The sequence below is a fragment of the Nonomuraea sp. NPDC005650 genome (genome assembly GCF_040605375.1).
GTDB lineage: Bacteria > Actinomycetota > Actinomycetes > Streptosporangiales > Streptosporangiaceae > Nonomuraea.
Map to the genome: position 1 here is coordinate 337,313 of NZ_JBEXCR010000002.1, position 57,157 is coordinate 394,469.

54 protein-coding genes and 1 tRNA gene (2 of these 55 cut by a window edge) are annotated in these 57,157 nt (G+C 69.0%); 11 read left to right on the forward strand and 44 right to left on the reverse strand.

Annotation, left to right across the window (positions count from 1 at the left end; translation table 11 throughout):
• A protein-coding gene (locus ABZS69_RS04355; RefSeq protein ID WP_355366260.1) for an aminotransferase class V-fold PLP-dependent enzyme crosses the window boundary here: on the forward strand, positions 1–296 show its 3' end. 997 nt of this gene lie to the left of the window's left edge; 296 of the gene's 1,293 nt are visible here — the last part of the coding sequence; its start codon lies off the left edge, out of view; it ends in the stop codon at positions 294–296.
• Positions 297–351: 55 nt separating this feature from the next.
• Here ABZS69_RS04355 and ABZS69_RS04360 read toward each other — a convergent pair whose 3' ends face one another.
• Entirely contained in the window at positions 352–1,011 is a 660-nt protein-coding gene (locus ABZS69_RS04360; protein ID WP_355366263.1) for a DoxX family protein, read from the reverse strand.
• Positions 1,012–1,133: 122 nt separating this feature from the next.
• Here ABZS69_RS04360 and ABZS69_RS04365 point away from each other — a divergent pair, with 122 nt between their 5' ends.
• Positions 1,134–2,279 carry an NADH-quinone oxidoreductase subunit D gene (locus ABZS69_RS04365; protein WP_355366266.1) on the forward strand — a complete coding sequence of 382 codons (1,146 nt, stop codon included), beginning with the start codon at positions 1,134–1,136 and terminating at the stop codon, positions 2,277–2,279.
• Positions 2,276–3,352, forward strand: a complete 1,077-nt coding sequence (locus ABZS69_RS04370) for an acyltransferase (RefSeq protein WP_355366269.1) — start codon at positions 2,276–2,278, stop codon at positions 3,350–3,352. Before ABZS69_RS04365 ends, ABZS69_RS04370 begins: the two co-directional genes overlap by 4 nt.
• Positions 3,353–3,456: 104 nt before the next feature.
• Here the strand turns inward: ABZS69_RS04370 and ABZS69_RS04375 are convergent, their stop codons facing one another.
• The 11 genes from ABZS69_RS04375 to dacB form a co-directional block, all read right to left on the reverse strand.
• Positions 3,457–3,912, reverse strand: a complete 456-nt coding sequence (locus ABZS69_RS04375; RefSeq protein WP_355366272.1) for a DUF3180 domain-containing protein — start codon at positions 3,910–3,912, stop codon at positions 3,457–3,459.
• Complete coding sequence (gene folK / locus ABZS69_RS04380; protein ID WP_355366275.1) at positions 3,909–4,412, reverse strand: 2-amino-4-hydroxy-6-hydroxymethyldihydropteridine diphosphokinase; 504 nt, start codon at positions 4,410–4,412, stop codon at positions 3,909–3,911. The genes ABZS69_RS04375 and folK overlap by 4 nt, the downstream gene beginning before the upstream one ends.
• A complete protein-coding gene (gene folB / locus ABZS69_RS04385; RefSeq protein ID WP_355366278.1) occupies positions 4,409–4,801 on the reverse strand; it encodes a dihydroneopterin aldolase in 393 nt (130 codons plus the stop codon). Before folB ends, folK begins: the two co-directional genes overlap by 4 nt.
• Positions 4,764–5,210 (reverse strand): nuclear transport factor 2 family protein, encoded by a 447-nt coding sequence (locus ABZS69_RS04390; protein ID WP_355366281.1) that lies wholly within the window; start codon positions 5,208–5,210, stop codon positions 4,764–4,766. Before ABZS69_RS04390 ends, folB begins: the two co-directional genes overlap by 38 nt.
• Positions 5,207–6,013, reverse strand: coding sequence for a dihydropteroate synthase (gene folP, locus ABZS69_RS04395; protein ID WP_355366920.1), 807 nt, complete (start codon positions 6,011–6,013; stop codon positions 5,207–5,209). Before folP ends, ABZS69_RS04390 begins: the two co-directional genes overlap by 4 nt.
• A 109-nt stretch (positions 6,014–6,122) precedes the next feature.
• Positions 6,123–6,701: a GTP cyclohydrolase I FolE gene (folE, locus tag ABZS69_RS04400; protein ID WP_192788835.1), complete on the reverse strand. Its 579-nt coding sequence runs from the start codon at positions 6,699–6,701 to the stop codon at positions 6,123–6,125.
• Positions 6,698–8,692 carry an ATP-dependent zinc metalloprotease FtsH gene (gene ftsH / locus ABZS69_RS04405; RefSeq protein WP_355366284.1) on the reverse strand — a complete coding sequence of 665 codons (1,995 nt, stop codon included), beginning with the start codon at positions 8,690–8,692 and terminating at the stop codon, positions 6,698–6,700. The genes folE and ftsH overlap by 4 nt, the downstream gene beginning before the upstream one ends.
• 238 nt (positions 8,693–8,930) lie before the next feature.
• Entirely contained in the window at positions 8,931–9,482 is a 552-nt protein-coding gene (hpt, locus tag ABZS69_RS04410) for a hypoxanthine phosphoribosyltransferase (protein ID WP_355366287.1), read from the reverse strand.
• 10 nt (positions 9,483–9,492) lie between these two features.
• Positions 9,493–10,497 (reverse strand): tRNA lysidine(34) synthetase TilS, encoded by a 1,005-nt coding sequence (gene tilS, locus ABZS69_RS04415; protein WP_355366290.1) that lies wholly within the window; start codon positions 10,495–10,497, stop codon positions 9,493–9,495.
• Positions 10,498–10,737: 240 nt separating this feature from the next.
• A complete protein-coding gene (locus ABZS69_RS04420; RefSeq protein WP_355366293.1) occupies positions 10,738–11,814 on the reverse strand; it encodes a zinc-dependent metalloprotease in 1,077 nt (358 codons plus the stop codon).
• 46 nt (positions 11,815–11,860) lie between these two features.
• Positions 11,861–13,258, reverse strand: coding sequence for a D-alanyl-D-alanine carboxypeptidase/D-alanyl-D-alanine-endopeptidase (gene dacB, locus ABZS69_RS04425; RefSeq protein WP_355366923.1), 1,398 nt, complete (start codon positions 13,256–13,258; stop codon positions 11,861–11,863).
• A 161-nt stretch (positions 13,259–13,419) separates the two neighbouring features.
• Between dacB and ABZS69_RS04430 the strand changes: the two genes are divergently transcribed.
• Positions 13,420–13,911 (forward strand): inorganic diphosphatase, encoded by a 492-nt coding sequence (locus tag ABZS69_RS04430; RefSeq protein WP_185069348.1) that lies wholly within the window; start codon positions 13,420–13,422, stop codon positions 13,909–13,911.
• Positions 13,912–13,916: 5 nt separating this feature from the next.
• Here ABZS69_RS04430 and ABZS69_RS04435 read toward each other — a convergent pair whose 3' ends face one another.
• From ABZS69_RS04435 to ABZS69_RS04455, 5 genes are all read right to left on the reverse strand, one after another.
• Complete coding sequence (locus ABZS69_RS04435) at positions 13,917–15,020, reverse strand: NlpC/P60 family protein (protein WP_355366297.1); 1,104 nt, start codon at positions 15,018–15,020, stop codon at positions 13,917–13,919.
• A gap of 102 nt (positions 15,021–15,122) precedes the next feature.
• The gene (locus ABZS69_RS04440) at positions 15,123–16,538 is read right to left on the reverse strand and encodes a sigma-70 family RNA polymerase sigma factor (protein ID WP_355366300.1); all 1,416 of its coding nucleotides are present in this window, start codon (positions 16,536–16,538) and stop codon (positions 15,123–15,125) included.
• An 84-nt stretch (positions 16,539–16,622) separates the two neighbouring features.
• Positions 16,623–17,432 (reverse strand): hypothetical protein, encoded by an 810-nt coding sequence (locus ABZS69_RS04445; RefSeq protein ID WP_355366303.1) that lies wholly within the window; start codon positions 17,430–17,432, stop codon positions 16,623–16,625.
• A gap of 64 nt (positions 17,433–17,496) precedes the next feature.
• Positions 17,497–19,107: an ATP-binding cassette domain-containing protein gene (locus ABZS69_RS04450; RefSeq protein WP_355366306.1), complete on the reverse strand. Its 1,611-nt coding sequence runs from the start codon at positions 19,105–19,107 to the stop codon at positions 17,497–17,499.
• Positions 19,108–19,160: 53 nt separating this feature from the next.
• Positions 19,161–20,111 carry a teichoic acid biosynthesis protein C gene (locus ABZS69_RS04455; protein ID WP_355366309.1) on the reverse strand — a complete coding sequence of 317 codons (951 nt, stop codon included), beginning with the start codon at positions 20,109–20,111 and terminating at the stop codon, positions 19,161–19,163.
• Positions 20,112–20,288: 177 nt separating this feature from the next.
• On the opposite strand from ABZS69_RS04455, the gene ABZS69_RS04460 reads away from it, so the two are divergent.
• The 5 genes from ABZS69_RS04460 (at position 20,289) to ABZS69_RS04480 (ending at position 24,776) form a co-directional block, all read left to right on the forward strand.
• On the forward strand, positions 20,289–21,458 hold the full coding sequence (locus tag ABZS69_RS04460) for a DUF4185 domain-containing protein (protein WP_355366312.1): 1,170 nt from the start codon (positions 20,289–20,291) through the stop codon (positions 21,456–21,458).
• Positions 21,455–22,465, forward strand: coding sequence for a DUF4432 family protein (locus ABZS69_RS04465; protein ID WP_355366315.1), 1,011 nt, complete (start codon positions 21,455–21,457; stop codon positions 22,463–22,465). Before ABZS69_RS04460 ends, ABZS69_RS04465 begins: the two co-directional genes overlap by 4 nt.
• Positions 22,462–23,232 carry an SDR family oxidoreductase gene (locus ABZS69_RS04470; RefSeq protein WP_355366318.1) on the forward strand — a complete coding sequence of 257 codons (771 nt, stop codon included), beginning with the start codon at positions 22,462–22,464 and terminating at the stop codon, positions 23,230–23,232. Before ABZS69_RS04465 ends, ABZS69_RS04470 begins: the two co-directional genes overlap by 4 nt.
• A gap of 216 nt (positions 23,233–23,448) precedes the next feature.
• Positions 23,449–23,868, forward strand: a complete 420-nt coding sequence (locus ABZS69_RS04475; protein ID WP_355366321.1) for a peptidase inhibitor family I36 protein — start codon at positions 23,449–23,451, stop codon at positions 23,866–23,868.
• Entirely contained in the window at positions 23,859–24,776 is a 918-nt protein-coding gene (locus ABZS69_RS04480; protein WP_355366324.1) for a hypothetical protein, read from the forward strand. The genes ABZS69_RS04475 and ABZS69_RS04480 overlap by 10 nt, the downstream gene beginning before the upstream one ends.
• Here the strand turns inward: ABZS69_RS04480 and ABZS69_RS04485 are convergent.
• From ABZS69_RS04485 to ABZS69_RS04530, 10 genes are all read right to left on the reverse strand, one after another.
• Positions 24,735–26,171 carry a peptidase S10 gene (locus tag ABZS69_RS04485; protein WP_355366327.1) on the reverse strand — a complete coding sequence of 479 codons (1,437 nt, stop codon included), beginning with the start codon at positions 26,169–26,171 and terminating at the stop codon, positions 24,735–24,737. The genes ABZS69_RS04480 and ABZS69_RS04485 overlap by 42 nt on opposite strands.
• 9 nt (positions 26,172–26,180) lie before the next feature.
• A complete protein-coding gene (locus ABZS69_RS04490; RefSeq protein WP_355366330.1) occupies positions 26,181–27,413 on the reverse strand; it encodes an enolase C-terminal domain-like protein in 1,233 nt (410 codons plus the stop codon).
• Positions 27,410–30,397, reverse strand: a complete 2,988-nt coding sequence (locus tag ABZS69_RS04495; RefSeq protein ID WP_355366332.1) for a glycoside hydrolase family 38 C-terminal domain-containing protein — start codon at positions 30,395–30,397, stop codon at positions 27,410–27,412. Before ABZS69_RS04495 ends, ABZS69_RS04490 begins: the two co-directional genes overlap by 4 nt.
• Complete coding sequence (locus tag ABZS69_RS04500) at positions 30,397–31,206, reverse strand: carbohydrate ABC transporter permease (protein WP_355366335.1); 810 nt, start codon at positions 31,204–31,206, stop codon at positions 30,397–30,399. Before ABZS69_RS04500 ends, ABZS69_RS04495 begins: the two co-directional genes overlap by 1 nt.
• On the reverse strand, positions 31,203–32,051 hold the full coding sequence (locus ABZS69_RS04505; RefSeq protein ID WP_355366338.1) for a sugar ABC transporter permease: 849 nt from the start codon (positions 32,049–32,051) through the stop codon (positions 31,203–31,205). The genes ABZS69_RS04500 and ABZS69_RS04505 overlap by 4 nt, the downstream gene beginning before the upstream one ends.
• Positions 32,048–33,295, reverse strand: coding sequence for an ABC transporter substrate-binding protein (locus ABZS69_RS04510; protein WP_355366341.1), 1,248 nt, complete (start codon positions 33,293–33,295; stop codon positions 32,048–32,050). Before ABZS69_RS04510 ends, ABZS69_RS04505 begins: the two co-directional genes overlap by 4 nt.
• A gap of 34 nt (positions 33,296–33,329) precedes the next feature.
• Positions 33,330–34,025, reverse strand: coding sequence for an FCD domain-containing protein (locus ABZS69_RS04515; RefSeq protein ID WP_355366344.1), 696 nt, complete (start codon positions 34,023–34,025; stop codon positions 33,330–33,332).
• An 86-nt stretch (positions 34,026–34,111) separates the two neighbouring features.
• Complete coding sequence (locus tag ABZS69_RS04520; RefSeq protein ID WP_355366347.1) at positions 34,112–34,636, reverse strand: DUF305 domain-containing protein; 525 nt, start codon at positions 34,634–34,636, stop codon at positions 34,112–34,114.
• A 37-nt stretch (positions 34,637–34,673) separates the two neighbouring features.
• Positions 34,674–35,267, reverse strand: a complete 594-nt coding sequence (locus ABZS69_RS04525; protein ID WP_355366350.1) for a dihydrofolate reductase family protein — start codon at positions 35,265–35,267, stop codon at positions 34,674–34,676.
• Positions 35,264–36,208, reverse strand: coding sequence for a phosphotransferase (locus tag ABZS69_RS04530; RefSeq protein ID WP_355366353.1), 945 nt, complete (start codon positions 36,206–36,208; stop codon positions 35,264–35,266). Before ABZS69_RS04530 ends, ABZS69_RS04525 begins: the two co-directional genes overlap by 4 nt.
• A 37-nt stretch (positions 36,209–36,245) precedes the next feature.
• Here ABZS69_RS04530 and ABZS69_RS04535 point away from each other — a divergent pair, with 37 nt between their 5' ends.
• The gene (locus ABZS69_RS04535) at positions 36,246–36,797 is read left to right on the forward strand and encodes an AAA family ATPase (RefSeq protein ID WP_355366356.1); all 552 of its coding nucleotides are present in this window, start codon (positions 36,246–36,248) and stop codon (positions 36,795–36,797) included.
• Here the strand turns inward: ABZS69_RS04535 and ABZS69_RS04540 are convergent.
• The 15 genes from ABZS69_RS04540 to topA all read right to left on the reverse strand — a co-directional run bounded on the left by ABZS69_RS04540 (position 36,767) and on the right by topA (position 54,378).
• Positions 36,767–37,387: a class I SAM-dependent methyltransferase gene (locus ABZS69_RS04540; protein WP_355366359.1), complete on the reverse strand. Its 621-nt coding sequence runs from the start codon at positions 37,385–37,387 to the stop codon at positions 36,767–36,769. The genes ABZS69_RS04535 and ABZS69_RS04540 overlap by 31 nt on opposite strands.
• Positions 37,388–37,859: 472 nt before the next feature.
• Positions 37,860–38,270 (reverse strand): hypothetical protein, encoded by a 411-nt coding sequence (locus tag ABZS69_RS04545; protein WP_355366362.1) that lies wholly within the window; start codon positions 38,268–38,270, stop codon positions 37,860–37,862.
• A 443-nt stretch (positions 38,271–38,713) separates the two neighbouring features.
• Positions 38,714–40,153 (reverse strand): hypothetical protein, encoded by a 1,440-nt coding sequence (locus ABZS69_RS04550; RefSeq protein WP_355366365.1) that lies wholly within the window; start codon positions 40,151–40,153, stop codon positions 38,714–38,716.
• Between the two features lie 511 nt (positions 40,154–40,664).
• The gene (locus ABZS69_RS04555; RefSeq protein ID WP_355366368.1) at positions 40,665–40,847 is read right to left on the reverse strand and encodes a hypothetical protein; all 183 of its coding nucleotides are present in this window, start codon (positions 40,845–40,847) and stop codon (positions 40,665–40,667) included.
• Positions 40,848–41,066: 219 nt separating this feature from the next.
• Positions 41,067–41,603: a hypothetical protein gene (locus ABZS69_RS04560; RefSeq protein WP_355366371.1), complete on the reverse strand. Its 537-nt coding sequence runs from the start codon at positions 41,601–41,603 to the stop codon at positions 41,067–41,069.
• A gap of 407 nt (positions 41,604–42,010) precedes the next feature.
• Complete coding sequence (locus ABZS69_RS04565) at positions 42,011–42,553, reverse strand: GNAT family N-acetyltransferase (protein ID WP_355366374.1); 543 nt, start codon at positions 42,551–42,553, stop codon at positions 42,011–42,013.
• Between the two features lie 853 nt (positions 42,554–43,406).
• A tRNA-Thr gene (locus ABZS69_RS04570) sits at positions 43,407–43,483 on the reverse strand.
• Between the two features lie 56 nt (positions 43,484–43,539).
• On the reverse strand, positions 43,540–44,370 hold the full coding sequence (gene ricT, locus ABZS69_RS04575) for a regulatory iron-sulfur-containing complex subunit RicT (protein WP_355366926.1): 831 nt from the start codon (positions 44,368–44,370) through the stop codon (positions 43,540–43,542).
• Positions 44,371–44,438: 68 nt separating this feature from the next.
• A complete protein-coding gene (locus ABZS69_RS04580; RefSeq protein WP_355366377.1) occupies positions 44,439–45,527 on the reverse strand; it encodes a permease-like cell division protein FtsX in 1,089 nt (362 codons plus the stop codon).
• Positions 45,524–46,051 (reverse strand): SigE family RNA polymerase sigma factor, encoded by a 528-nt coding sequence (locus tag ABZS69_RS04585; RefSeq protein ID WP_355366380.1) that lies wholly within the window; start codon positions 46,049–46,051, stop codon positions 45,524–45,526. Before ABZS69_RS04585 ends, ABZS69_RS04580 begins: the two co-directional genes overlap by 4 nt.
• A gap of 192 nt (positions 46,052–46,243) precedes the next feature.
• Positions 46,244–47,416, reverse strand: coding sequence for a DNA polymerase III subunit delta' (locus tag ABZS69_RS04590; protein WP_355366382.1), 1,173 nt, complete (start codon positions 47,414–47,416; stop codon positions 46,244–46,246).
• A 178-nt stretch (positions 47,417–47,594) separates the two neighbouring features.
• The gene (tmk, locus tag ABZS69_RS04595; protein WP_355366385.1) at positions 47,595–49,664 is read right to left on the reverse strand and encodes a dTMP kinase; all 2,070 of its coding nucleotides are present in this window, start codon (positions 49,662–49,664) and stop codon (positions 47,595–47,597) included.
• Positions 49,665–49,796: 132 nt separating this feature from the next.
• A complete protein-coding gene (locus ABZS69_RS04600) occupies positions 49,797–50,342 on the reverse strand; it encodes a helix-turn-helix transcriptional regulator (protein WP_355366388.1) in 546 nt (181 codons plus the stop codon).
• Between the two features lie 75 nt (positions 50,343–50,417).
• Positions 50,418–51,635, reverse strand: a complete 1,218-nt coding sequence (locus tag ABZS69_RS04605; protein WP_355366391.1) for a metallophosphoesterase — start codon at positions 51,633–51,635, stop codon at positions 50,418–50,420.
• A gap of 58 nt (positions 51,636–51,693) precedes the next feature.
• Entirely contained in the window at positions 51,694–54,378 is a 2,685-nt protein-coding gene (topA, locus tag ABZS69_RS04610; protein ID WP_355366394.1) for a type I DNA topoisomerase, read from the reverse strand.
• 190 nt (positions 54,379–54,568) lie between these two features.
• Here topA and ABZS69_RS04615 point away from each other — a divergent pair, with 190 nt between their 5' ends.
• On the forward strand, positions 54,569–54,754 hold the full coding sequence (locus ABZS69_RS04615; RefSeq protein WP_355366397.1) for a DUF5703 family protein: 186 nt from the start codon (positions 54,569–54,571) through the stop codon (positions 54,752–54,754).
• A 118-nt stretch (positions 54,755–54,872) separates the two neighbouring features.
• On the opposite strand, the gene ABZS69_RS04620 is transcribed toward ABZS69_RS04615, so the two are convergent.
• Together ABZS69_RS04620 and ABZS69_RS04625 are read right to left on the reverse strand one after the other, a co-directional pair.
• Positions 54,873–56,891 (reverse strand): chaplin family protein, encoded by a 2,019-nt coding sequence (locus ABZS69_RS04620; protein ID WP_355366400.1) that lies wholly within the window; start codon positions 56,889–56,891, stop codon positions 54,873–54,875.
• 237 nt (positions 56,892–57,128) lie between these two features.
• A protein-coding gene (locus tag ABZS69_RS04625) for a hypothetical protein (protein ID WP_355366929.1) crosses the window boundary here: on the reverse strand, positions 57,129–57,157 show its end. It continues 586 nt past the right edge of the window; only the last 29 of its 615 coding nucleotides appear in the window; its start codon lies off the right edge, out of view; its stop codon occupies positions 57,129–57,131.

A 57,157-nucleotide genomic window follows, 5' to 3' on the forward strand; every position in this document is an offset into this window, starting at 1 on the left:
TGCGGGAACTGTCGCTGTGGGGGGACGACCACCCGCGGGTCGGCATCGTGTCGTTCACCGTGGACGGCTACTCGGCCCGCGAGGTGGCCGAGTCGCTGTCCAGCGAGTACGGCATCGGGGTGCGCGACGGCAAGTTCTGCGCGCACCCGTTCGTCCGGCATCTGCTCGGCGGCCAAGCCGATGAGGGGTGCGAGGACGGCACCGCCTCCGCGGTGCGGGCCTCGATCGGCATCGGCACCACGCAGGAGCACGTGGACCGGCTGGTCGCGGCGCTGCGGGACCTCGTGAGCCGCTGAGTGCGCCGCTGAGTGGGTCGCTGAGTGGGTCGCTGAGGAGCCGATGAGCGAGCCGTCAGACCGCGTCGGAGCGGTTCGGCGGCTTGCGGTGCGGCGGCGGCTCGTCGGAGACCAGGGCGTCGATGTCCCGCATGTCGTCGTCGTTGATCCCACCCGTGTGGTGCTCGGCCGACTGTCTGGGCACACGTGGCGCCTCGGCCTGCTCCACGGTCGGCGCGGGCCTGGTGAGCCTGGTCGTGACGTTCGACGGCTCCGGACGCTGTGCCTGCGCGGCGCGCTCCTCCTCGGCGTCCAGGCGCTCCGAACGCCGCCGGAACATCGCGGCGAAAATGCCGTCGATCCCGAGCCGGCCGCCCCCGAGCGCCAGGAACAGCAGGGCCAGTGCCGCGAGCGCGCCGGGCAGCTCCCAGCCGCCGGCGGTGGACAGCACCCCGTGCCCCGCGTGCACGTACGCGATGGCGCCCAGCATGTTGACCAGCAACAGGAACCCCACCAGGCGCACCAGCAGGCCCAGGATCAGGAAAAGGCCGCCGACGGTCTCGATGACGGACGCGAATGTGGCGGCGAGCTCCGGCATCGGGATCCCCATCCCCCTGAACGCCTGCCCCGTGGCCCCGAGGCCGCCGTCCCACTTCTGCAAGCCGTGCGCCAAGAAGATCACGCCGGTCACCACCCGTGCGATCAGGGCAGCGACATCAAACACAACTCTCTTCATGGTGTTAACTCCCCCCGTTCCTGGCATTCCTCCCCATGTCCGAGTTAGGGATGCGTTTCCGTACCATTCCTTGACCCGGCCCCACCCTGGATCATCAACCGGGGCGGTGGCAGCATTGCCATATGACGGAACGTGTGGTCGGAATCGGCGCGGGTGCAAAAGAGCTGGCCACCGAGGACATGATCCTCAACATCGGCCCGCAGCACCCGTCGACCCACGGAGTGCTCAGACTCCGGCTGACGCTCGACGGCGAACGCATCACCGCCGCCGAGCCGATCATCGGCTACATGCACAGGGGCGCGGAGAAGCTGTTCGAGGTCCGCGACTTCCGTCAGATCATCATGCTGGCCAACAGGCACGACTGGCTGTCGGGGTTCGCGAACGAGCTGGGCGTGGTGCTCGCCGCCGAACGCCTGCTCGGCATGGAGCCCCCGGTCCGGGCCGTGTGGGCGCGTACGCTGCTGGCCGAGCTCAACCGGGTGCTCAACCACCTGATGTTCCTCGGCTCCTATCCCCTGGAGCTGGGCGCGATCACGCCGCTGTTCTACTCGTTCAACGAGCGCGAGCGCATCCAGGCCGTCATGGAGGAGATCTCCGGCGGTCGCATGCACTACATGTTCAACCGGGTCGGGGGCCTCAAGGAGGACCTGCCGCTCGGCTGGCTCGACCGGGTGTCGGAGGCCGTCGCGGAGACCCGCCGCCGGGTGCCCGACATCGAGAACCTCATCCTGCACAACGAGATCTTCATCGCCCGCACCAAGGGCGTCGGCGTGCTCAGCCGCGAGCAGATCATGCAGTACGGCGTCAGCGGCCCCATCGCCAGGGCCTCCGGGGTGGACTTCGACCTGCGCCGCGACGACCCGTACCTGGCCTACTCCGAGCTGCCTGTGAAGGTCGTCACGCGGCACGCGGGCGACTGCCGGTCCCGGTTCGAGGTGCTGTTCGACCAGCTCAAGGTCTCGCTCGACCTGGCCGACGCCTGCGTAGAGCGGCTGCGCTCGCTGCCTCCCGGGCCGATCAACCAGCGCCTGCCGAAGGTGCTCAAGGTGCCGGAGGGCCATACGTACGCGTGGACCGAGAACCCTCTCGGCATCAACGGCTACTACCTGGTCTCCAAGGGCGACAAGACGCCGTGGCGGCTCAAGCTGCGTTCGGCCTCGTACAGCAACGTCCAGGTGCTGCGGGAGATACTCCCCGGCCACCTGGTCGCCGACATGGTGGCCATCCTCGGCTCGATGTTCTTCGTCGTGGGAGACATCGACAAGTGAAAGCCGAGCGCGACAAGTACGTCGACTGGCTCCGCGCCCTGAGCCTGTGCGTCGTGGTGGTCTGGCACTGGGCGTTCACCATCCTGGAGTGGAAGCCGAGCGGCCCCGAGCCCACCAGCCCGCTGGGCTTCACCTCGGGGCTGTGGATCCTGACCTGGCTGCTGCAGGTGCTGCCGCTGTTCTTCTACGTCGGCGGCCACGTGCACCTGCTGTCCTGGGAGCGGGCCAAGGAACGCGGCACCGGCATCGGCTCGTTCGTCTGGCGGCGCATCCGCGCGCTGGCCTTACCCGCCCTCTTCCTGTCCGGGGTGTGGATCGCCATCGGGGCGGTCGTGACGTTCACGTTCCGGGTGGACTGGATGTGGCGGGTCGTGCTGCTGGTGCTCAGCCCGCTGTGGTTCCTCGGCGTCTACCTCGTGCTGATCGCGCTGCTGCCCGTGGCGCTCTGGCTGCACCGCCGCTACGACGTGCTGACGCTGATCTGGCTCGGCGGCGCGTCCCTGGTGGTGGACGTGGTGCGCTTCCGGTACGGGGTCGACTGGGTCGGCTGGCTCAACATGATCATCGTCTGGGGGCTCGCCCACCAGGCCGGGTTCTTCTACGACCGGATCGTCATCCTGCCCAGGCGCTATGACATCGCGGTGCTCTGGACGGGGCTGTTCGCCCTGTTCGGCCTGGTCTACTCGGGCATCTACCCGGGGTCGATGGTGGGCGTCCCCGGCGACAAGTGGTCGAACATGGCGCCGCCCACGTTCGTGATCGTCGCCCTGCTGCTGTTCCAGGTGGGGCTGGTCGAGGTGCTGCGGCCGTCGATGGAGCGCGTGCTGGAGCGTCCGGGCTGGCGCCGGGTCAACGAGTTCATCAACCGGTACTCGCTGCCGCTCTTCCTCTTCCACACGACCGGGATGGCCATCGCGCTGGGCCTGTCGTGGTGGCTCTTCGGCACCCTGGGCACCGAGATCCCGCCCGACCTGAAATGGTGGCTGGAGCGCCCGATCGCCATCCTCGGCCCGCTGATCTGCACCGCCCCGGTCATCTATCTGTTCGCGAGGGAGCGCCGTCGCCTGGACTGAGGAGCGCCGGGAGCGCAGCGACCAGAGCGACGAGGGAAGGCGACGGCTCCACGGCGACCGAGCCGCCCCCACGGAGTGGAGGCCATGAACACGCGTACGCGCTCTTAGTCGGGTTTGTGGTTGTCCGAGTCCTTGGGGATCCGGCAGGCGTGCTCCAGGTAAAGGGCGGCGCAGATGAGCGCCACGCAGGCCACGAACGAGCCCGTCGCGACGAAGAACTCCGACCGCGGCGTCTCCCGGTCCAGGAGTTGCACCGTGTAGAGGGCGAACCCGGCGAACAACCCGCCGAACACCGCCCCCGCGTACGCGGAAGCCTTCGCCAGTGCGGCCAGCCGGGCCACCGACAGCGGCTCCACCGGCTTGGTGTTCGGCTTCCTGGCGATCCTGGCCTTGGTGACCCACGCGCTGTAGCCCTCGCCGATGGCCAGCAGCAGCACGGTCGGGATCGCCGTCCACGGCAGCAGGTACATGCCCGAGTAGTTGCGCCTGACCACTGCCCACGCGATCAGTGCGATGACGACGAAGACGCCGACCAGGAGGCCGGGACGGGTCGGCCTCAATCGGGCCTCTGCAGCTTCAGGTCGTCGCGCAGGCGTACCCCCTGCTGGTCGACCCCCGCCAGCAGCTCCGCCACCCGGCCGTGCCCGGGCACCACGGCGTCGGGGTCGGCCTTCGCCCACGGCACGAGCACGAACGCGCGCTCGTGGACGAGGGGATGGGGCAGCGTCAGCTCCGGCTCCTGGCAGACCGTGTCGCCCACCACGATCAGGTCGATGTCGAGCGTACGCGGCCCCCAGCGCTCGGCGCGGACCCGCCCGAAGGCGTTCTCCACGCTCTGCGCCCGCTCCAGGAGAGTGCGCGGCTGCAGGGTGGTCTCCGCGATCACGACCGCGTTGAGATACGGCTTCTGTCCCGGAGGACCACCCACGGGGTCGGTCTCGTAGACCGGCGAGGCCTGGACGAACTCCAGCCCCGGGGCGTCGAACAGGGTGTCCACGGCACCTTGCAACGTCTGGAACCGAGGCCCCAGGTTGCTGCCGAGAGCGAGGACGACTTTCATACGCGGCTCCGCTCTATGGTCACGACCACGTCGTCGAACGGCAGCGGGATGGGCGCCGCCGGTTTGTGCACGCTCACCTCGACCTTGCTCACCAGCTCGCCGGCCAGGCATACGTCGGCCAGCCGCTGCGCGAGCGTCTCTATCAGCTCGACCGGCTCGCCCTCCACGACCTTGACCAGCGCCTCGGCGAGCTCCCCGTAATGGACGGTCTTGGTGAGATCATCGCCGGCCGCCGCCGGCGCGGTGTCGAGGAACAGCGTCGCGTCCACGACGAACTCCTGCCCCAGCTCCCGCTCGGCAGGCAGCACGCCGTGCCTCCCCCTGGCCCGCAGGCCCTTGAGAGCGATGCGATCAAGGCTCAAGCTCGCCTTCCTCCTCCTCGTCGTCATCCCCCTGCAGCACCGGCGAACCGTGGTGCATCCACAGCCGCCAGCCCTGCGAGGTGCGAATGTAGACGTTGCTGGCCACCACCTTGCCCGCGGCGAAGCTGGACTCGCCTTCCTCGCCGGCGGTGAGGATGTTCTCGACGCAGGTCAGCACGGCCACATCGCCCAGCACCGTCGTGGCGACGTCGGTCAGCACGAACTGGATGTAGGTCGTGTTGGCCATGATCAGGGCCCACGACCGCAGCACCTCGGACCGGCCGCTGAGCAGAGTCCAGCCCGGGTGCACACAGCTCACCTGGTCGTCCGCGGTGTCCTCGGCCCAGATCTCGGTCATCTTGTCGAGATCCGCGTTCTCGATCGCGGAGTAGAACTCCTGGTTCACCGTCTCGATCGCGGCGGTGTCGACGCTCATGTGTTGGCTCCGGCTCTCTTCCATGCGGCGGCCACGCGTACGGCATCGGCATTTGGACTGACCTCATGGACGCGCACGCACCAGGCGCCCGCCTGGGCGGCCAGCGCGGTCACCGCCAGCGTGGCGTCGTCACTGCGGCTGAACGGCCGGGGCGTGCCGTCGGGGCCGGCCAGCAGGCGCCCGAGGAACCGCTTGCGCGACGCCCCGATGAGCAGGGGGAAACCCAGCTCGGCCAGTTGGGGGATCCCGGCCAGCAGCGCCCAGTTGTGCTCGGCGTTCTTGGCGAAACCCAGGCCGGGGTCGAGCACGATCTGCTCCTCTGTGACGCCTTCGGCCAGGACCAGGTCGACCCGCTTGCTGAGCTCCTCGCGCACCTCTGTGACCACGTCGGCGTAGACCGCGCGGTTGTCCATGTCATGACTGTGGCCGCGCCAGTGCATCACCACATACGGGATGCCGGTCGCGGCCACCACGCGCGGCATCTCAGGGTCGGCGAGACCGCCGCTCACGTCGTTGACGAGCCGCGCCCCCGCCTCGACCGCGGCCTTGGCCACCTCGGCCCGCATCGTGTCGACGCTGACGGCCACGCCCTCGGCGGCGAGCGCCCTGATCACGGGGACGACCCTGGCCAGCTCTTCGTCGAGGGACACCCTGGCCGCGCCCGGGCGAGTGGACTCGCCGCCCACATCCACCAGGTCGGCCCCCTCCCGGACCAGCTCAAAGCCGTGCTGAATGGCGGCCGCCTCGTCGAACCACAGGCCGCCGTCGGAGAACGAATCGGGTGTCACATTGACCACACCCATGACGAGGCACCGATCCGCACCTCCTGGCACGTTGATGGGCACGCTAGTCATGGGCCAAGCCTAGGCGCTCCCCCACACATGTTGACATCGTGGGTACCCCGTTCGGTCATCAACGACCCAGGATGAGCGCCATCGCCTCAGATCGGGTCTTGTCGCTCGTGCGGAAGTCGCCGCGGACCGCCGAGGTGACGGTCTTGGCGCCCGGTTTGCGTACGCCGCGCATCGTCATGCACAGATGCTCGGCCTCCACCACCACGATGACTCCGCGCGGCTCCAGAACCCGCATGAGAGCGTCGGCGATCTGGGACGTCATGCGCTCCTGGACCTGGGGACGGCGGGCGAACACGTCGACCAGCCGGGCCAGCTTCGACAGGCCCGTCACCTGGCCGCGGTCATTGGGGATGTAGCCCACGTGGGCCACACCGTGGAACGGGACCAGGTGGTGCTCGCAGGTCGAGTAGACCTCGATGTCCCTGACGAGCACCATCTCGTCGTGATCGACGTCGAAGACCTTCGTCAGGACGTCTTCGGGCTTCTGGCCGAGCCCCGAATACTGCTCGGCCATGGCGCGGGCGACCCGGGCCGGTGTGTCGAGGAGGCCGTCACGGTCGGGATCCTCGCCGATGGCGTAGAGGATCTCGCGTACGGCCTTCTCGATCCGGCCCAGGTCTACGTCGTACTGAGTCACACACTGTCCCCGGACGGGAGGGCGTCCTGGTGGCCCGAGGTGAGCGAGCCGTTGGCCGACTGCTCCTTGCGGGTCAGGATCGGCGGACGGTCGGACGGCAGCCGCTTGCCGTAACCCGCGTAGGACGGGCGGTGCGCCTTGACCACCACGGAGGCGAAGATCTCCAGCACCTGCTCGCGCGAGAGGGTCTCCTTCTCCATGAGCTCCAGCACCAGGTTGTCGAGCACGTCGCGGTATTCGACCAGGATGTCCCACGCCTGGTCGTGCGCCGTCTCGATCATCCGGCGGACCTCCTCGTCGATCGTGGAAGCGATCTTCTCGGAGTAGTCGCGCTCGTGACCCATCTCACGGCCCAGGAACACCTCGGCCTGGCCGGTGCCGAACTTACGGGCGCCGAGCTGCTCGCTCATGCCGTACTCGGTCACCATGCGGCGGGCGACCGCCGTGGCCTTCTCGATGTCGTTGGAGGCGCCGGTGGTGGGCTCGTGGAAGACGAGCTCCTCCGCCGCGCGGCCGCCCAGCAGCATCGCGAGCTGGTCCATCATCTCCGACCTGGTGGCCAGGAACTTGTCCTCCATCGGCAGCGTCATCGTGTAACCGAGGGCGCGGCCGCGGGACAGGATCGTGATCTTGTGGACCGGGTCGGAGTTGGGCAGCGCGTGCGCCACCAGCGCGTGACCGCCCTCGTGGTAGGCGATCATCTTCTTTTCCTTGTCGGACATGACCCGCGACTTGCGCTCGGGCCCTGCCATGACACGGTCGATCGACTCCTCGAGGACGTCCATCGTGATCAGCTTCTGGTCGGCCCGTGCGGTGAGCAGGGCGGCCTCGTTGATCACGTTGGCCAGGTCGGCGCCGGTGAACCCGGGGGTGCGGCGCGCGATGACGTCGAGGTCGACGTTGGGGGCGAACGGCTTGCCGCGGCCGTGGACCTTGAGGATGCCCTTGCGGCCCTCGAGGTCGGGGCGGTCGACGGTGACCTGCCGGTCGAAACGGCCCGGGCGCAGCAGCGCCGGGTCGAGGATGTCGGGCCGGTTGGTCGCGGCGATGAGGATCACGCCGCCCTTGACGTCGAAGCCGTCCATCTCGACGAGCAGCTGGTTGAGCGTCTGCTCGCGCTCGTCGTGACCGCCGCCCAGGCCGGCGCCGCGGTGGCGGCCGACGGCGTCGATCTCGTCGATGAAGATGATCGCCGGGGCGTTGGCCTTCGCCTGCTCGAACAGGTCGCGCACGCGGGAGGCGCCGACACCGACGAACATCTCGACGAAGTCGGAACCGGAGATCGAATAGAACGGCACGCCCGCCTCGCCGGCCACGGCTCGGGCCAGCAGGGTCTTGCCGGTGCCGGGCGGGCCGTACAGCAGCACGCCCTTGGGGATCTTGGCGCCGATCGCCTGGAACTTGGCCGGGGCCTGCAGGAACTCCTTGATCTCCTGGAGCTCCTCGATGGCCTCGTCGGCTCCGGCGACGTCGGCGAAAGTCGTCTTGGGGGTGTCTTTGGTGATGAGCTTGGCCTTCGACTTGCCGAAGTTCATCACCCGGGAGCCGCCGCCCTGCATCTGGTTCATGATGAACAGGAAGATCAGCACGATGAAGACGATCGGCAGGAAGCTCACCAGGATGCTCACCAGGAAGTTTTCCTGGGGCACCTCGGTGTTGAAGCTCTTGGTCTTGCCCGCGTCGACCTGAGCCTGAAGCTCATCGGTCAGCTTGCTGCCGTAGCCCGTGACCCAGTCGGACTGGATCAGCTTCGTCGGGGTGTCGCCGGCCTTGACCGCGATGGGGTTGGTCAGCGTCACCTCGATCCGGTTGTCCTTGTCGACAATCTTGGCGTTGCTGACGTTTCCGGCGCGAATCTGCTGGAGAACCAGTGACGTGTCGGCCTGCTTGAAATTACCGCCGCCACTCCAAAGCTGAGTGACGAGTAGGAGCAGCACGACGATGCCCAGGATCCACAGCAGTGGCCCACGTGTAAATCGCTTGAGATCCATCCGATGCGGAACCCCTTGCGGGCCCGTCCCTTCCTGACCATGGCCTGGAACCCCGGGCTGGCCCGGGGCCGCGGCATCCGGCACCGCGACTTCTGACTACCCGAGGGGGACACGCGGTCACCCTCCAGGAGTCTGAAGGTACACCGGCAGAGCGCACGGGGGGACCCGCCCGCTACACCGGTCTTGCCCTATCAACGTACGTCACCTTGCGCGGTGTTCCCGGCCGTGGACCAGATTGCTACTTGTAAACGTGTGGGGCCAGTGTGCCGATGAACGGCAGATTGCGGTATCGCTCCGCGTAGTCGAGGCCGTAACCGATGACGAACTCGTTGGGAATGTCGAACCCCACGTATTTCACATCGATCGGCACCTTCACCGCGTCGGGTTTCCGCAGCGCGGCGCAGATCTCAAGTGAGGCGGGATTACGCGACTTCAGGTTTTCCAACAGCCAGTGCAGGGTCAGGCCGGAGTCGATGATGTCCTCGACTATCAGCACGTCGCGGCCCATGATGTCGGTGTCCAGGTCTTTCAGCACGCGTACGACGCCGGATGACCTCGTGCCCGCGCCGTATGACGACACCGCCATCCAATCCATTTGCACGGGCACGTGCAGGGCTCTGGCCAGGTCGGCCATCACCATGACGGCGCCCTTCAGCACGCCCACTAGCAGCAAGTCTTTGCCCGCGTAGTCCTCGTCGATCCGCCCGGCAAGCTCTTTGATCTTGGCCTGGAGCTCGTCCTCGGGAATGAGGACATTTTCCAGGTCATTGCCCATGTCGGCAGCGTCCACCTGTGGTTCCTTATGCGATGGGACTGATGGCGAGTATCAGGGTGCCATACCGCCGGAGGGCCGACAGACCCCCGGGCAGGTCCACGGCCTTCTGCCCGTGCCAGCTCGTGACCAGCCGGTCCACGGCCAGCACGTGCGTGGCCGAGAGGGCGCCTGAGGGGGTTCCCGCCGCGATTGCCGCCCGCCGCAGCACCCGCCGCCTGACGGCGTCGGGGAGCTTCTCCAGCTCTGGTACGGCTAGTGTCACCGATCCCGGAATATCGCTAAGAGCGCAATTCTGGTACGCCGATTCGGCCCATTGATCGAGGGCGTCGGCGTCCTCCCGCGCCATCCCCGCGGTCCTCGCGAGCGCCTCGGCCACCCCCGGGCCCAACTCCGCTTCGAGGACGGGCAGGATCCTTCTCCGCACGCGGACCCTCGTGTAGCGGGGATCCTCGTTGTGGGGGTCGTCCCAGGGGTCGAGCCCCATGGCCGCGCAGGCCTTGACCGTGGTGGCCCTGGGGATGTGGAGCAGGGGCCTGCGATAGCGCCCGCCGCGGGCCGCCATCCCGGACAGCGACCTGACCCCGCTCCCCCTGGCCAGGCCCAGCAGCACCGTCTCCGCCTGGTCGTCGCGGGTGTGGCCGAGCAGCACCGCCTCCGCCTGCAGCCGGTCCGCCGCTTGGGCCAGCGCGGCGTACCTCGCGTCCCGCGCCGCCGCCTCGGGCCCGCCCTCGGTGCCGACCGTGACGGTGAGCACTTCGGCCGGGCTCAGGTCGAGCCGGTGGGCCCCGATGTCCGCCACCGTCCGCGCCCGCTCGGCCGAGCCGGGCTGGAGCTGGTGGTCCACGGTGAGCAACCCCGCCCTGAGGCCCATCCGGGGCGCCACGAACGCCAGCGCCGCCGCCAGGGCCAGGGAGTCGGCTCCGCCGCTGCAGGCGACCAGCACCAGCGCGCCCTTCCGGACGTCGGCCAGCGCCTCCCGCACTGCCCTGCGCACGTCGGCTACGGCTGGATGTGGACCCACGGGTGCCATTCTCGCCTGCCCCCACCCACCACAACGCCACCCACACCCCGGCCCGAGGCCCGCCACCCACGCAGCGCTCCAAGGGCGGGAAGCCGGCCTCGCTCACCTGCACCACGCGACACCTGCGCAGCCCCTGCGACCGCTTGCCGCAACGCCAACCATGCGCCGCTCTACGACCGCCCGGCACCCGCACCGCCCAAAGGCCGCGCGCCCGTTGGGAGGGTGGTGGGCGCGGCGGGGTGGGTGGGGTTAGGCCGGGAGGGCTGGGGTGCCGATGACGCGGCTGATCCAGGCGTCCGGGTCGGAGATCTCCTGGCTCGTCGGCAGCGTCTCGGGAGAGGTCCAGATCTTGTTGAAGCCATCCATCCCCACCCGGTCCACCACCTTCCGCACGAACGCCGACCCCTCCGCGTACTGCTTCATCTTGAGGTCGATCCCCAGCAGCCGCCGCACCGTGCGGTCGAGGCGGGAACCGCCCTCCCGCCGCTGGGCGAACTTGGCGCGGATGTCGCCCACCGAGGGCACCACGGACGGGCCCACCGCGTCCATGACGTAGTCGCCGTGCCCCTCCACCAGGGTCATCACGGCGGTCAGGCGGTCGAGGATCTCCTTCTGCCCCGGGGACTGGATGGCGTCGATGAGGTTGCCGTCCCCGCCGCGCACCACGTCGGCCACCGTGTCGGCGGCGCTGCGGAGGCGTTCGAGGAGCGTGGGCAGGTCGAGGTCGGAGGCCAGCAGGAACTCGGTCATCTGCGACCGGACGTATTCGCGCAGCCACGGCACGCCCGTGAACTGCACCCGGTGCGTCTCCTCGTGCAGGCACACCCACAGGCGGAAGTCGTGCGGGTCGACGCCCATTTCGCGCTCGGCGTGAACGATGTTGGGGGCGACGAGCGTCAGGCGGCCCGTGGGCTCCTGGCCGGTGGGGTCGGGCGGGAGGAACAGCTCGTACTGCCCGAGGACCCGCGAGGCGAGGAAGGCGAGGACGGCCCCGACCTCCACGCCCGTGATGCGGGAGCCCACGGCGGTGACGATGGCGGGCGGCTGGTTGACAGCGCTGCCCATGCGCTCCGTCAACGGCTCGAGCACCACGCGGAAGCCCTCGACGTTCGCCTTGATCCAGCCGGGCCGGTCGACGACGGTCGCGGCCTGCGGCGCGGTCTCTGTGTGGATCTTGGTGAACTCGCGCACGTGGCCCTCGGCCTCACGCGACAGGGTACGGAGCTCGGTGACGGCCTGCCTGGCCTCCTCCCGGCTCACTTGAGGACCGGGGCGCACCAGGCGCGTACCGGTCGTGACGGCCAGATCCCAGTCGATCACCTGCATACCGTCCACCGTACGTGCTCCACGCTCAACCCGCGAAGGACGAGATTCAAGACCTGGCCACGATGGCGGCCAGACGGTCGAGCACGGGTTCGGCCGAGGCCGGTACGCGGTCGGCCATGAACGCGAACGTCACCAGCCGCCCGTCCTTCGTGGTCGCCATGCCCGCCAGCGTGTTGACGTTGTTCAGCGTGCCGGTCTTGGCGCGGACGAGCCCGACCTCCCCCCTGCTGTCACTGGCCGTGAAGCGCCGGCCGTTGCCGAGCGTGCCGGAGAAGCCCGCGATCGGCATGCCGGAGGCGACGGCGTGCAGGTTGGGCTGGCTCGCCGAGCCGGACATGGCGATCAGCTTGGCCAGGGCGCCGGGGCTGATGCGGTTGCGGGTGGACAGGCCGCTGCCGTCGGAGAGCGAGATCCCCTGCGCGGCCCCGAGCCGCTGGAGCACCGCGACCACGGCCTTGGTACCCCCTTCGAACGACGCCTCCATGCCTTCCTTGATGGCGACATGCCTGGCCAGGGCCTCGGCCATGTCGTTGTCGCTCCGGGTGAGCGCGTGCTCGACGAGCGAGTAGATCGGGGCGGAGTCCACCCGGCCCAGCTCCGGAGCGGTCGCCTGGGCCTTGCCGGGCCGTACGGACCTGGACACCGCGATCCCCTGCTTGGCCAGCAGCTTGGCGAAGGCCTCGGCGGCGTACTGGGGCGGGTTGGAGACCCGGGGCTGGTGGAAGCGCGGGTTCTGGCGGCCTTCGTCCATGGTCAGGGCGTAGACGGGCGCCACCTCGCCGTCCGGGACGTAGTTCGGCTTCCAGCCGGGGGCGATCGCCGAACCGACGAACAACGAGGTGTCGTACGAAAGGGTGATTTTTCGAACGTTTTGCGCTTTAAGGGTCGCGGCCGTGCGGGCCGCCAGCGTGGCCAGGCTGGCCTGCTTCGGGTACGTCGGTTTCGCCGACGGCCCGGCCAGCATCGGGTCGCCGCCCCCGACCAGGACGGCCGTGCCCGGCTTCGCCCCCTGGACGACCCTGGTGGACAGCCGCGCGTCCGGGCCGAGGGCGGCGAGGGCCGCGGAGCACGTGACGATCTTCGTCGTCGAGGCCGGGACGATGGGGGTGTCGGCGTTGGCGGCGAAGATCCGCTCGCCGGTGGCCGCGTCGAGCACCACCGCGCCCACGTGGGAGCCGAGCGCATCGTCACCCAGGGCGCTGGTGAGCTGGCGCGTCAAAGTACCCTTAGTCGGGAGAGGTCCGTCCCCCGACCTCACCGAAAGCTGGGCCAGCACAGGCCCCGAGGTGACCACGGGGACGGAGGAAGACCCTTCCGGCGGGGACGCCGTCGGCTTGGTCGGTGGAGACTGCCTCGTCAACGCGCCCAGGCTGAAGTCGGTGGTCATCGCGTAAACGCCGATGACGATCGTCAGGGCCTGCAGCACGGCGAGAGTGGCCAACATCACCCACCGGTCGTGCCGCGCCACGTCGTCTGCCTCTCTCCTGTGTTCGCCTACGAGACATTAACGCCCAGCCGGGGGTTCCCGGGGGCTTGAGTGCGGGAGACGAAGCCGAACCTGGCGCTGCCCGGTGAAGCGGACTCGGCCCATGAGAAAGGACCGCGGTGGAGTTCGACGTCGTCGTTGAGATCCCGAAGGGCAATCGAAACAAGTACGAAGTGGACCACGAGACCGGGAAAATCAGGCTCGACCGGCTTCTGTTCACCTCCACGCAGTACCCCGCCGACTACGGCTTCATCGAGAACACCCTCGGCGAGGACGGCGACCCGCTGGACGCGCTGGTGCTGCTGCAGGAGCCGACGTTCCCCGGGTGCTACATCACCTGCCGGGCGGTGGGCATGTTCAGGATGACGGACGAGAAGGGCGGCGACGACAAGGTCCTCTGCGTCCCCTCGACCGACCCGCGGATGCACCACATCCAGGACATCCATCACGTGTCCGAGTTCGACCGCCTGGAGATCCAGCACTTCTTCGAGGTCTACAAGGACCTGGAGCCGGGCAAGTCCGTCGAGGGCGCCAACTGGGTCGGCCGTATCGAAGCCGAGGCCGAGATCGAGCGCTCCTTCCGCCGGGCCAAGGAGGAGGGTCACCACTGACCCCCTCAGCGGGGCCTGGTGGCGCCCACCAGGTCCCCGCGCCAGATCGAGGCGACCCGCACCACGTCGCCGGTCTGCGGCGCGTGCACCATCTGACCGTTGCCGACGTAGATCCCGACGTGGTGGATGGTGCCCGGGTCGCTGCTGACGTAGCCGAAGAACAGCAGGTCGCCCCGTCTGAGCTGGTCCATCGGCACGTGCGGGCCCGACGTCCACTGGGTGCCCGTCCAGTGGTCCAGCTGTACGCCGACCTTCTCCCAGGCCCGCATCACGAGCCCTGAGCAGTCGTACGTGTCCGGTCCCGCGGCCGCCCACACGTACGGCTTGCCCAGCTGGGTCAGCGCCCAGTTGGCCGCCACGTCCCCCATGGCCGAGCCCCCGGTGACGAGGTTCCGCGCCGCCGCCGCCCGCTGCCTGGCCAGCAGCTCCGCACGGGTGCGCGCCGCGTCCACCCGGCGCTGGAGCACCACCGTACGGGCCTGCAGCTTCGCCGTCTCCAGCCGCTGCCGGGCCACCGCCTGCTCGGCCACGGACTTGGCCAGCGCGACGCGCTCCGAGAGGATCCGGTGGGCGGCGTAGGCGTTCGCGGCCTGGGTGCGCAGGATGGCGGCCACCTCCTGGGTGTCCCGCATCCGGTCGAGTATCGCCGTCTGCTCTTCCCTGAGCTGCGCCAGCAGGCTCGCCCGGCGCAGGACCCCCTCCCTGTCGCCCTGGTCGACGAGCATGCTGACGACCGGGGTCATCAGGCCCAGCCCGCCGTAGCCCTCGGCGGCCAGCAGCGCGACGGCCTGCCTGGCCCGCTCGACCTCCGCGTCCGCCCCCGCCAGCCGCGCCCTGGCCTGCGCGTAGGTCTGGTCGGCCTGCTTGAGCCTGACCAGCTCGCCGTTGTACGCCTCGACCAGCCGCTCCACCGCGGCCGCCATCACGTCCAGCCGCGACTGCGCCGTGGCCAGCTGGGCGCTGGCCGCCCCCAGCTCCCGCGAACGGTCCTGCGCGATCTGGCGCGCCTTCCGCACCTCCCGCGAGGAGGGGGCAGGGTCGGCCGCGACGGGAGGGCACGAAGCGGCGACCAGGCAGCACGCGAGGAGCCCAGCCCGAAATGCGCGCATTGGTCCCCCCCGGAAACACACGGTTACTCTATGCACACAGTTCCCGGCAATTCACTCACGTAACGTGATCTGCCCATGTGGGCTCGATGTTGGGATGGGGAGTCAGCCGGTGGTCGTGGGCGACGGAGGGGTGGTGGGGGTGGTCGTCGGGGGCGGGGTGGAGGGTTGGGTGGGCGTCTGGGTCGGGGTGGGGGTCGGAGTGGGACAGGGAGTGCGGGTGGCGGGGGCGGAGGGCGGCGGGTTGCCGGTGGGCGGGTCATGGGGTGGGCCGCCCGCCGGTGGGCGATGCGACGGCGGGGCCGGCGGGGGTGGGGGGAGGTAGGTCGGGGGTTGCGGTTCGGCGGGCTCGGGAGGGCTGGAGGGGGCGCGGGTGGAGGACGTGCGGCCCGGCGACGAGGTGCGCACGGAGTCGCGGACCGGCTCGACGGACGGCACCAGCATCGGGACGCCGGTGACGCCGATCGGACGGGTGGTCGTGTTGTCCAGGACGGGGTCCGCCGTCACCGGCGCGTCCGGCGGGTGGGAGCGCCAGGGCAGGCGGACGGCGGGCGGTTCGCCCGTGGCCGGGAACGCGGCCGTGGCCACGCCCGACACCCCGCTCCCCTCGGTGCCGAACTGCTGGAAGACCAGCACTATCGCCACCACGGCCGCGACCGCCGCCAGTGCGCCTGCCAGCGCCTTAGGCCACCCTCGAACGTTCCTGCGCGCGGGAACGGGAAATCCGGCGGCGCCCAGGTTGCCCGTACGCCTGGCGACGTAACGGCGGTACGGCAGGAGCTCGGGGTCGACGAAGCAGCTCATCACCCGGAGGCGGAGCGCGTCGGGCAGCGGCTGCTGGGGCAGCAGGCCGAGAACCTTGGCGGGCGACACCTCGCGGGTGCGGTGCGGCGCGCAGGTCTCGCAGCGCGGCAGGTGCCGGACCAGGCGCTCGCGCATCTCCTGGGTCAGCTCGCCGGAGAACCCGGCCAGGATCGCGGCCCGCCGCGGGCAGTCGTACGGGCCCTTCATGGCGAGGATCTCGGCGGTGATCGCGTCGCGCAGCCGCTCGCGCGCCCCCTCCAGGACCTGCTCGACCTGCCGCGTCCCCAGCACCTGGGCCAGCTCGGGCGCGGGCAGCGCGTGCCGGTGGGTGAGCTCCAGGGCCTCGCGGTCGGCGACGGGCAGGCTCTGGACGGCGTTCCAGGCCATGATCCGCAGGTCGGCGTCGGCCGGGTCGTGCGGGGGCGGCGCCTTGGCCAGGGCTTCCGCCGGCCCCGGCGGCGCGGCGGCCCTGCGGCGCAGGCACTCGGCGCGGGCCAGCGCGTACAGCCAGGCGCGCAGCCGGTCGGGATCGGACAGCGCGCCCGCGTGCGCCTCGGCGGCGATCAGCGTGTCGCGGAGCGCCACCTGGGCGCTGTCCGCGTTCAGCAGGAGGGACCAGCAGTAGCGGTAGACGCTCTCCGCGTACGTGTCATAGACGGCGGCGAGCGCGCCCGGGTCACGGGCGCGGAGTGCTTCGACCAGGACGCGGTCATTCATATGACCGAAGGTAATTGATTGGTAACTAGTAGTTCTACCGCTTTCGGGGCGTCGGTATAACAACGCCTTTGGATTTAGCCCAATTTATTGTTTATGCTCCGACACGACCTGTGTGCTCCGGTCCACCGCGAATGGTTCGGTCACCGGCTTGACGGTATGGACCGGCGCGGCTCCGGCGAGCGCCAGCTCCTCGTAGGGACGGCCCGTCGAGCCCCAGGTCCTGGCCGTGATGTCGGTCCTCGTGACCTTCGACCCCTGCGGGAGCCCCGACACGGTGAGGATGAATCGCGGCGGGCTGCCGGCTTTGACGTCGTCCACGAATGTGCTCCCGCCGCCGAGGAGTTTGCCTTCCTTGTCGCGCAGCAGCGCGTTCACGACGAGGCTGCTGGCCGACATTTGATAGGGATTCCCGACATATCCAGTAATAAGGTATGAGCCGTCTTTCTGGGGCAATGTCTGGACGCGGCTAATAGGGAACCGCTGGAACGCGGACGGAATCCGCGCCGCCGGCCGCCAACGCGCGGGACGGTACTGGATCGTCACCTTCGCCGGCTTCTCGGAAGCGGTGGCCTGGCCGGTGAAGGCCAGCGACCCGCCCGGCGGCACGGCGTCGAGCGGCTGGTCCATCCTGACCACTTCGGCGCCCTTGGCGTCGTGTCCGACGATGGTGGCCACCACGTGCTCGCCGAAGTGCCACGGGTTGGCGTTGCTGAGCACACCCGCCCAGGTGACGGCGTACCCGTCGGCGGATTTGACGATGTTCGAGACCTGCTCTTTGAGGGCAAGGGGCTTGAGCTCTTGCACGGGCCGTTTCTCGCTCGCGCACCCGGAGAGGCAGATCGCCCCGAGTGCGCAGAGTGCGAGCAGGCTGACGGTTCGGCTGCGCGGGATCACTTTGCCGTGATAACCCGTGCATGGGCACGGCTGGCAGAGGACACGCGCCTGTCGTACCAACTCTTTAACGGGGACGTACGACCCTGGCCTCGTCCCATACCGGATCGGACGACTCGTAGACCGTGCCGTCGGAGCCGAAGACCAGGTAGCGGTCGAAGTCGGCGGCGAACCAGCGGTCGTGGGTGACCGCCAGCACCGTGCCGTCGAACGCGTCGAGGCCCGCCTGCAGCGCCTCGGCGCTGGCCAGGTCGAGGTTGTCGGTCGGCTCGTCGAGCAGCAGCAACGTGGCCCCGGACAGCTCCAGCAGCAGAATCTGCAGCCGCGCCTGCTGCCCGCCGGACAGCGTGTCGAAGCGCTGCTCGGCGATCAGCCCCGCCAGCTCGTAGCGGGCCAGCGTCTTCATCGCCTCGTTCTTGAGCCTGGCGTGCTCGGTCATGACGATCTCGACCGGGGTGCGGCCGAGCAGGTCGGGCCGGGCGTGCGTCTGGGCGAAGTGGCCGGGGACCACGCGGGCGCCGAGCTTGGCGACCCCGTCGTGGTTGATCGGCTCTCCGGCCAGCAGGCGCAGGAAGTGGGACTTGCCCGAGCCGTTGGAGCCGAGGACGGCGACGCGCTCGCCGTACCAGACCTCCAGGTCGAACGGGCGCATGAGGCCGGTGAGCTCGAGAACCTCGCAGGTGATCGCGCGCTTGCCGGTGCGGCCGCCTCTGAGCCGCATCTTGATGTTCTGGTCGCTGGGGGGCGTCTCGGGCGGGCCCGCCTCCACGAACTTGCGCAGCCGGGTCTGGGCGGCGTGATAGGCGGCGGCCATGCCGTCGTTGTATCTCGCTTTGTTCTTGAGCATGTTGACCAGGGCCTTGAGCTTGGCGTGCTCTTCGTCCCAGCGCCTGCGCAGCTCGTCGAGGCGTTCGTTGCGGGCCTTGCGGGCCTCGGCGTACGTGGCGAACCCGCCGCCGTGGATCCAGATGTTGCCGGACTCGACGGTCACGATGCGGTCGGCCGCGTTCGCCAGGAGCTGGCGGTCGTGGCTGACCAGCAGCACGGTCTTGGGCGTCTCCCTGAGCTGCTGCTCCAGCCACTCCTTGCCGGGGACGTCGAGGTAGTTGTCGGGCTCGTCGAGGAGCAGCGTCTGGTCGGGGCCGCGCAGCAGCGCCTCCAGGACGAGCCGTTTCTGCTCGCCGCCGGACAGCGTGGACACGTCCCGATATTTCACCTTTTCGTATGGGACGCCGAGCGCGGCCACCGTACAGGTGTCCCACAGCACCTCGATGTCGTAACCGCCCGCGTCGGTGTAGTCACTGATGGCCTGCGCGTAACGCATCTGCGTCTTCTCGTCGTCGCGCTCCATCATCACCAGCTCGGCCGCGTCGAGCCGCTCGGCCGCCGCGCGCACCGCCGGCGGGGCGACGCCGAGCAGCAGGTCGCGCACGCTGCTCCCGTCGCGCACGCTGCCGACGAACTGCCGCATCACGCCCAGCCCGCCGGAGCTCGCCACGCTGCCGTCGACCGGCTGGAGGTCACCGGCGATCAGCCGCATGAGCGTGGTCTTGCCCGCGCCGTTGGGCCCGACGAGAGCCGCTTTGACGCCTTCACCGATCCGGAAGGACACGTCGTCGAGCAGGGGCCGCCCGTCGGGCAGCACGTACGTGAGATGTCCTACTTCGACGTGGCCCATCCCGGCAGGCTACCCGGCTCCTTCCGACGCGGTCACCATATTTTCCACCGCCCTCAGATGAGCGTGCTCTTGTAGAAGATGCTGGCCTTGCGGGCACCCGCGGCGCCCGAGGCGAGGCCGAGGCAGAGGCGGGGGCGGCCTGAGACGATCTGGATCGCCATGCCCTCCGGCTCGCGGTAGTCCAGGGACTTGCCCGCCTGGCTGAGCGAGCGCTGGACCTTGGCGCCCGTGCGCAGGTCGACGCAGGTGAGGTACGTGTTGCCCGGCGCCGGGTTGGAGCCGCTGTAGGCCGTGCCGTCGAGCAGGTAGAGGTAGTTGCCGTAGGCCGTGTAGCCCTGGAAGACGCCCAGGCCGGACGGCTGCGCGACGTCGTACAGCTTCTTGGCCGTGCCCGCCTTCACCGCCGCCAGCGAGTACGCCACGAAGCGCGCCTGGCCGCCCACCCGGCAGCGCATGATCAGCCGGTTGGTGGACGGGTCGATGGCGCACGTCGTGCTGGTGGCGCCCGAGATCAAGGTGTACTTGGTGAGCGCCGCGGACGACGGCGTGAGCGTCTGGCCGTTGACGAACTTGAACCTCGCCAGGCGCCGCCCCCAGGCGTTGCCCGCGCCGTCGCCGACCGCGTCGGTCTCGGTCCACAGGTAGGCGGAGCTGCCGGACGGCTCCACGCCGATCTGCACGCCGTGCCCGAAGCCCTTGAGGTACATGTGGCCGAGCACCGATCCGGCCAGGCTCAGCTTGGTCACGCAGAGATCCCCGGCCGCCGCCGACCCCGAGCCGTTCTTGAGCTGGGCCAGGTAGATGTGCCCATGGGCGTTGTCGAAGGCGAACGACTGCAGCACCGTCTCGTCGTACAGCGCCTTCTTCCAGATCAGCTGGCCGGCGGGTGCCGCCAGGTCGAACCGGCCCGCCGCGGAGGCGGCAGCCGCCGTCTCCGTGCCCGCCAGGGCCGCCGCCGCGGCTCCCGCGCCCACCTTGAGCAGATCCCGGCGAGTGACCGGCATACGACCCCCATAACGGATATATACGGATATTTCAGGAAGCCACCCACCATAGTGCAGCCCGCCGAGGGCCACCCCCGAAACTCCCACGATCCAATTCGGCCGAGTGTGAGAGGGCCCTAGACAGTAAGTGATCTAATGACTAGAACTGTAGGGAACTTCCCTCCCCAAGGACGAGTGATGACGCGATTCCGCTCCGCCTTAGCACCCCTCGCCATCGCGTTGGTCGGCCTGACGGCCGTACCGCAGCAAGCCTGGGCAGCCCCGCCCAAACCCATCCCGTCGGTGGCGCAGCAACAGCAGCAGCCGGCCGCGACCCGCGCCGCGTGCGGCCCGACCGTCCAGTCGACGACCGTCGACGCCCGGCTGACCAGCCTTTTCACCAACTACGGAAACGACAACAGCCGGTTGGACGACTGGACGGGCGCCGACGGCACCTACTCGGTCAAGCTGCCGAACGGCAAGGAACTGTGGATCTTCTCCGACACGTTCCTCGGTCGCGTGAACGCCGACGGCTCGCGCCCGCCCGTGGTCGGGGAGGGCGGCGACACGGTCTTCCTGAACAACTCCTTCGCCGTCGAGCGCGACGGCAGGCTGTCCACGATCCACGACGGCACCGCCGCCGCGCCGACCGCCGTGATGCCGCCGCGCGACCAGAACCACTGGTACTGGGCCGGCGACGCGACGGTGGCCGGCGGGCTCGTGGAGGTCACCTACCAGGAGTACGAGCGGTACGGCACCGGCGCGTGGGACTGGCGCTGGCACCGGAACGTGGTGGCGAGGTTCGCCCCGGGGCGGCTGAACCAGCCCATCAGCGTCACCGACCTGCCGTCCGGGCACGGCGTGGCGTGGGCCTCCGCGATCCTCAAGGACGGCGGATACACCTACGTGTACGGCGTCGAGGACCTCGGCTCGCCCAAGTACATGCACGTCGCGCGGGTCAGCGGGCAGAGCCTGCTGGGCACGTGGGAGTTCCTGAAGGCGGACGGCACCTGGTCGCCGAACGAGGCCGACTCGGCCCGCATCATGAGCGGCGTCGCGAACGAGTACAGCGTCACCAAGGTCGGATCGGGATATGTCCTGATCACGCATGACACGACCGAGGTGCTGAGCCCGAACATCGTGGCCTACACCTCGTGCTCCCCGTTCGGCCCGTTCACCGGCAAGCAGCACGTCTACACGACCCCCGAGACCAAGGGGAACATCTTCACCTACAACGCCCACGCGCACCCCGATGTCGCGGGCAACGGTCTCGTGATCTCCTACAACGTCAACAGCTTCGTGAACACCGACCACTACCGGGACGTGACCATCTACCGGCCGAGATTCCTGGATGTGACCTTCCAGTGAGACGCAACTGGGCGGCCCGCCTGCGGCCCGTCACGATCGACGGGCTGCGGGCGGTCGTGCTGGAGAACGAGCGGCTGCGCGTGACCGTCGTGCCGGACAAGGGCGGCGACGTGGTGGAGTTCCTGCACAAGCCCACCGACACCGACTTCGTCTGGCTCTCCCCGCAGGGCCTGCGCGATCCGCACGACCACCTCCAGGGCGCGGCCGACGACGTCGCCCAGTTCATCGACCACTACGAGGGCGGCTGGCAGGAGGTCTTCCCGAACGGCGGCGCGCCCAGCGAGTACCGGGGCGCGCGGCTGGCGCAGCACGGGGAGGTCTCCGGGCTGCCGTGGCGGTGGGAGGTCGTGGCCGACTCCGAGGACGAGGTCGCGATCAGGCTCAGCGTGCGGACGCGGCGGCTGCCGTACCGGATGGAGAAGGTCTTCAGGCTCAGGTCGGGGACGGCGGCGCTGGAGATCGAGGGCCGGGCCACCAACGAGGCCGGGCTGCCGCTGCACGCCATGTGGGGGCAGCACATCGTGTACGGCCTGCCGTTCCTGCGTCCCGGCGCCAGGATCAGGCTGCCGGAAGGCGTCAAGGTGATCCCCCACGAAACGGCGATAAATCCGGCGGGCCGGAGGGTCCAGGCGGGCGGGCCGTGGCAGTGGCCCGTCGTCCCGGCCGACGGCGGCGGCGAGACCGATCTGAGCGTGGTGCAGGAGCCGGGGTCGCCGAGCGACATCGTCTACCTGACGGGCTTCGACGAGGGTTGGTACGAAATTTCAGGGGATATCGGTATGCGGGTGGAGTGGGATGCGACGCTCCTGCCGTACCTGTGGATGTGGCAGGAGCTCGGCGCGTCCACTGACTATCCCTGGTGGGGACGGGCGTACACGCTGGGGCTCGAACCGTTCTCCAGCATGCCGACCGACGGCCTGGCCGCCGCCGTGGACAACGGCACGGCCCTCGCCCTGGGCCCCCATGAGACGAAGGTGTTGAGGTTGCGCGCGGAGGTTGTGGCGTGAGTGAGTTTGACGGGAAGGTCGCGCTGGTCACGGGCGGCTCGATGGGCATCGGGCGGGCCGTGGTGGACCGGCTGGCCGACGGCGGCGCGTCCGTGGTGTTCTGCGGGGTCGGCAAGGACGCGGCGCTCGACACCCCGAGCGTCACCGGCGTGGTCGCCGACGTGCGCCGGGCCGACGAGATGCGCGACCTGGTGGACCTGGCCGTGACCAGGTACGGCGGGCTCGACATCGTCGTCACCTGCGCGGGCGTGCAGCGGTACGGCACGGTCGAGGACACCCCGGAGGAGGTCTGGGACGAGGTGCTCGACATCAACCTCAAGGGCGTCTACCTCACCTGCAAGGCAGCCGTCCCCGAGCTGAGGGCCCGCGGCGGCGGCTCGATCGTGATCATGTCGTCGGTACAGGCGTTCTCCTCGCAGGCGCAGGTGGCCGCGTACACCGCGAGCAAGGCCGCGCTCAACGGCCTGACCAGGGCCATGGCGCTCGACCACGCCGCCGACGGCATCCGGGTGAACGTGGTCTGCCCGGGCTCGGTGGACACCCCGATGCTGCGCTGGGCGGCGGACCTGTGGCGGGGTCAGCTGTCGCAGGAGGAGCAGATCGCGCAATGGGGCCGCTCCCACCCGCTGGGCCGCGTGGGCCGCCCGGAGGAGGTGGCCGAGTTGGTGGCGTTCCTGGCGGGGCCGCGCTCGTCGTTCATCACCGGCGCCGAGCACCGGGTGGACGGCGGCCTGCTCGCGCAGAATCCGGCCGCCCTTCCCGAATAGCCCACAGGTTCCTCTGGCGGCGCACCAAAGCTGGCAAGTGTTGCGTCAATGCGACGAACTCCCAGGTCATACCGCTGATACCAGTGGTCCTCGGCGTGCCGGGCACGCGACCCGATCCGGGCGCACAGCCCTTGATCGACCGGCGAGTCATAGCGGCTCGCAATCGATCACGCACGCTAGGTTACGAGGTCGAAACGACTCACCGAGGAGAGACCTGTGAGGCTATCCAGAAAGGTCGCGGGCATCGTCGCCGCGGCCGCGATGTTGACAGTGGTCGGTTCTGCCACCGCAGCGGTGGCCAGCCCCCGCTCGACCTGCTACGGCGGTCGGGTCTGCCTGTACGCCAGCTTCGACTACAACCGTGGTCAGGTCGATCACTGGCGCGACTTCGTCGAAGACGACTCGGACTTCGAGGACAACAACTGGCTGAACTGGGACTTCAGTAACTCCTGGCAAAGCATGAACAACGAGACCAGCTCCATCAGGAACCGGATCGGCTGCAGCGCCACCCTCTGGCAGCACCCTGGCTACACGGGAGCCCACAGCACGTTCACGAACAACTCGAACGACGGCTTCCTGGCGAACAACGCCATCGGCAACAACCGCGCCAGCGCGCTCGACATCTGGTGCCGCTGAGCAATAACGGGAGTGCCGGTTTCCGGGCTTGGCCGCCGGAAACCGGCTGCCGCGGACTCCTCGCGGGCGCACTGCTGCTGACCACGGTCACGGCCTGCGCCGCCGACGAGCCCGCGCCGCGAGCGCCGGTGAAAGGCGTCTCCTCGGTGTCGGAGCTGGTGCTGCCGTTCGACACCTACAAGACCACTCCCGAGCAGCGGGCCGTCCTGGGCAACGCCCACAACCAACTCGTCGTGCAGTGCATGCACAAGCAGGGCATCACCATCGCTCCACCCGCGGAGGACCCTGCCTCCATCGCCGCGGTGGACCCCGGCAACTCCCGCCGCTACGGCGTCGCCGACATCGAAGCGGCCAAGTCGTACGGCTACCATCTCGCCAGGCCGCCCTCGCCCGACACCACGGGCTCCTGGGCCGGCAAGCTCCCCAAACCCGCCCGGCACCGCCTGTACGGCACCGCCGCGGACCGCGGCTGTCTGGACCGGGCCACGCTCGCCCTGGACAAGGGCGCGAAGAAGGCCGACTGGCCGTGGCTGTCCCTGCAGGACTCGCTCACGCTGGAGCAGGCGGCCAAGGAGCCGTCCGTGACGGCGGCGGCCAAGCGCTGGGAGTCGTGCATGGGCCAGGCGGGCCACTCCTACCCGGCTCCCGAGGCCGCCATCGCCGACAGCCGCTGGAACCTGGACGAGTCGGCCGTCACCGAGGACGAGAAACAGACCGCGACCGCCGACACGACGTGCAAGTGGTCGTCGGGCCTGGTGGCGGCCTGGTTCGCGGCCGACGCGGAGCTCCAGCGGGCTATCATCCGGGACAACCCCGACCGCTTCGCCGCGCTCCGCGACAACCTCAAACAGCGCCTGGACCGGGCGTCAGCCCTGCTGGCCGAGCACGAAGGCGGCGAGGTCCGCTGACTGCCGGAGCCTGCTCGGCTCGTGGACGTACATCATGTGGCCGGCCTCGTAGTACCTGAACTCGACGTTGGCGGCCAGCTCCGCGGGCACGGGCAGGTGCGCGAACGCGTGCTCGGCGGCGTAGTACGGCGTCGCGCCGTCGTGGTACCCGCAGGCCACGTGCACGCGCAGGTGCGGGTTGACCCGCATCGCGTCGGCCAGCTTGTCGACCACGGTGACGTGGGCGCCCTCGAACTCCTTGAACGACCACGGCCGCACCCGCGAGGTGAGCACCTCGTACGGCAGGTCGTTGGCGTAGCCCAGTTCGGTGCGCAGGTAGTGGTTGAGCGCGGCGCTGTAGGGGCCCATGATCGCGCTCATGCTGGGGTCGGCGGAGAAGTGCTCGCGCCCCGAGTCGGGGTCCCAGCCGGTGAACCGGCCGTCGAGGCGGCCGACGGTCCGGCGGCGCGAGCGCAGCACCTCGGTGAAGAACCGGATGTGCTCGATCCGCAGGTCCACGCGGTCGACGTAGTCCTCGCTCAGCCCTGTCAGCCCGGCGACCCTGGCGACGGCGGCCGAGCGCTCCTCCGCGGTGAGGCGGCTGCCGCGGGACAGCGCCCACGGGTAGTCACGCTCGGCGTACGCCTCGGCCTCGCGCAGCACGTCGGCCAGCGGCCGGTCGCCATGCAGCCCGTGATAGTGCGCAATAGCGGCATAAGTCGGCAAATAGAGGGAGTAGGCCAGGTCGTTGCCCTGGTTGAAATCCCCGGTGATGAAGTCGAGCACCGAGGAGATCAGCATCACGCCGTTGAGGTACATGCCGTACCGCGACTGCAGGTGATCCGCCAGCCCGGCCGCCCTGACCGTCCCGTACGACTCCCCCGCCAGGAACTTCGGCGACATCCACCGCCCGTTCCTGGTGGTCCACAGCCGGATGATCTCCCCGACGGACTCGATGTCGCCGGTGAAGCCGTGGTACGGCTCCGGCTTCTCACCCTCGGCCGCCCGCGAGTAGCCGGTCGAGACCGGGTCGATGAAGACCAGGTCGCTCACGCTCAGCAGGCTCTCCTCGTTGTCGGCCAGCCCGTAAGGAGGGGGCAGGAGCGCGCCCGCGTCCCCCATCACGACCCGGCGCGGCCCGAGCACGCCCAGGTGCAGCCACACGCTCGACGATCCCGGGCCGCCGTTGAAGGCGAACGTGACCGGCCTGCTCAGCGGCTCGGCCCCGTCGAGCGTGTACGAGGTGACGAACATCTCGGCCTTGGGGCGCAGCCCCCCGAACTTGCCCTCGTCGACCACCTCCTCGCGCAGCACCATGGTGCCGGTGGTGGCGGTGTACGCCTGCCCGGACGGGAGCGTGTGCGAGGTGGTGACGAGATTGTCAGCCGGTGGGACCGGCTGGGTTTCTTCCGACATATCGCCCAATTATGGAGCTAGATCAAGGGACACGGTGGGATCGGCGAACCGTTCGTTCGGCACAGTGGCGTACCAGCCGGGCCGCCCGGGGTCGCGGTCGTACGGATAGCCGCCCATCTCCCGATAGAACTCCGCATAGCGGGCGACCCGCTCCGGATCCAGGCGCACCCCCAGCCCCGGGCCGGACGGCACGGGGATGGCGCCGTCCGAGTACGCCAGCTTCCCGCCCTCGATCACGTCGTCCGTGAGCTGGTGGTAGTGCGCGTCGGCGGCGTAGGTGAGGTTCGGCAGCACCGCGCCGAGGTGCAGCATGGTCGCCAGCTGGATGCCCAGCTCGCCCGACGAGTGCACGGCCACCCCGAGCTGGAACGTCTCGCACACCCCCGCCGCCTTCACGCACGGCCTGATGCCGCCCCAGAACGTCGTGTCCAGCAGCACCACGTCGACGGCTCTGCGCATGACGTTGGAGGCGAGCTGCTCGAAGTTGACGACGACGGTGTTCGTCGCCAGCGGCACCCTGACCTGCTCGCGGATGGCCCGCAGCCCTTCGAGCCCCCAGACCGGGTCCTCCAGGTACTCGTTGTTCAGCCCCTCGATGGCCCGGCCGAAGCGCAGCCCCTCGGCTACCGACAGCACGGCGTTCGGGTCGTACCTGAGCCGGTCGTCCGGGAACGCCTCGGCCAGCGCCCGGTAGCACTCCAGCTCGTGATCCGGCGGGAACACGCCGCCCTTGAGCTTGTGCACGGTGAACCCGTGGGCCGCCTTGAGGTGCTTGGTGTGCTCGACGAGCTGGTCGGGCGTGCGGATCTCGCCATACCCCTCGGCCGCGTACCGGAAGAACAGGTACGAGGCGAACGGCACGGCGTCGCGCAGCCGCCCGCCGAGCAGGTCGTACGCGGGCACGCCCAGGTGCTGCCCGATGAGGTCGACGCAGGCGAACTCGATGGCCGCGAGGAGCTGCGTCCTGTTGTTGTAGAGCGAGGCCGTCGGGTTGGCGATCTTGAAGCGCAGCGCCTCAAGCTGGAAGGGGTCATGGTCCTTCAGGTACGGCATCAGCGCACGGAACGCCGACTCCGCGCTCTCGCCCCCGCCTCCCATCTCACCCAGGCCGACCAGCCCGTTGTCGGCCTCGACCTCGACGATGGTGCGCACGAACCGGCCCCAGTGGGCGCCGTTGCTGTGCCGCAGCGGCGCCTCCAGCGGGACCGCGACCGTCGTGGCCCTGATGTCAACGATCTTCACGAACACGTCCCCCAAACCACGGCCACCCCGCAGGCGGGCAGCCGAACCTTGACCGTCTCGTCGACCACCTCGTCCGACACGCCGAGCCCGCGGGCCGAGCGCAGGCCCGGCAGGCCGACCGTCACCTCGACCGGCTCGGCGGCCAGCGACTGCAGCCGCACCACGCGCTCGTCGCCCGCCCGCCCGAGGGACGTGACGAGCACGTCGGGGTGGTCGACGGACACGTACGTCTCGGTGACGTCGGGGCTGTCGGTGACGAGCGCGCCGACGAACGGCTCGGTCAGCCCGGAGGCGACCGCGGCGCCGAGGCGCCGGCCCTGGGCTCTGACGTCCGAGGTCACGGCGTAGCGGAACGTGGTCTCGCCCTGCTGCTGGGCGGGGAAGTTGGTGTCCCAGATGTTGTTGAGCGCCCAGGAGTAGACCGTGCCGTCCTCCTGGTCGAGTGTCGGCGGGAACGGCGCGTACGGCATGTGGATGGTGCCGAGCTGCACCAGCGGCGCCTCCAGCGTGGCCCAGGCGACGGTCAGCTCGGGGTCCTCGAACGCGATCCAGTGCCTGATCGGCAGCATGTACTCGGCCGAGCCGGGCACGCGCGGCACGCCGGGGCCGCCGACGCCGCCGGTCAGCTCCCAGGCGGTGGCCGGCCCGGCCGCGAACGGGAAGGCCAGGAAGACGGCCTCCTTGGCCGGGGTGCCCTGCTTGGCGAGCTGGTAGGTCAGGTCGATCCTGGGCACGCCGCGGTGCAGCTCGATCGTCGTGCGGATCCAGTCGACGCCCTTGCCGTGCAGCTCCACGACCAGTTTCTCGCCGACGGCCGTGCGCTGGGCCTTGGTGATCGAGGCGCCCTTGCCGATGGCCCGGTCGCCGAGGAGCGTGCGGTCGTGCGCTCCGACGTGTCCCGACAGATGGTTGAAATGCGGGGCGGTGGCGTACTGGTCGTAGACGTACTGGCCGAAGCCGGCCGCCGCGTCGCGGTTGACCAGCTCGCGGCCGGCCCGCTTGTCGAAGATCGAGCCAACGTAGCCCTCGCGCACGTCGTAGGCCACCCGATAGAACTCGTTCTCGATCACCCCGCTCAGGTCCAGCTCGACCGGCTCGGGGGCCGGGCTCTCGCCGGGCACGACGTCGAGGCGGGCGTAGCTGTAGCCGGGCACGTCGGGGATGATCGCGTGGACGTGCCGCCCGATGGGCCGCGTCGGCCAGTCGTCCGGATGCACGAGCTCCTCGTGGTGCGCGAGCGTCTTCCCGGTCCGCGAGTCCACCAGCGCGATCGGCACGTCCACGCCCACCACGTCCCTCGGCAGGAAGGCGCGGACCAGGTCGGTCCGCGTCCACGTGCCGGGGTTGAAGACGGCGAACGAGGCCAGCGCGCCGCCCTCGGTGCCCGTCTCCGACAGCGCGGCCCCGAACCTGCGGACCGCGGCGTGCAGCAGGTCCGCCGCATCGTCCTGGGCGTCGTAGGCGCCGGACGACTTGCGCGTCCACTGCAGGCCGCCCGAGTCGCCCGCCTCCTCGGCGTCCTCCCACGGGTTGGCCGCGCCCCAGGTGTGCTCGTTGAACAGGGCGACCTTGTCGTAGGCCGCGTCGACCTGCTCGGTCGCGTCCACCCCGGCCAGCGTGTGCAGCGTCTCGGCGACCCGCAGGGCCGACTGCGCCCGGCGCACGTAGCCGAGCGGGCGCGCGCCCGAGCCGAGCCCGTCGGCCCACCAGTCGGTCCAGTCGCCCTCGTGCACGGCCAGCCGGTCGTGGTAGCGCTCCTCGACGTGCTCGAAGAAGTCGCTGTTCACCGCCGAGCGCAGGCGCGGGTAGGCCCACTCCTCGTTCCACCGGCGCGCGATCGACGCGGGCACGATCGACGGCCCGGCGTTGTCGGCGTGCGCGCCCTGCACCCGCAGGTGCAGCACGTCCAGCTCGTACGGCTCCTTCGGCGCGTCCGGCCCCTGCCAGCCGAACGTCCCCGGCCCGTACGGGTACCCCCGCGTGGCCAGCGCCGACAGGTAACGCGGCAGCAGGTCGTCGGCCAGCTCGTAGGAGTCGGTCAGCCCGACCGTGTTGCCCTCCATGTACGCCATGCCGTGCGGCGTGTCGGTGAACCAGACGATGATCTCGTTCCCGCTCGGCGCCCGCCAGCGGAACGGCCTGGTCAGCTTGTCGCCGCCGTGCAGGTAGGGCACGGAGCGACCGGCCCAGTTGTGCGCCGCGGCCAGGTAACGCACGCCGTGCGCGTGGAGCGCGTCCACCAGGCCGACGACCGCGCCCGGCACGTCGGTGTGCATCGCCGACTTGGTGGCGAAGCCGTACCTCTGCTCGAGTTGCGTGGTGAAGCGGAGCTGGCGGTGCAGCTCCTCGGTCGAGCACGCCTCCGTGTGCAGCTGGAACGGCAGCGCGGTCACCTCGATCACGCCCTGGCGGGCCTTCTCCGCGAAGGACTCCACCATGTCGGCGGGCCGCGCGGCCAGCCACTTCAGCGCGGGCATCGACGACTCGACCGACCACCGGAACTTGGCGTCGTCCGGCCAGGACGCGGTCTCCTCGGCCAGCCGCAGCGCCGCGTCCAGATAGTCGAGATGGTGGCGGAGCACGGTGCCCTGCGGGTCGGTGTAGCCGATGTCCAGGTGCGAGTGGTGGACGACGAACACGCTCCACTTGCGCTGCGGGGTCACCGTGACCTGCGCGGTACCGACCACCCCCGCGTCGTCGCGGCACTCCAGCGTGAACGCGCGCGGCGCGTCCACCTCGGGCACCAGCAGCGTCACGTCGCTGCCCGACGCGCTGTCCACGCCCACCAGCACGTGGGTCAGCGGCTCGGTGCTCGACACCCTGACCGCCTGCCGGCCGTCATGGGTGAACAGCGGCAGCACCGCGACCCGAACCTCCAGCCCGCGCACGCTGATCACCGGTGTCGAGGTGTCGTCGCGCAGCGCCTGCCTGATCCCGTCGTAGTCGGGACTGCCCAGGCTCCGCTGGAGCAACCGGCTCGTCATCAAACACTCCCTAGAGACAGGCCCCTGGCGAAGAGGCGCTGGGTGGCGAGGAACAGCACGACGGTCGGCAGCGAGACCACGAGCCCCGCGGCCAGGCCGACGGGCACGGGCGTGCCGGCGTACACGTCGCTCATGAGCCCGGCGATGGCGGTCATCACCGGCCGCACGTCCTCGGTCTGGGACAGGGTCAGACCGAAGATGAGGTCGTTCCAGACGAAGGTGAACTCCAGGATGAACACTGCCGTCAGCGCGCTGAGCGAGATCGGCAGGTAGATGCCCCAGAAGATGCGCCAGGTCGACGCGCCGTCCATCCTGGCCGCCTCGAAGATCGAGAACGCCACGCCCGTGTAGAAGTTGCGCAGGACGAAGGCGGCCAGCGGCACGCTGATCGCCGTGTAGACGAGGATCATGCCGAGGCGGCTGTCGTACAGGCCGGCGTCGCTGTAGCCGACGAACAGCGGCACGAGCAGCATCTGCGAGGGGAAGACCGTCCCGCCGAAGATCAGGATGAACCAGAAGAACCCGTGCCGGAGCCGCAGCACCACGATCGTGTACCCGGCCAGCGCCCCGATGATCACGCCGAGCAGGGGCGAGACGACGGCGTAGAGCGCGGTGCTGGCCAGGCTCTGCGTCAGGTTGGCGCTGTCGAGCGCCCGCGCGAAGTTCTCGAACAGCGCGAAGTCGGACGAGGGTGCCCACGCCCGGCCCGGATCGTACGAGCTCGCCGGGCGCGAGGCGTTCACGAGCAGCAGGTACGTCGGCCCGAGCCAGACCAGCCCGAGCACGATCAGGACGGCGCGCCGGATCACTGGGCCACCTGCCGCTTGAGATAGAGGTAGGACGCCAGCCCGGTGACCACGGTCAGCATCACCGCCACGGCCGAGCCGTAGCCGTAGTCGCTGGCCACGAACGTCTCCTTGTACATGGTCACCGCCAGCGTCTCGGAGTTGCGCCCCGGCCCGCCCTGCGTCAGCACCCACACGATGTCGAACGTCTTCAGGCTGGCCACCAGCGCGAGCCCGACCACGACCGCCGTCAGCGGCCTCATGAGCGGCCAGATGACGAACCTGAACAGCCGCCACCCGCCGGCCCCGTCGAGCCTGGCGGCCTCGATCGGCTCCTTCGGGATCGACTGCAGCCCCACCACGAACAGCAGCATGTTGACGCCAAGCTGCTGCCACGTCCAGACCAGCAGCATCGCCAGCGTGTTGACCGGCGCGTCCTGGAGGAACGCGGTGTCCACGCCGAGCAGCTGGTTGGCGATGCCGTCGTGCGACAGGATCGGGCTCCACACCATGGCCAGGCCCGCGCCGCTCAGCGCGTACGGCAGCAGGAACGGCACGCGGAACCACACGCCGCCCTTGATGTCGTACGACAGCACCGCGACCAGCAGGCCGAGCCCGACGGGCAGCACCATGGTGCCGACGACCCAGAACAGCGTGTTGCGGATCGAGGTGAGCAGGGCCGGGTCGTCGAAGAGCTTGCCGAAGTTGTGTACGCCGATCCACTGGGCCGGCTCAAGGCCGTCGTAGCGGGTGAAGCTGAGGTAGGCCGTCCACAGGAACGGCGCGTACAGCAGCCCCGCGACCAGCAGGACCGCGGGCGCCACATATCCGTACCCGAACCGCCCAAGTATGGGAGCCCGCGTGCTCACTGATGGGTGCTCCAGTACTCGTCGGCGGCCTTCTGGATGGTCTCCAGGACCTCCTTGTAGCTGCCGGGCTCCGTCACGAACTTGCCGAACCCGTCCAGCGCGGCCGTCAGGACCGGCGGCGGCGTGGCCTCGAAGTAGCGGTTGACCAGGCGGTACTGGCCGCTGCCCGCGTCCTTGGTGACGGTGCTGAGCACCTTGTCCGAGATGCTCACCTTGGGGTTGGCGCTCACGTCACCCCGGCTGCTCGCCCACTTCCCCTGCGCCTCGGGCGTGGTCCACCACTTGAGGTACTTCTGGTTGGCGGCGGGGTCGGCGCCCTTGGTCAGCGAGCAGAGCGGGCCGCTCTCGAAGATCATCGAGGTCTTGGGGAGGGAGGGGTTGACGTTGGGGATGACGAAGAAGTCGTAGTCCTCGCCGGGCTTCATGGCGCGCTGGGTCATGCTGGTGTTGAACCAGGTGCCGAAGGAGACCATGGCGGCCTTGCCGTTCTTGAGCACGTCGCCCGGGTCCGTCTTGTCACCCGGATTAATGAAATATCCGGCGTCGATGAGCGACTTCCACTTCTCCATCACCTGGACCACGCCCGGGTCGGTGTACTTCGCCTTGCCGGTGGCCAGGCGGTCGTACAGGTCGGGGTCGGAGCCGGCCATGAGCTGCTCGAACCAGACGAAGGAGAACAGCACGCTGGTGTGGTAGAAGGCCTTGACGCCGTTCTTCTTCAGCGTGTCGGCCACCTTGATCAGGTCGTCCCACGTCTTCGGCGCCGTGAGGCCGTACTTGTCGAAGATCTTTTTGTTGAAGAACATGCCCCAGTACGCGACGTTCATCGGCACGCAGTACTGCTTGCCGTCGATCGTGTAGTAGGGCGCGAGGTCCTTCGACAGGTCGCCGGCCTGGATCGCCTGCTGCCAGATGTCCGTGGTGTCGGCCACCTGCTTCTGCTTGACGATCTCCTCCAGCATCCCCCCGGTCTGCCAGGTGAACAGGTCAGGCTTGACGTTCGTGCGGAACGAGGCCTTGATGAACGCCTGGTACTGGGCCGAATCTGTGTATCCCGTCGGCTTCATGCCCAGGCCGATGCTCTGCTTGGACAGGGCGCCCATCTCGTCGAAGTACTTCGTCCAGGCGCCCTTGTCGTTGTACAGGGTCAGCTCGCTCTTCTTCTGCGGCTCCGCGCTGTTTCCGCCGCAGGCGGTCAGGACGAGCGCCGCCACGCCGAGCGTGACCACACGTGACCGGAACATGGACCGGCCTCCTTGTTTCATCAGGGGTCTTACATCAGGGGGATTGCAACCTGTGCTCTATAACCGTCTTCACGTCCACCAGGTGGGCCCGCATGCGCTCTTCGGCCTGCGCCGCGTCGCGTGCTTCGATGGCCTCCAGGATCGCCAGGTGCTCGTCGTAGTCGCGGCGCCGGTCGTCGAAGATCTGCAGGATCTCCCGCTGCTCGGGCCCGTGGATGGTGAGCAGCGAGTCGACGACCTCGTGCAGCACGCTGTTGCCCGCCAGCCGGGCCGTCGCCCGGTGGAAGGACATGTTCGCCTCGTGCAGGAGGGCGTCGTGACCGCGCAGGTGCCTGCCCGCCTCTTCGAGCACCCGCTTGAGCGGTGCCAGCTCCTCGGCGCCCGCGTTCTGCGCGGCCATCGCGGCCAGCGGCGGCTCGATCACGATCCGCGCGCCGAGCAGCTCCAGGAGCTGGGCGGTGTGCAGTTCGCGCATGTTGGGGTTGGGCAGGACCACTCGCTCGATGTCGGCTCCGACATAGATGCCGGAGCCGTGCCGCATCTCGATGGCCCCGGTGGCCTCGAGCCTGCGGAGCGCCTCGCGCAGCGTCGGGGTGGTGACGGCGAAGCGCTGGGAGAGCTCCCTGGTCGAGGGCAGCCTGTCGCCGGGCCGGTGCTTTCCCGTACGGATGAGCTCCAGCATGCGCTCGGTCAGAGCGTCGGACAGCGTCGGCCGCGTTACCTCGGACATATCAAGTGATCTAATCACTTATCTGTCCGGGCGTCTACATCTCACGATTCGGATCTGGGGCTACGAGCGGGCACCCCAGGAGTTCGTCATCGCTTCAGCAGCTTCATCATGATCTCGATCTGCCCCTTGCGCGAGGTCCGTACCTGACCCGCCCATTCCTTGGCGGCCGGGTTGGCCCCGCCCGCCACCTCGGCGGCGGCCATCTGCACGGCGTCGTCCTGATGCGCGATGAGCAGGTTGATCAGGTCGCGCTCGAAGTTCTTGGACTTCCTCAGCGCCTGGATCCGCTTGACGTCGGTCTCGGGCATGCCGCCGTGGTGATCGTGCGCGCCGTTCGGGGGCGCGAGCGGCTGGTCCCAGGAGTGCAGCCAGCGCAGCATCCGCTCGACCTCGCCCTGCTGCGTGCCGGCGATGGCCGCGGCCAGCGTCTTGAGCTCCGGCGTGGTGGCACGCTCCGCCCCCACCTTGGCGATCTCGATGCCCTGCCGGTGGTGCGGCACCATCATCTGCACGAACATCACGTCCTCGGCGTTGACCGGGACCTCCTGGGCCGGAGCCGGGGCACAGGCGGTGATCAGCAGCAGCGCCGCTAAGGCAGGCAGGGCACGCATTATCGATAGGAAACCTTCCTAATGGTTTCCTGTCAGGCTACGTGACTTCGTAGCGAAGGTAAACGATGCCCGAGGGGAACGCCCGGGTTTCCAGCAGCCGGGTCCTGATGGAGGCGTCGAGCTGGGGGAAGAACGGTTTGCCCGCGCCGAGCACGAGCGGGTGGATGAAGATGCGGAACTCGTCCACCAGCCCGAGCCGCAGCACGCTCGCCGCCAGCGTGGCCCCGCCCAGGTCGAGGTCGCCACCGTCCTGCCGCTTGAGCCTGGTCACCTCCTCCTTGAGGTCGCCGGTGATGAGCGTGCTGTTCCAGCCGACCTGGTCGAGGGTCTTGGAGAAGACGTACTTGGGCGTGGCCCGCCAGGTCCTGGCGAAGTCGACCTCGATCGCGGGGGCGTCGGGTCGCTGGTCGGCGGTGGGCCAGTAGGCGGACATGTTCTCGTAGAGGCGCCGGCCGTACAGGGAGCCGCCCAGCTCGCGGGACATGTCGTTGATGAACGCGTGGACCTCGTCGTCGGGTCCGGACCAGCCGATGTCGCCGTTGGGGGACTCCACGTAGCCGTCGAGGGAGATCAGCATCGAATAGATGATTTTCCGCATGCCTTTGGGACTGCTCCGGCCCGCGGAACTCATCGCATTCTCGCGAGAAACTCGAGCGCCTCCCCGCTGTGGAACTTCGAGATCCCCAGCATGAACTCCCGATCCGGGAAATCGCCGTCGAGCAGCCGGAGCGGCCCCGCGGTGAGCGACAGATGGTGGGCGAGCTCGTACATCCTCATCCTGTCCTCGTCCAGCCCGTCGATCCGCAGCCGCTCGTAATGCTCGTGGAACCGGATCCGCAGAAAGACGTGCTCCCATTCGGCGTCGAAGAACATCGTGCCCTCGATGTCGATCAGCACGGGCTCATCGTCGTCGTCCACGAGCACGTGATCGGGCCCGAGCTCCCCGTGGATCAGCCCGTGATCCGCCCGCGGCTCGACGCCCGCGGCCATCTCGCGCAGCGCGCTCTCGAACTCCTCCCGAACCGCGCCGATCCGCCCGACCCGTACGGCCGCCTCGTCGAGGTCGCGCAGCGCCCGCTCCAGCACGACCTCGACCGCGGAGCTCCGCCGCTTCCCCTCGATCTTCCCCACCCACGGGACCCGCTCCCGCCCCATGGCCTCCAGGCTCGCCGCGAGCCGCTCCATCACCCGGCCCGCCCGCGCCGGGTCGTCCCGCAGCAACGTCTCCAGCGTCCCGCCGCGCACGTCCTCGACCACCGCGACGCCTCCCGCCCGGTCCACGAGGTAGACCTCGGGAACCCGTACCCCGAGCCCGCTCAACCGGCCATGGGCCGCCTCGAAGAACGGCAGCCCGGAAGCATGGCCGAACGGATCCTCCGGGTCACCGTCCGCCGTGGCGGGCCAGAAGTCCTCCTCCTGGGACCAGACGTAGACGATCGCGCCGGGCCCGTCGTCGAACAACAGCCGATAGACGCCTTTCTTGCTCCCACCCCTGAGCCGCTCGACCCCTGCCGGCCGCCGCCCATCCCCGAAGGCCGCCCGCGCGATCTCGGCGAACCGCTGATCATCCATCAGATTCCCCTCGATACGAAAACGGCAAGCTTAGACAATGACGTTCTTCAGGACCATGTCCCGTGCGCTGCTCATCATCGGTGCCGGCGGCGTCGGCAAGACCTCCGTCGGCCACGTGGTCTCGAGACTGCTCAGCGAATCGGGCCGGACGGCGGCGTTCGTGGACCTCGACGGCATTTCACAGTTCGGACCGCCGCCGCCCCAGTGGACGTCGTACGACCGCCTCCGGCAGCAGAACCTCGCCGTGCTCTGGACCAACTTCCGTGCGGCCGGGGCGCGGTTCCTGGTGATCGCGGGCCAGGTCGACACCAGAGCGGCCCGCGACGGATACGCCGCCGCACTCGCCGACTGCGACCTCTTCGTCGTCCGTCTGGTCGCACCCGCCGAGACCATCCGCGAACGAATCCGCCGCCGTGCCGGCCAATCAGCTCATACCGTCGCGGACATGCCCACCGAGCAGGACCTCCTCGAAACCGCCGGTCTCGAGAACGTCATCGTCCCCAACGACCGCCCGATCCCGGAGACGGCCACCACGATCCTCACCCAGTGGCTCCATGATCACGCGGAGCGCCGCAACGTCAGCGACTGAAACCGCCCCTGATCAGGTCCCACGGTGTGGAAGTCCACGATCTCGAAGGACTCGCGCGCGTACTCCTGAAGCTGCTCATCACTGCGGAAAGAGAAGAACCGGGGAGGATCATGATCATCCTCTTCGAAGGGCCCTTCCCCCTGCAGGCTCCCCCCGCCGTACACACCGAGAAAGAACAGCCCACCGGGCCGCATCAGCCGGTGGATCGTGTCCAGGACCGCCGGAAGGTCACTGTTCGGCACGTGCAGCAAACAGTTAAGCGCGTACACCGCGTCGAACGAACCGGGCGCGAAATCCAGGCCCAGAAAGTCCATGACATGGGCTTCGACGCCCTTCTCCCGGCAGAGCGCCACCATGGCAGGCGACAGATCGACGGCCACGACCTCCAGACCGTTCTCCTGGAAGTACGCACTGTCCTGACCCGTACCGGCGCCGATCTCCAGCAACCGCCCGCGACCCTTCAGCCGCCCCAGGAACGCCTCCCGCTCGGCCAGCTTCCACGGGGCCTTGCCGCCGGCATTTCGCCGCTCGGCACTACCGTCGTATGCCGTTCGGAGGGGACCGAGCACATCGTCATAGCGCACGCTCATCGCACCATGATGCCCCGTGATCCCACTGAGGGCCCCGGCCTGGAACCGCCTTGGGGATTCGGGCGCGGTCATCGTCGTCAAGGCCGCGTCCAGGAGCGTCATGGCGACTCGCCTGACATCCGTGAACGCCTCGGCGGTGGTGTCCGCCAGGCGATCGCGGAAGGCTCGCTTGTGGCGCTGCGCGAGACGGGCGATTTCCGGGAGCTCTCCGGCGCCCTCGACGACGGCGTTATGGAAGGCGCTGGTTCAACACCGGCTTACCGGCGGAGCGGTTCGGCGCACGCGTCGTTGCGACCGAGGGAACGATCGGCCAGCTGCACGCCAACGTAGCCGCGCGGCCGTTCGTCTGGGACAAGGTCTACCCGGGATCTCCCGCTCGGTCGGCCACAGCAGTGACAGAACTGGTCCACCGGAAGCAGATCCGTTCAGTCCTGCAGGAGGGCGCAGTGACAATGGACCGAATCTTCGGCGATCAGTGAACCTGTGCCGTCGTTCGCTGACGCCCCTGCCTCAGTCTCCGGTCTCTGATCACCGCAAGCATGAGGAGGTGAGTCAATAGGCCAATTCCTACGATCAGTCCTGCGATCTGAAACGCAGGCGTCGTGAGTTCACCGGACAGAGACTTGAAGGTCAAGGCAATCCCCAACCAGAGCTGAGCCCCGCCCCCAAGGCGTGCTCGAACCCAGGGAATGCTGTGTAGAACAGCCACCGCCGAGATGACGTAAGCAAAGATCAGGAAGAACGCGCCAAGATCGTGGGGAGGATTTACCAGCAATAGCGCCATCCCGCCCACGAGGCCCACCGCTGATACTGCGACCACGATCACGCGCTGCGGCACGGTCAGGGCGTCAAACCACGACCTCTTCTGATCAACTGGCTCCACGGACTCACTGTCCCACAAGTGGCCATAAGCGACCACCCACCTCGCGACACCACCGTGCTATGGGATCCTCAGACACCCAGAAACCCCCCGTGATCACACGAGGGGCTTCTGAGCTGGAGCCGCCTTGGGGATTCGAACCCCAGACCCCTTCATTACGAGCAAATCAAGGACTTCCTCATCCTCCCCCGCCGAGGAGGTGACCTGCCTTGTGCCGTCCGTCAGAGTCCGTGAACGTCCATGATCGAACGCCTTCGTTGTCACCCACTTCGTCACCCAGTCGGGTGGACAAGATCTTCGAGCGCTTGGCACAAAGATGCGGCTCAGCGCGGCTTTGCCGACTCGATCCTTCCCAGGCCGCATGCCTGGTGGGCCCAGGCCCATGGCCGGGTGGCGGCGCACAGCGCCGCCACTCCTTGATGCCTATGAGTGGACCCCGTTGGGGCTCATTCCTTTAGTTCAGTGTTGGCGGCGAACAGAGTTCCCCGTTCCGTGCCACGTCCCCGGCGGATGTTCAGCCCCTCCGCGCGGAAGCTGATCCATCCGTCATCGTCATTCAGTCCCCGCACGATTCTGGTTTTCACGATGTCGTGGGTCGCGTAACCAACGTCCAGATGTGTCAGGTGGCTGTCGTCCTTCCGATGGACTTTGAGCCCTTCCACGGGGAAGGTGATCCATCCGTCGTCGGCGCTTCTCCCTTGCACCCATTCGGTGTTCACACCGTTGAGATCGGCCTTGTCGGCGAACACGGATCCCCAAGCTTGCCCAGCGCCCTTGCGCACGTTCAGCCCCGTCTTGGGGAAGCTGATCCAGCCGTCATCGGCGCTTCTCCCCTGCACCCATTCGGTGTTGATGCCGTTGAGGTCGGCCTTGTCGGCGTGCACGGTTCCCCATGCCCCGCTTCCGTTGCGGACGTCGAGCCCGTCCTTGGGGAAGGTGATCTTTCCGTCGTCGGCGCTCCTCCCCTGCACCCACCCGGTGTTCACACCGTTGAGATCGGCCCTGTCGGCCGTCACGGTCCCCCGCCCGCCGGAGTTGTCCGAGATCTCCACCCCTGTACCGGTGAAGGTGACTCGCCCCTTCTTTCCGTCCGCCGCCCCCTGGACCCAGGGCGTGTCAATCCCGGTGATGGCGGTGAGCGTTTCCAGGACGGGGAAGCGCACTTGGACGGTGGTGGTGAGGAAGTGCTGCTTCTGGGTGACGGGGTCGGTGGCGACGAGCGTATAGGTGGTGGCCCGCTTCGGCGCGTCGGGCGGGGTCCAGGTACGACTGTCCGAGGAAATGTCCTTCTGCCCGCCGGGGAACAGGATCTTGTAGTCGAATTCGGGGGACCCCTCCCAGCTCAGCGTGAGGTTTTCGCCGGCACCCACCATGCCCTTGTCCGGGTGGAAGTCACGCGGCGCCGGAATCTCCTTCGGAGCGGTCTTGACCAGCGCCACCGACGTGTAGCGGGTGTGCTCCCCGTCATCGTCTTCGGTCTTCTCTCTCACCGTCAGCACGGCCGGCCCGGCGGTGGCGGCGATGGCGACGTTCTCCATCGTCAGCACCAGGTAGTCGCCGGGTTTGAAAGAAGCTACGCCCCCGCTCTTGGGGGTGACGTCAAAGACGTTGGTGTCCCGCTGCGGGTCGACCTTCACCTCCTGGGTTGTCGCCTGGGTCCCCCACCGGTTGTCGGTGTACTTGCCCTTCATCTCCGGGAGTTTCGGGGTGAGGTCGCCAACGCCGTCGCCGACGGGCACCCTCACCTCGATCCTGGACCAATCCGTCCTCCTTGCGGTGTTGGTGATGACCAGGTACACCGTCCCTGTGGATTTGGACCTCCGTCCGGCCGCTGACGCCTCCACGGACGCCGGGTCGGTGAAGACGGTGTAGGTCAATGCGGTCATGATCACGACTCCTTTTTTGGAGGACGGCACAGGCCGATGAGCCGCCCGCCCCGAGAGCACCGGGGCAGGACAGGCGGCGACGCTGGGGCACATTCGAAACCCCCGCTTGGAGATGCGCCCCAGAAGATCGCCCTTCAGATCCAAACGTGCGCATTGGAGCGCGACAATAGAACGCGAGGCGGCCATAGCAGGGCGATTCAGCAATACCTTCAGCGTCTTGACAAGCATTCGGTCCATGCGCCAATGGCGCGCCGCGAATGCCTGCCAAGCCGTGCGCCTGCGAGAGTGTCCCGGTTGCCGTCAGGATGAATGGCGTAAACGCCTCTCTTACGAAGTACGGGCCGTCCTCGATGCTCAGGCCATGTGGCTGTGGATCCCCGAGAAGCCGCTCATGCGCAGGCCTCTGGTCTTTCCCGAGGACTGGGGCACGCTCTTCCCGCCGGCCCGTTCACCGCGGCACTCGCCGAGCTGATCGCCCTTCAGGCCAACCAGTTACACATACGATTAGCGATCACGAACGCGCCGCCGGGGAACGCAGTTCGCCATCGCGCTCGGCGAGGAGCGCTACTTCTTCGATGCCATGGACAACCAGCGACGCAGCGCACTCGCCGCCGCAACAGCCCGCGTCGCCGCGCCGCTGATCGGTCTTTAAGCTCCGGACGACGGCTGAACTTTCGGCCAGCACCCTGGTCATCTCCACCTCCGCGGGGACGGACATGGACGGCTACAGCGGGGACGGCGGCCCGGCCACCAACGCCAAGCCGCACAGCCCTGAGGGTGGCATTGACAGGCAGGGCTCGGGTCTGGCCCACCAGCCTGAGAACGCTGGATAAGCACAGGTGAGGGGCATATCCGTTGGATCCTGCGGGACCCCTAGAAGCTCACGTAGGTGGGCACCCCGGCGATTGCCGGTCTAGTCGCTGTCCTGGGCGATGAACTCGGCGTAACCGTCCGCGTCCCAATTGAAATCGGACTTGGGCTTGTGGTCATGGATCTCCATCTCAAACAGCCAGCCCTCGCCGTAGGGGTCCCTGATGAGTAGCTCCGGAGTGTTGGCGAGTTCGGTGTTGACGGCGACGACTTTCGCCTCGACTGGTGCGCAGAAATCGCTCCAACCCTCGCCAGGAGCAGTATCCCCGTCCTCCCACTCCTCGTCAGAATCAGCATCCTCCTCCAGACTCCAACTGACCCGACCGAAGTAGTCACCCAACTCGACGTAGCTACCTACCTCAGGCAACTGCACCCGCAGCCCTCTGTCGGGGATCTGGCCTATGACGAAGGTGGTGAAGCCGACCCTCACCCGGTCGCCAGGCGTGTCCAGCTTCCTGTTGCGCTTGAACCACTCCCCGTTGCCCCACATGTGCAGCTCACCGGCGTACAGGCGATCCTGGGGGTACTCGCTCACTTCTTCCTCCCGTAGAACGGCAAACCGAACTCTTCTGATCTTCACCGGCGGCGGCCGTAGTGTCGAGGGCCGGCCCCCGGACGGCGCGGTGCTGGACGACCGCCTTGACAACCCCGTAGCGGAAGCAGGTCGCTCACCCGCGCAACATCCGGTTCAGGGTGAGTATCAGCCCATGTCGGGGCCAGCCCAAGTACGCCAGAAAGGGCTAATAGGGCTGGTCAGAGCTCTGGCCGGGCAGGGTCCGCGATCTTGCGGAAAGGGAGGCGTTCCCGCAAGTTATCAAAGCCCAATTATCGGCGCGGTGGCGCGGGCTGTTGTCTCGGCCCAGCCGAACTGATCCGGCTCAGCAAAACTGATGCGAAGGGAGCGACCGAACTGATGCCTCAGCTCGTGTCCTGTCTCACCTGACTTGAGGCCGGTCCCATCGATCATGAGGCGTCCCGCCGTTTGTCTCACTCATCTGAGTCATGATCGCGGAGTTCGCCTTCGAGGAGGCCCATAAGGATCAGGTCGTGCCACTTGCCATCACGGCGGAAGCACTCGCGAACGCGGCCCTCCTCGACGAAGCCCACCTTCTCGTAAACCCGGCGCGCCGCAGTGTTGTCTGCCGCGAAGTCCAGGGTGATCCGGTGCAGGCGCATTTCGTTGAAGCCGTACCTGCACATCAGGCGCATCGCCTCAGTGGCGTAGCCACGACCCCAGACATCCTTCTCGCCGAGTTGGATATCCAGCCCAGCATTTCCGACCTCCGGCTTCGCATCCCTGAGCCGAACGAACCCGACAGCGCGCTGATCGTGGAGCGACTCGATGATAAACCGGCAATTCTCGTAGCTGTTGCGCGGTGCCGCTGTCAGCCGCTCCTGTGCCTGCATGAACGACTCGGGGTAGCCGCTGCTCATCCAGCGCACCACCTCGGGGTCATGGCTCCAGCGCCATATGCTCTCGAAATCCGTGGGTTCGACGGCGCGTAGGCGGACAAGCTTTCCAGTCAGCATCGCCAATTTCTACCAGCGTTCAATCCGGACAATCAACTCGATTCCCTCGCCCTATGAAGATCAGACTGACCACGCCGAGAAACGAGGAGATGCCTCATGTTCGGTGAGACGCACTCCTTGCGGACCGTCTCATCGAGCTTGAGGCACCGCAGGCCAGAGGCGCTCCATGCCTCAGATTGAACGAGACAGAACAGCTCGGTCAACCTGATGCCCTCCAACTCGACGCCGTCACGCGTCCGAGCATCCGCCTTCTGTCTGCATCAGATCCACTGAGCCGCAGAAATGCCGATCGGCTCAGCACATCTGATGCGCCCCAGGCAGGCGCGTCCTGCCGAGCATCACTTCTCTCGAAGCCTCTGAGTCAGGAAAGCCATTGCGGCGGTGAATACGCCGAGTTGCTGGTCGTCCATGTCCTTGAGGGAGAGGTCATCTATGCCGAACGTGATGGCGGCGCCGAGGATGATGAGGTTTTGCCGCGGCGTGCTCCGGCGCGGAGTCGTTCAGCGAGAGTGCTCACGCGGAGATTGTTTCACCGCGCTCCGGGAGCCGGGGGTAGCGTTCCCCGGCAGCGCGTTCATGATCGCTAATCGCATGTGCACCTGATTGACCTGAAGGGCGACCAGTTCGGCGAGTGCCGCGGTGAACGGGCTGGCCTGGTCGGCGGGCAGTGCCGTTGTCGCCGGTTCGCGGGCCGGTGGAAGCGCAGCACGGCGGTAACCGAACTGGTCTACCGCAAGCAGATCCGCCCGTACTCCAGGAGGGCGCGGTGGCCATGGATCGGATCTTCAAGACATGAGATCGGAAGGCTTAGACACCCAGAAGCCCCCCATGATCACACGGGGGGCTTCTGATCTGGAGCCGCCTTGGGGATTCGAACCCCAGACCCCTTCATTACGAGTGAAGTGCTCTGGCCGACTGAGCTAAGGCGGCGTGCTCTGCGACTTGGAAGAGTCTACAGGAGCCCGAGGGGTCCTCGCTCCCCTCGATTACGCCTCGCCCGAATCCCCGTACGTCGAGTCGTACGCCTTGCGCGGCGCGCACACGCTGGCCTTCGAGCAGGCGCAGCGCCGCCCTCCGTCGTTGAGGCGCACCACCACGGAGTCCGACGGGACGTTGTGGCCGACCACGACACCAGGCCCCTGGGGAGTCTCCACGTTCGCCCCCGCTCGCGGGGCCGAGGCGCGGAACTCCTGGTACAGCGGGTGCTCGTACTTCAGGCAGCACATGAGCCGCCCGCACGCCCCCGCGATCCGCAGCGGATTGACCGGGAGGTCCTGATCCTTGGCCATGCGTACGGATACCGGCTCGAAGTCCTTCAGGAACGTGGCGCAGCACAGGTCGCGGCCGCAGGGCCCGATTCCGCCCTGCAGCCGCGCCTCGTCCCTCGGTCCGATCTGCCGCAGCTCGACCCTGGCCCGCAGGTTGCGGGCCAGGTCGCGGACGAGGGCGCGGAAGTCGACCCGGTGCGGCGCCGAGAAGTAGACCGTGTAGACGTTGTCCTGGTCGAGGTAGTCGATCCCGACCACCTTCATCGGCAGGGTGTGCCGCTTGATCAGCCGTTTCGACACGCTGCGGGCCTCGGCCCTGCGGCGCTTGTTGGTCTCGTCGCGGGCCAGGTGCTCCTCACCCGCCGGACCCGCGCACACGGGCAGCCCGTCGAGGTCCTCGCTCGTGTACTGCGGCGCCCAGACGCACTCCGCCACCTCGGGACCCGAGTCGGTCGGCACGAGCACCTTGTCGCCCACCTTGGGGCTGTGCTCGCCGGGATCGAGGTAGTAGAGCCTCCCATAACGGGTGAAGCTCACGGCCATGATCATTCCCATGGGCTCGAGCTCGCCTCCTGACGCCTAGGGGTCGTACGACCTTCCCTGCCACATTACGTGTGTCAGCCCGCTGAGGGAGAGGGGCCGGGGTCCGGATGTTCGCCGGATCGCTTGTCCACCGGGCACACCTTGCTCTCCGGCAGAATCAACCCGTAGCGGGCCGCCAGCCGGCTGCTGTCGAGCATGCATCCCTGGTAGAAGGCCTGACTCACGCCTGGTTCCCGCCTCAACCTGCTGACGATCCTGCTCCAGTCGGCGTCAGGCAGCAGCACGGCTCTGAACGATTGCGGCATGTCGCTGACCTTCGTGGCGTCGATCAACGTCTTGTTGTCCTTGTACGAGCGGCGGAAGTTCTCGTAAGCCGCCTCCCGATCCTCGAAGAACACCTCCTTGACGCCGGGCATCGAGGAGATCAGCTTCTGGATGGCCTTCGTCTGTGCGGGCGTGACGCCCTTCCCGTCCTTCGTGACGGTGAAGCTGCCCCTGCTGTCGGGCTTACGCTCGGCGCCGCACGACGGCATGGCCGACGCGGGGGAGCAGAGAAAGACACTCACATCCCATTTGCGAACCGGAATCTCCTCATCGGCCATCACTTCGTGAACGGTCAGGATCCCGGGCACCCCCCGCAGCGCCTGCTGCACGCGGAGCGGGTCGGCGCCCTTGGCGAGGGTCAACCGGAACGAAGCGGGAAGGTCCTCGGCACCGACAGCGGCCAGCAGTGTCTTGTTGTGCGCGAAATCGCGCTGGAAGTCCTGGTACGCCGAGGCCTGATCCTCGAAGATCACCTCTCTGACCCCCGGCGCCTGCCGCGCCGCCGCAGCGATCTCCTGCGCCTCCTCCCTGGTGGCAGCGCCCTTGCACCCCGTCTGCTCCGGTTCCGGCGACCGCCCGCACAGGAAGACGATCATCTCCCGCTCGCCGGACCCTGGATCGGCCGCCACCGCGCGGTCCTCACCGCCCGGACTGCTCAGGAGCCCCACAGTCGTGGCCGCCCCCGCCAGCACCACGACCGCCGCCACCGCCACCAGCCGGAAATCCATCCTGAACCGCCGCCGCTCCGGCGCCCTCAGCGGCCTGATCGTGCTGGCGTCGACCGTCGCCCCCGCTTCAGCGAGGGCCTCGCGCAGCCTGTCTTCCATCGCGCTGTTCATGAATCCTCCTCAAGGGCCCGGCCGAGGGCGGCCAGCCCCCGCGCGATCGTGGATCTGACCGTGCTGGCGCCGACCCCCATGGTGTCGGCGATCTCCTGGTCGGACAGGTCGAAGTAGTAGCGCAGCGTGAGCGCCTCCCGCTGCCTGCGCGGCAGCTCACGCAGGGCGAGCAGCACCCCGCGCCGCTCCTCGCCCAGCAGCGCGGCGCTCTCCGCCGACCAGACGGGCGGCTCGTACGGCACCGCCCGCCGGAACACGGTCGCCCGCCTGCGCAGCACCGACCGGCACCCGTTGAGCACCGCCGAACGGACATAGGCCAGCGCTTTGTCGGCGTCGCGCAACCGGCCGCGCCCGGCGTGGGTACGGGCGAACGCCTCCTGTACGACGTCTTCCGCGGTCGCCTGATCGCCGACCATGATCAGGGCAAGCCGGACGAGGCCCACGTGGTGCTCGGCGAAGATCGACGCCAGGTCTATTCGCTGTCGGGCCCGGGCCTCTTGTTGGGTGAGTAGTTCGACTTCCACGTATCAGAGACGCCCGTCAGCCCCATCTGCTGCTCGCGTCACCCGGCGGATTCACCGACGCGGCGCGCAGACCTCGCCGCCGGGCAGGTCATGGCGTCCTGGCAGCCGCGCCGGCCTGCGGCTCGCCGCACTCCAGCCGGTACGACCAGCGACTCGTCGCCGGCGAAGTCGCGAACGCCCGTTGATCACAGGTCAGGAGCGCAGCGACAGCATCATCGCCTCGACGGCCATCTGCGGGTTGACGTTGGCCGCCAGCCGCTCCCTGCACTGCATGATCGCGTCGATCCGCCGCAGCGTCTCCTCGGGCGTGGCCACCTTGGCCAGCTGGTCGAGGTCGAAGCGGAGGTCGTCGTTGGCCAGCTCGACCTGGGCCCCGAACTGCATGGCCAGCACGTCCCGGTAGTACGACACCAGCTCCAGCAGCGCCGCGTCCAGCGAGTCGCGCTTGATCCGCGTGGCCCGGGACTTCTGCCGGTCCTCCAGCTCCTTCAGCGCCCCGGCCCCGCCGCGTACCAGCCCGCGGTTGAGCCCCTTGCCCGTGGACCCCTCGCCGTAGAGCTTGCGCAGCTCGGCGGTCTCGTTCTCGTTGAGGGCGGCCGTGGCCGCGGCGGCCTCCTCCTCCGCCGTCTTGACCAGCCGCTCGGCGGCCGAGACGCACTCCCCCACCCCGGTCAGCGAGCGCGGGATGCCCAGCACGGCCTCACGACGCCGCTTGACGCCCTCGTCGAGCGCCAGCGCCCGCGCCCTGCCAATGTGCCCCTGGGCGGCCCTGGCGGCGAACCTGGCCACGTCCAGCGGCACACTGTCGCGCGTGGCCAGCACGTGGGCGACGGCCTCCGTGGCGGGGGTGGTCAGGTTGACCACCCGGCAGCGCGACCTGATGGTGATCATGAGGTCGTCGGGGGCGGGCGCGCACAACAGCCAGACCGTACGCGGCGGCGGCTCCTCGATGGCCTTGAGCAGGGCGTTGGCCGCGGACTCCGTGGCCCGGTCGGCGTCCTCGAACAGGATGACCCGCCACCGCCCCTGCGTCGGCGCCCCGGCCGCCCGCAGGATGAGCTCCCGGGTCTGCTTGACGCTGTAGGACAGGCCCTGGGGACGTACGGACTCCAGGTCGGGGTGGGAGCCGATGAACACCTGGTGGCACTGGTCGCAGTGGCCGCACCCGCCGTCGGGACAGAGCAGCGCGGCGGCGAAGGCGCGGGCGGCGTCCTCCCGGCCCGATCCCGGCGGCCCGGTGAACAGCCACGCGTGCGTCATGCCCGTGCCGCGCCCGCCCCTGACGACCTCCCCGGCCGCCGCCGCGGCCCGCGACAGCACGGCCACCGCCTGGTCCTGCCCGACGAGGTCATCGAAAACTGCCACGACGTAAGGCTAGCCGCCGACGGCACTCCCCACGCCCGTACGCACCCCGAGCCGCCACCTTCGAGCGCCCTCCAGAACGCACCGCCGCGCCCAAGACGCGCCCACCCGTCCCAGAGGCGCCCGCGCCCATGAAGACGGCGCCCGCCTGCCACCAGGAGACACCGTCCTCGAAGAGGGGTTAGTCGCGAATGGTAGGCATCGTCCAATCGCCGCGAATGGCAGGCATCGTGCCCGTGGCGTCCTCGGACTCCTGCGGCACCGGGTCCGGCAGGATCTCGCGGATCCGGTCCTGGACCTGGCGGGTGATCACCTCGGACGGCAGCGTGCCGTCCACCACCAGGTAACGCTCCGGCGCCGCCGCGGCCAGCGCCCGGAACTCCTTGCGCACCCGCTCGTGGAAGTCCAGCGGCTCCGACTCGATCCGGTCGGCGGCCCCGCCCAGCCGGGTCAGCCCGATCTCCGGCGGCGTGTCGATGAGCACCGTCAGGTGCGGCACCAGCCCGCCGGTGGCCCAGGCGTTGATCTTGGACACGTCCTTGGGGTCGAGCGCCCGCCCGGCCCCCTGGTAGGCCAGCGACGAGTCCACGTAGCGGTCGGTGATCACGAGCGAGCCCCGGTAGAGCGCGGGCCGGATCACCTTCTCCACGTGCTCGGCCCGGTCGGCGGCGTACAGCAGGGCCTCGGAGCGCGCCGACATCCCGCGCTCGGCCGCGTCGAGCAGGATCGCCCGCAGCCGCATGCCGACCTTGGTCGAGCCCGGCTCGCGCGTCTGCACCACGTCGTAGCCCTGGTCACGTAGCCAGATGGCGATCAGCCGCGACTGGGTCGTCTTGCCCGACCCCTCGCCGCCCTCGAACGCCACGAACAGCCCTGGCACCGCCTCGGCCGCCTCGGCCGGGAACCGCTCGCCGCGCACCGCCGCGATCAGGTCGCCGGCCAGGGAGATGCCCTTCCTGTCGTCCATGTGCCGCAGCGCGAGGACGCCCACGACCATCGCGAGCACCCCGCCGACGACCAGCACCAGGTTGGAGCCGTCGAACCGGTAGGCGAGCTCGCCGAACCGCAGCCAGTGGACGCCGAAGATCGCCGCCAGCGGGTTGGCCACGGCAACCACGAGCAGCAAGGTCACCCGCGCCGTGGACTGCAGGAACGAGAACGTACGGCCCCGCAGCCCGTCTTCGACCTCGAGCCCGATCATCGTGTAACCGATGATCCACGCGATGCCCGCGCACGCCCCCAGCAGCACGGTCAGCATGACCACGATCGCCAGGTTGTGCACCAGGGCGGTGGCCACCAGCACCAGCCCTGCGAAGGTGATTGCCAGGCCGAACAGCCGCCGGCGCGACAGCTCGCGCAGCAGCCGGAGGCCGAAGAACATGCCCAGCGCCATGCCGACGAAGACCGCGCCGAACACGACGCCGTAGGCCGCGTCGCCGCCGCCGAGCGCCTCGACGTAGATCTTCGCGACGCCGACCACGGCACCGCCTGCCGCGAACGCCCCCAGCATGCCGATGATCAGCCCGCGCACCAGCCGGTTGCGGCCCACGAACCGCCAGCCCTCGACGATCTGCTTGAACACGGAGGGCGCGGAGACGGCGCCGTCACGCTTGGGGATGTCGCGCAGCGTGAAGATCAGGGCGGCCGAGACGAGGTAGGCGCAAGCGTTGACGACCAGCGCCAGCGACGTGGCGTCCTGGCCGGACATGAACGGCACCGTGCTCTTCATCACGTCGCCCACCAAGGACAGCGCCGCGAACAGGATGGCCGCGACCGGCGCGGTGCCGTACGTGACCAGCAGGTTGAGCCGGTTGGCCGACTCGAGCTCGTCCTTGCGCACCAGGTTGGGCACCGTGGCGTCCTTGGCCGGGACCCAGAACAGGTTGACGCACTCGACCAGGACGGTCGCGACGATGACCCACTCATAGCTGCGGACGAACGGGATCGACAGCACCACGGCGAACCTGGCCAGGTCGGCCGCGACCATCGTCAGCCGCCGGTCGAACCGGTCGGCGAACACCCCCGCGAGCGGCCCGAGCAGCACGGCGGGCAGCATCTTGGCGATGAACACCCCGCCCACCGCCAGTGACTGCAGCCGGTAGTCGCTCTGCGTGAGGTTACCGGCCAGGGCGGTCAGCGCCAGGATGTTGAGCCAGTCGCCCAGGCTGCACACCGACATGGCCATCCAAAGCCGTCTGAACGGCGCATTGGCCAGCACGTGGGCCGGGCGGCTCCGGCCAGGGGCAGTCATGATTTCAGCGTATCCAGGAAGTCGGCGGACAACGGACGAACCGGATATTCCCGGCTGACTCGGGGCTGAGAGTATTACGTACGCGGGCCAGCGTGCAGGCCGCATGCCTCGAATAGGCCCCCAAAAGCATCATCAATTCATAACTCCAGCCTCAAGCCGGGCCTCTTCCACCAGCGGCCCCCACTCGGCACGGATCTCCTCGGGCAGCTCCAGCTCGCTCCACAGCTCGACGAGCAGCACCCCGTCCACGTGATCGAGCAGCTCCTGGGGATCGCCCTCGCACAGCAGCGCGGTGTAGGCGGCCCGGCGCGCCTCCCGGTCGGCCAGGTCGTAGACCCGGTCGCGCAGCCGCACGACGCCCAGCGCCGCCGCGACCGGCAGCCGCCGCAGCCGGCTCGGCACGTGGAACGTCCGCCCGCCGCCCGCGCGGGCGGCGAACTCGACCTTGGCCTCCAGCGCCAGCCGGAAGCCGGCCGCGTCGAGAATGCGCCCCGCGGTCTCCAGCGTCGGTGACTTCCTGCCGTGCTCGTAGGCCGACAGCGTGGTCCTCGACGTGCCGCTCACGCTGGCCAGGACCCGCTGGTTCATGCTGGCGGCGTGCCTGGCCTGCTTGAACAGCTGCCCGCCACGCTTGGCCCAGAAAGCGACGTGCGCCGCCTCCATAGGCGAGGAGACCATCCCCCACCTCCGATCAGTATCCGGTTGGATACTCTACGCCATCATGACCGCAGGTGACCAGTGGATCGCGGAAAGTCAGCGACGCAACTCCAGCAGCGTGATCTCGGGCGGCGCCCCGACGCGCACCGGCGGGCCCCAGAACCCGGCACCCCTGGTGACGTAGACCTGCACCCCGTCGACGGTGGCCAGGCCGGAGACCACGGGCTGCTGCAGGCCCACCACCAGGTTGAACGGCGCGATCTGCCCGCCGTGCGTGTGGCCGGACAGCTGCAGGTCGACGCCGTGGCGAGCGGCCTGGTCGACCTGGACCGGCTGGTGCGCCAGCAGCACCGTGGACCGGCCGGGGTCCCGGCCGCCCAGCGCCTTGTCGAAGTCGGGGCCGTCGCCCGCGGCGGCGCCGTTGAGGTCGTTGACCCCGGCCAGGTCGAGCACGGCGCCCTGGTGCCTGATCTCCACGCGCTCGTTTCGCAGCGAGCGTACGCCGAGCTGGTCGAGCTCCTCGATCCACTCCATGGGCCCGCTGGGAGCGAAGTATTCGTGGTTACCGGTCACGAAATATGCCCCGTAGCGGGACTCAAGGCTCTTCAACGGCTGCGCCAGCGCCCCCAACTGGGCCACCGACCCGTCCACCAGGTCGCCGACGATCGCCACCACGTCGGCCTCGAGCCCGTTGATCATGCGGACGATCCGCTCGGTGTGGCCCCTGCCCGTGAGCGGCCCCAGGTGGATGTCGCTCACCACGGCGAACCGCAGGCCGCCGAGCCGCGGGTCCAGCTTCGGCAGCGCCACCTTCACGCGTTCGATCACGGGATCGCCCAGGGCGCTCGTCATGCCGTACCCGACCGTGCCCAGCGCTCCCGCGCCCGCGATGGCGGCGGTGGTGCGCCCCAGGAAGAGCCTCCTGCTGATCGGGGCCGCCTCCGGGGCGGGCTCGGGGGGCGCCGGGGCGCCCGCCATGGCGGGCACGGGCACCGGCGCCGCCTCGCGCGCCACAGCCTTCCGCGCGGCCCTGCGCAGGAAGAGGGCGGCCACCGCCCGCGGCACCTCCAGCACCACGAGGAAGACGATCAGGTAGAACATCAGCGCCAGCCAGATGTAGCCCGGCCAGGCCAGCCAGTGCCCGAAGTCCATCCGCGTGGCCGCGAACGTGGCCACGACGAGCACCGTCAGCCCCACCACGCCCCACGTCAGCGCCTTGCGCAGCCGCCCGGGGCCGGTGGTGGAACGGACCATCCGCTGCCACAGATAAAGGTGTGCCAGCAGGACCAGGCCCGCGAAGAACAAGACGATCACAGCATCGATGCTACTTGCGGGGCCGCGTCCGGCGGCCCCGCAGGTCTCGCGGTTCGCCCTACGACTTGGCCGCCGGCTTCTTCGCGGGAGCCTTCTTCGCCGGCGCCTTCCTCGTGGTGGTCTTCTTGGCCGCCGGCGCCCGCTCGCGCCGCTCGGCCAGCAACTCGGCCGCCCGCTCGGTCGTGATGTCCTCGACCGTGTCGTCCTTGCGCAGCGACGCGTTCGTCTCGCCGTCGGTCACATAGGGCCCGAACCGGCCCTCCTTCACCACGATCGGCTTCTTGGAGCTGGGGTCGTTGCCCAGCTCGCGCAGCGGCGCCGCCGCCGCGGCCCGCCGGCCGCGCTGCTTAGGCTGCGCGAACAGCTCCTTGGCCTGGTCGATCGTGACCGTCAGCAGGTCTTCTTCCGAGGCCAGCGAGCGCGAGTCGGTGCCCTTCTTCAGGTACGGGCCGAACTTGCCGTTGTAGGCCACGACCTCCTCGCCCTCCAGCTCGCCGACGAGCCTGGGGATCGCCAGCAGCTTGAGCGCGTCCTCGATCGTGATCGTGTCCAGCGACATCGTCTTGAACAGCGAGGCCGTGCGCGGCTTGGGCGCGTCGGCCTTCCTCGTCCGTCGCTTGGGCGCCTCTTCCTCGGGCGGCTCGGGCAGGACCTCCGTCACATACGGCCCGTACCGGCCGTCCTTGGCCACGATCATGTTCCCGGTCACCGGGTCCTGCCCGAGCTCCCGGTCGCCCGTCGGCCTGGAGAACAGCTCCTCGGCCTTCTCCGCCGTCAGCTCGTCGGGCGTCATGTCCTCGGGCACGTTGACCCGCGCGCCGTCCCTGTCGAGGTAGGGCCCGTAGCGCCCGACCCGCAGCACGATGTCCGAGCCCCTGACCGGGAACGAGCTGATCTCCTTGGCGTCGATGTCACCGAGGTCGGTGACCATCTCCTTCAGACCCTCGTCGCCGTCGGAGCCGTAGTAGAAGCGCTGCAGCTCGGGCACCCGCTCCGCCCGGTCGTTGGCGATGTCGTCGAGGACCTTCTCCATCTCGGCGGTGAAGTCGTAGTCGACCAGGTTGCCGAAATGCTGCTCCAGCAGGTTGACCACGGCGAAGGCCAGGAACGACGGCACCAGCGCCGTGCCCTTCTTGAACACGTAGCCGCGGTCGAGGATGGTCCCGATGATCGAGGCGTACGTCGAGGGCCGCCCGATCTCGCGGTCCTCCAGCTCCTTGACCAGCGACGCCTCGGTGTAGCGCGCGGGCGGCTTGGTCGAGTGGCCCGCCACGTCGAGCCTGCTGACGCTGAGCGCGTCGCCCTCCGCCAGGTTGGGCAGCCGCTTCTCGGAGTCGTCGCGGTCGGTCGAGGGGTCGTCGGCCCCCTCCACGTACGCCTTGAGGAACCCGTAGAACGTGATCGTCCGGCCGGAGGCGCTGAACTCGACGTCCTCGCCGGACGACGACCTGCCGCGCACCTTGACCGTGATCGACTCGCCGACCGCGTCCTTCATCTGCGAGGACACCGTACGCTGCCAGATCAGCTCGTACAGCCGGAACATGTCGCCCGACAGCCCGGTCTCGCCCGGCGTGCGGAACTCCTCGCCCGACGGGCGGATCGCCTCGTGCGCCTCCTGCGCGCTCTTCACCTTGCTGGTGTAGACGCGCGGCTTGTCGGGCACGTAGGCGGCCCCGTACAGCTTGATCGCCTGGGACCTGGCGGCCGCCACGGCGGTCTCCGACAGCGTGATGCTGTCGGTACGCATGTAGGTGATGAAGCCGTTCTCGTAGAGCCGCTGCGCCACCTGCATCGTGTACTTCGCGGAGAACCCCAGCTTCCGGCTGGCCTCCTGCTGCAGCGTGGTCGTCCGGAACGGCGCGTACGGCTTGCGCGTGTACGGCTTGCGCTCGACGGACTTGACCGCGAACGACGCGCCGCTCAGCCGCCCGGCCAGCTCGCCCGCGGCCTCCTCGGACAGGTGGAGCACGTCGGCGTTCTTGAGCCGCCCCGTGCTGGCGAAGTCGCGGCCCTGCGCCACCCGCTTGCCGTCGACCCCCGTGAGGGTCGCGGTGAAGTCGCGGGGCCGCTCCTCGGGCTTGTTCGTGTCGAAGAGCGCCTGCAGGTCCCAGTAGTGGGCGGGCGTGAACGCCATGCGCTCCCGCTCGCGCTCCACCACCAGCCGCGTCGCCACGGACTGCACGCGACCGGCCGACAGGCGGGGCTTGACCTTCTTCCACAGGACCGGGCTGACCTCGTAGCCGTAGAGGCGGTCGAGGATGCGCCGGGTCTCCTGGGCGTCGACGAGGCGCAGGTTGAGGTCGCGCGGGTTGGCCACGGCGTCCTGGATGGCCTGCGGGGTGATCTCGTGGAACACCATGCGGTGCACCGGGACCTTGGGCTTGAGCACCTCGCGCAGGTGCCAGGCGATGGCCTCGCCCTCGCGGTCCTCGTCAGTGGCCAGGTAGAGCTCGTCGGCGTCCTTCAACAGCTGCCGCAGTTTGTTGACCTGCGACCGCTTGTCGGGGTTGACGACGTACAGCGGCTCGAACTCGTGCTCGACATTGACCCCGAGGCGAGCCCATGGGGCCCCCTTGTACTTCTCGGGGATGTCGTCGGCCTTCTCCGGAAGGTCACGGATGTGGCCGATGCTCGATTCGACGATGTAGCCGCGCCCGAGGTACCCGGCGATCGTCTTCGCCTTCGCGGGCGACTCGACGATCACCAGGCGTGTTCCGCCGGCGCTGCCGTTCTTGGCTGGCACGCTGCTTCCTACCTCGCTGTTCGCTTTGCAAATCCCCCTGCCGGGAGTCGGCACAGACTGAAAGGTAACCCGACTCGCGGAAATTTCCTTCCCCCGGGCTACCCACTAGCTTCCGGGTCCACCCACAAGCACGCAGAATAAGCCCCATCGAGCGGCATGGCGCCCTGACTCACCCTGGAGACTAATCGTTGTGGTCGACTACTCCTACATGGATATCTTCATTCCACGCGACCTCACTCGCGAAGCAGCACGTCAACTGCTGACCGAACACGCAGAGTACGGGCAGTGGGAGCTGGCCCGCGTACGCGTGTACCCCGACGGGAGCCGCCAGGTGCGGCTGCGTCGCAAGGTTATGCGGGTGCGCAGCACGCTTTGAACCCCGGACATGGCTTTGCCCGCCCCGGGCCGCGCCCCCGGAACGGGCAAAGCGTCTAACGCTGACCGCTCACAGGCTGTGAGCGGTAGCCGTCCTTGTTACGTGCTGCCTGATTCCCTTACTTCCGGCCGAGCCGGAACCGGCGGGCGGTCCCGAACAGCGTCGCCGAGGCGGCGAACATCGAGCCGAGCACGAGGGCCAGCAGGGAGCTCGAGTTCATCCCCCCGAGGCCGGCGGGCTGCTCGGCGCTCATCAGGCCGCTGACCGGCAGGCCGCGGGTGGCCGAGGCCACAGCGCCACCGGCCGGGGTGCCGCCCACCAGGTCGGTCGCCGGGTCGAGCACGGACACGGCGCCGCTCGACGGGGCGGGACGCCCGGCACCGTCGACCTGGCCGGCCGCGTGCGTCTTCTTCTTCGGCTGGGCCGGGGTCTGCGCCTGGCCGGGCAGGCCGGGCAGCTCGGGCAGGCTCGGCAGGCCGAACGTACGGGAGGCGTCCTCGACCAGCGGCACCGAGGTGAGACCCGTGCCCGCGACGTCCTGGAGCTGACCGGTCACGCCCAGTTGCCGGGGAACCCCGGTCAGGCCCTGCGCCGGCTGGGTGACGCCGGCGATGTCCTGCAGGCCGCCGAGGGCCGGGACGGCGGGGAGCATGGGCAGCAGCCCGCCCTTGGCGCCCTTCTCGGCCATCTTCTCGACGCCGCCGCGGACGTACCCGTGCGGGTGGTCCGGCTTGCCGACGTTCGCCCCGCCGAGACACCCGGCCGCGGCGTCACCGAGGACGGCCGCCGCGTTGCCGCAGACGTTGATCGGCGCGGCGATCGGCGCGATGATCTGGTTGCCCGCGAGGACCCCGGCGCGGCCGGAGGTGCGGTTGCCGCCGCCACCGGTCCGGTCGACCTTGGCGCCGCCCTTGCAGTGGGCCCTGGACGCGCCGAGCACGGCCGCCGCGTTGCCGCAGATGTTGATGGGAGCGGTGATCGGCGCGACGATCTGGTTGCCGCTCAGCACGCCGGCGCGGCCGGAGGTGCGGTTGCCGCCGGCTCCCGTGCCGCCGTTCTTCACGCGGGCTCCACCCTTGCAGCCGGCGAACGCGTGCCCGATGACCGCGACGGCGTTGCCGCAGACGTTCACGGGGGCGCTGATCGGGGCCACCACCTGGTTGCCGCTGAGGACGCCCGCCTGGCCGGAGGTGACGTTGCCGCCCGCCCCGGACCCGGATCGGGTGTTCTCGACCTTGGAGCCGCCCTCGCACCTGGCGGCCGCGTTGCCCACGGCGTTGCCGCAGACGTTCACGGGCACGCTGATCGGGGCGATCACCTGGTTGCCGCTGCCCACCCCGAAGCGCCCGTCGGTGTCGTTGCCCGAGGAGCCCACGGGGCCGTGGGGACCGTGGTAGCCGCCGCGCCGGCCGCCGTCGTTGGTGACGCTCGAGCCGCCCTTGCAGCCCGAGAACGCCCGTCCGACGACCGCGACGGAGTTGCCGCAGATGTTCACCGGCGCGGAGATCGGGGCGACGACCTGGTTGCCGCCCAGCACGCTCGCGTTGCCCGAGGTGCGGTTGCCGCCCGCGCCCACTCCGGTGTTGTGGACGCTGGAGCCGCCCTTGCAGCCCGCCGTCGCCTCGCCGAAGATCGCGACCGCGTTGCCGCAGGCGTTGATCGGCGCGGAGATCGGCGCGGTGATCTGGTTCCCGCCGAGCACGCTGGCGTCGCCGGAGGTACGGTTACCGCCCGCGCCGCCCTTGCCCTGGTTGCGGACGGCGGCGCCGCCCCTGCAGCCCGCGTCGGACCTGCCGACCAGGGAGACGGCGTTGCCACAGGCGTTGATCGGGGCGCTGATGGGCGCGTTCACCTGGTTGCCGCCGAGCACGCTCGCGTTGCCCGAGGTCCTGTTGCCGGGGATGCCGCCCTTGTTGACGACCTGCGCGCCGCCCTGCGAGGAGGCCTCGGAGCTGCCGACCACGCCGACGGCGTTGCCGCTGATGTCGATGGGCAGGGAGATCGGCAGGTCGACCTGGTTGCCGCCGCCGACGGACGCGTCGCCCGAGGTGTCGGCAAGAGCAGTGCCGGGGCCGAACGACATGACGGCGACGGCCAGCAGGGCCGCGGGAGTAGATGCCTTTGCCCACGTACGCATGATGAATGCTCCTAGTGGTTCTTCGGGGGGATAAAGGGAACAGTTCGCGGGCAGCCCGAGGCCGTGCGAGGTTTCACGCACAGCGGAGACCTCGGATTCGCGAACAGCTGAACTGACGTGTTTGTGCGCCTTTGCGCACGCTGTGCACCCGCCGGCGGAGAGGCGTTCAGACCGCACTCAGCCGCGTTGTTTTGGAAAGGGGCCGGTCAGCGAAAGGACCGGCAGCTGCAGGCGGGGTCAGTCAGGCGAGAAGGAGGGGTCGTCCG

Excerpts from the sequence above, each read along its gene's own strand:
- ABZS69_RS04360 (WP_355366263.1), bottom strand. The coding sequence starts at position 1,011 with ATGAAGAGAGTTGTGTTTGATGTCGCTGCCCTGATCGCACGGGTGGTG.
- ABZS69_RS04365 (WP_355366266.1), top strand. The coding sequence starts at position 1,134 with ATGACGGAACGTGTGGTCGGAATCGGCGCGGGTGCAAAAGAGCTGGCC.
- folK (WP_355366275.1), bottom strand. The coding sequence starts at position 4,412 with ATGAAAGTCGTCCTCGCTCTCGGCAGCAACCTGGGGCCTCGGTTCCAG.
- folB (WP_355366278.1), bottom strand. The coding sequence starts at position 4,801 with ATGACGACGAGGAGGAGGAAGGCGAGCTTGAGCCTTGATCGCATCGCT.
- ABZS69_RS04390 (WP_355366281.1), bottom strand. The coding sequence starts at position 5,210 with ATGAGCGTCGACACCGCCGCGATCGAGACGGTGAACCAGGAGTTCTAC.
- folP (WP_355366920.1), bottom strand. The coding sequence starts at position 6,013 with ATGGGTGTGGTCAATGTGACACCCGATTCGTTCTCCGACGGCGGCCTG.
- ftsH (WP_355366284.1), bottom strand. The coding sequence starts at position 8,692 with ATGGATCTCAAGCGATTTACACGTGGGCCACTGCTGTGGATCCTGGGC.
- tilS (WP_355366290.1), bottom strand. The coding sequence starts at position 10,497 with ATGGCACCCGTGGGTCCACATCCAGCCGTAGCCGACGTGCGCAGGGCA.
- ABZS69_RS04420 (WP_355366293.1), bottom strand. The coding sequence starts at position 11,814 with ATGCAGGTGATCGACTGGGATCTGGCCGTCACGACCGGTACGCGCCTG.
- dacB (WP_355366923.1), bottom strand. The coding sequence starts at position 13,258 with ATGTTGGCCACTCTCGCCGTGCTGCAGGCCCTGACGATCGTCATCGGC.
- ABZS69_RS04435 (WP_355366297.1), bottom strand. The coding sequence starts at position 15,020 with ATGCGCGCATTTCGGGCTGGGCTCCTCGCGTGCTGCCTGGTCGCCGCT.
- ABZS69_RS04440 (WP_355366300.1), bottom strand. The coding sequence starts at position 16,538 with ATGAATGACCGCGTCCTGGTCGAAGCACTCCGCGCCCGTGACCCGGGC.
- ABZS69_RS04450 (WP_355366306.1), bottom strand. The coding sequence starts at position 19,107 with ATGGGCCACGTCGAAGTAGGACATCTCACGTACGTGCTGCCCGACGGG.
- ABZS69_RS04455 (WP_355366309.1), bottom strand. The coding sequence starts at position 20,111 with ATGCCGGTCACTCGCCGGGATCTGCTCAAGGTGGGCGCGGGAGCCGCG.
- ABZS69_RS04460 (WP_355366312.1), top strand. The coding sequence starts at position 20,289 with ATGACGCGATTCCGCTCCGCCTTAGCACCCCTCGCCATCGCGTTGGTC.
- ABZS69_RS04485 (WP_355366327.1), bottom strand. The coding sequence starts at position 26,171 with ATGTCGGAAGAAACCCAGCCGGTCCCACCGGCTGACAATCTCGTCACC.
- ABZS69_RS04495 (WP_355366332.1), bottom strand. The coding sequence starts at position 30,397 with ATGACGAGCCGGTTGCTCCAGCGGAGCCTGGGCAGTCCCGACTACGAC.
- ABZS69_RS04510 (WP_355366341.1), bottom strand. The coding sequence starts at position 33,295 with ATGTTCCGGTCACGTGTGGTCACGCTCGGCGTGGCGGCGCTCGTCCTG.
- ABZS69_RS04515 (WP_355366344.1), bottom strand. The coding sequence starts at position 34,025 with ATGTCCGAGGTAACGCGGCCGACGCTGTCCGACGCTCTGACCGAGCGC.
- ABZS69_RS04520 (WP_355366347.1), bottom strand. The coding sequence starts at position 34,636 with ATGCGTGCCCTGCCTGCCTTAGCGGCGCTGCTGCTGATCACCGCCTGT.
- ABZS69_RS04525 (WP_355366350.1), bottom strand. The coding sequence starts at position 35,267 with ATGAGTTCCGCGGGCCGGAGCAGTCCCAAAGGCATGCGGAAAATCATC.
- ABZS69_RS04530 (WP_355366353.1), bottom strand. The coding sequence starts at position 36,208 with ATGGATGATCAGCGGTTCGCCGAGATCGCGCGGGCGGCCTTCGGGGAT.
- ABZS69_RS04535 (WP_355366356.1), top strand. The coding sequence starts at position 36,246 with ATGACGTTCTTCAGGACCATGTCCCGTGCGCTGCTCATCATCGGTGCC.
- ABZS69_RS04540 (WP_355366359.1), bottom strand. The coding sequence starts at position 37,387 with ATGAGCGTGCGCTATGACGATGTGCTCGGTCCCCTCCGAACGGCATAC.
- ABZS69_RS04550 (WP_355366365.1), bottom strand. The coding sequence starts at position 40,153 with ATGACCGCATTGACCTACACCGTCTTCACCGACCCGGCGTCCGTGGAG.
- ABZS69_RS04555 (WP_355366368.1), bottom strand. The coding sequence starts at position 40,847 with ATGACCAGGGTGCTGGCCGAAAGTTCAGCCGTCGTCCGGAGCTTAAAG.
- ABZS69_RS04565 (WP_355366374.1), bottom strand. The coding sequence starts at position 42,553 with ATGCTGACTGGAAAGCTTGTCCGCCTACGCGCCGTCGAACCCACGGAT.
- ricT (WP_355366926.1), bottom strand. The coding sequence starts at position 44,370 with ATGATCATGGCCGTGAGCTTCACCCGTTATGGGAGGCTCTACTACCTC.
- ABZS69_RS04580 (WP_355366377.1), bottom strand. The coding sequence starts at position 45,527 with ATGAACAGCGCGATGGAAGACAGGCTGCGCGAGGCCCTCGCTGAAGCG.
- tmk (WP_355366385.1), bottom strand. The coding sequence starts at position 49,664 with ATGACTGCCCCTGGCCGGAGCCGCCCGGCCCACGTGCTGGCCAATGCG.
- ABZS69_RS04600 (WP_355366388.1), bottom strand. The coding sequence starts at position 50,342 with ATGGTCTCCTCGCCTATGGAGGCGGCGCACGTCGCTTTCTGGGCCAAG.
- ABZS69_RS04620 (WP_355366400.1), bottom strand. The coding sequence starts at position 56,891 with ATGCGTACGTGGGCAAAGGCATCTACTCCCGCGGCCCTGCTGGCCGTC.